Origin of the sequence: Methanobrevibacter boviskoreani JH1, assembly GCF_000320505.1 — an archaeon.
GTDB lineage: Archaea > Methanobacteriota > Methanobacteria > Methanobacteriales > Methanobacteriaceae > Methanarmilla > Methanarmilla boviskoreani.
In genome coordinates, this window is sequence record NZ_BAGX02000022.1 from 1 (window position 1) to 43,629 (window position 43,629).

Below are 43,629 nucleotides of genomic sequence, written 5' to 3' on the forward strand. Positions count from 1 at the left end.
TGATATTTCTAAAAACTCTATTTCTAAAATTTATTAAATTTTTAAATCAGGAATCTTTTTTATAAATTTAAGATATTTTTAAAAACTCTAATCATAAAATTTATTAAATCTAAAATTAAACTTAAAATTATTTGATAAACTATTAAATTGTATTTTTATTTAGGAATTTTTCTAAATATGGCAGTAAATAATTCAATTATTTTCTAATTTAGAGTTAAATCGGTTTATTTGGTATAAATAAATTAAAAATACTTAAAAAACTCAATAAATACAATTTAATAATTCATTATTTTTATTTTTTCAATCGATTAAAAAGCTTATTCAAGCTTGGTGTGAATATGGATATTGAAGGATTTGTAAGAGCGAGAATAGATAATACTAATGAAGAAACATTAAAGAATGTCTTAGCAGAAAGGATAAGAGAATATAAGGATATTGATGAGGAACGTTCTCTTTTAATGGCTCAGAGTGTTATTGATGAAGTTAAAACAACACTTAAAGTTAATGAAAGTGATGACGAATTTTTAAAGGACATTATGGCTCCCCCAAAGGCAGATGTGACCATGGGTAAAATGGGGGTAGGTTCCCGTGGAGCAGGTGATTTCTTTGTACACAGAAGAATAGCCCAAATCGTATCTAGTACAAATACTGCCTCCGAGGTAAATCCGTCAGCCCAAGATGATGGTGGAGTGGTGAAGGTACCTGCAAAAGGTGATGATGTATATGTTACAACTGCGGTGGATGGGGTACATTCAAGACTTAGTGACTATCCGTTTCTAGGAGGTTTCCATGTAACACGTGCAACCTTAAGGGATGTATGTGTAATGGGGGCTAATCCGGTATCCATATTAAGCGATCTCCACCTTGCAGATGACGGTGATGTAGGTAAACTGTTTGATTTTACAGCAGGTGTATGTGCAGTATCAGAGCTTTTGGATGTTCCACTTGTTGCAGGTAGTACACTACGTGTAGGTGGAGACATGGTTATTGGAGACAGACTTGTAAGTGCCGTTGGAAGTGTGGGTGTGTCACCTTATCCACCAACTGCAAGGAAAGGCGCAACCGATGGTGATATCATTCTCATGACAGAGGGAGCAGGTGGAGGAACCATTACAACTACTGCATTGTATAATGGTTTCTTTGATGTCGTATGGGATACCTTAAACGTGTCCTTTGTAAAGGCTTCAAATGCAATATTTAACAATGATCTTGTAAAGGATATCCATGCAATGACAGATGTAACCAATGGGGGATTACGTGGAGATGCACATGAAATCTCATCAACCACAGGTGTAGGTTTAAAGTTTGACCATGAGAAGATCAAATCATTGGTGGCTCCTAATGTTCTAAACATGTTGGATACATTAAACATAGATCCGCTAGGTGTTTCCACCGATTCATTGATGTTGATTGTACCTCCCGAAATATCCGATGATGTTGTAAAGGCCGTATCAGATGTTGGTGTAAGGATAGATCAAATAGGTATAGTCGATAGTGAAGGCAGTCCAAGACTTGTTGAGGAGGACGGTTCCGAGACAACCCTAACACCGTTATTCAGGGAAGCCGCTTATACAAAGATTAAAAAACTGGTGGGGGATACAACTCCTGAGGACTTTGAGAAGATGAAGGATAAGGTTCAAAAAGCGGCTGATGAATCAATACGTAAAAAGGAAAGGGTAATAGATTATATCAGAAATAATGCAAGGTCCTAATCAGGTAAAGCAATTATTGATGATTGTTAATTCTAATTAGATTGCTTTTAAAAATTATGAAAATTGATGGATTTAAGGATGATAAATTCTTAAGCTCCAATATTTTTTTCAAATCATTCTCATGAATCATAAATATGGAAATGTAAGATTTAACTTTGATAGGAAATTTAAAGACTTTAAGGAAGATAACAGGGGATTTTATTCAATTGTTGATGGTGTATTGGCTATCTGTTTAATAATCATTCTCTTCATGTCCTTTTCATCTTTAACTAATCTGGACACTCTGGATAACTATGATGATGCCATATCCGATTATTATGATGCAGAGGGTATCCTGGAGTTAATGTCCACATCTGACGGTGTGGATGATTCCATACTAAATCAGATTTATCTAAATCTTAAGGAATCTAACAACTCTAGAGAATCGTTTCAAGCATCACAGTCCATTGCCGATAATTTCTTCAACCAGATTGGAATGGATAAAAACTATAGGTTTATGGTCAATAACAGGATATTGTCCTCAAAAGGTGAGATAAATCAGGACAACTATAATTCCGCCAGTCGTTTTGTTGGAGACTACAGATTTGGTCTAATTGTAAGTGATTAGTTACACTTGAAATATTCCTCTTCAATACTGTTTCCATGTTTATGGTATGAAAAAACAATGATTCCATAATATACTTTTAAATATTATAATTTACAAATAGTTTTATGTTGAAATTTTATTTTTATTAAGAGAATTATTCTACTAATTTTATTTATGTTATATGCCCTGGTGGTGTAGTTTGGATAACACGTAGGATTGCGGATCCTATTCCCCGGGTTCAAATCCCGGCCAGGGCATAACTATTTTTTAGTTTTTTAGAGATTATTAGTTAATCTAAGGTTTAGATATCATGCTTAATGCAAATACATATGTTACAGATGATCCAGGTATTGGCGGAACTATTAGAAATTCCTATGAGGACTTCTATGTTGAGGAGATACCTGAGATAGAGCCTACTGGTGAGGGACCCAATATTTGGATATGGATTGAGAAGGTCGGAAGAACAACATTGGATGTTTTGTTGGATATTGCAAGAGATTTACATATAAGCCGTAAACGTATGGGTTTTGCAGGAATGAAGGATAAAAAGGCTTTAACCCGTCAGTGGATATGTATATCCAATATGGAATCCGATGAGAAACTCAATGAGGTCTTGGCTTTAAGGGATACCATCCATAACACCAAATTTTTAAAGGTTGTAAGGGGACGTAAAAAGCTTAGAATGGGACAGTTGAAGGGCAATAAGTTCAGAATCAAGATCAAGGATATTCCATTCAATGATGACATCACATCTTTCGAGGATGCCTCAAACAGGGCCAAGGAAATTTTAGGTCAATTGGAGATCACAGGAGTTCCAAACTATTTCGGATGGCAGAGGTTCGGAAAACCTAGAACATCAACACATCTTGTAGGTGAGGCACTTATCCAGAATGATCTTAAAAAGGCTGTGGATCTATATATAGGCCATCCATGTATGGAGGAATCACCGGACAGCATTAAGGCAAGACAGGCATACGACGATGGCAATATGGAGGAATCACTGGAATTGATGCATGGTGGAATGCGCTATGAGAAGATGATGCTAAGGCAGCTTATCCATGACTATAATAAGTTCGGCCACCTTGATGATAAATCATATAAAAGCGCATTGCTTGCCCTTCCAAAGCCTCTTCAGAGAATGTTTGTACATGCATACCAATCATATCTCTTTAATGATGTCGTATCCAGAAGGGTTGAGATGGGCATTAATTCATATGTTGAAGGGGACATCATAATAGATGATGACGAGGCCATCATAAGGGATAAAAGTCCTGAGGAATATGATAGGTTAATTAAGGAGTTCAAGGCAAATCCAACATGTCCACTATATGGTACCAAGGTTCCCTTTGCAGGTGCTAAGGTAGGTGAAATGGAAAGGGAAGTTTTAGATAAATATGGCCTTAAAAAGGAAGACTTCGAATGTCCGAAGATGCCTAAATTGGGAAGTCATGGTTTGAGACGTTCCATGAGGTTTAGGGTATGGGACACTCATGCGGAAGCCTGTGATGATGGAATTATTGTGGAGTTTTCAATTAATAAAGGCTCATATGCAACTGCAGTTTTACGTGAGATTATGAAGGTTGACGTTGTCTAGATTGTTGGGTATTTTATGGAATCCCATACTTTAAGAAAAAATTATATGATTTAAATTAGATAATTTATTATAGTTATATTCAGATTCAATATTTTTTTGTACTTAGGGATATTATGATACATTGTAGAAAGATAGCAAAAGGTAAAGCGGAAGGAGAATTGCTTGTAAGTAGTGAGCCTATCAGTTTTTTAGGTGGGGTAGATCCTGAAACCGGTAAAGTTATAGATATCAAACATGAATTGAAAGGCCAATCCATTAAAGATAAGATATTGTTTATTCCAGGTGGTAAGGGTTCCACAGTAGGCTCTTATGTGATTTTTCAGATGATGAAAAACAACACCGCACCAAAGGCTATTATATGTCTTAAAGCAGAACCAATTATTGCCACAGGAGCTATTATGTCAGATATTCCAATGGTGGATTCACCGGATAACACTGACCAGTTAGTTAATGGTAGAAGAGTGGAAGTAAACAGTGATGAGGAAACCATTACATTATTATGATTGATTGTCCTTTAATCAACAACCATATTTTTACTATTTTTTAGATATTTTTAATAATCAAACATTTTATAAATGTTTTAGCTATTTTTAAGCTTTTTTTAGATCTTCTAGTTTTAATTGAGGATATAATTAAATGATTGTTTTCAAACCTTAATGTTATAAATACCAAAAAGTTTTTTAGGCATGACTAAAAAATAGGTTTATATACTAGAATAAACAATTCTTATTTGAATTGGTATTCATATGATATATCTAAATCTATGAATGTATACTATATATTTATGGTGTATGAAAATTATACTATATTTGGAAGTATTATTTGTTATTAATTTTTAATTAATAATTAATATTATTGGAGGCAAAATTATGGCAAAAGAAACTAAAGAAGTAAGTGTTGTAGGAATGCATTGTCCTAACTGTGTAAAAGCTGTTGAATTATCTTTAACCGATTTAGACGGTGTAGATAATGCTAAAGCAAGTTTAGAAGATAATAATGTAATCATTGACTATGATACTGATAAAGTAACTGATGCTGATATTGAAGAAGCTGTAGAGGATGCAGGATTTAAAGTAGATTAAATCCCTTTTTTTATTTTTTAATTATTTCTAGTTAAAATTTAAAAATCCAGATTTTTCAATATAACAATTATTATATTATTGGTATTGTGAGGTAAGTGTGAATATATAATATGGATTTTTATATAATCAGAGGGAACTAAAGTACTTCCATTACTTATAATTAATTATTATCTATAAATTTTAATAATCAAATATGGTTAATGGATTTATCTGATTATATAAAAATAGGAGGAGGAAATGGCTAAGACAAAAACAATGGATCTTCCAATTGAGGGAATGCATTGCGCATCATGTGCTGTTTCAATTGAAAAATCACTTAATAATGTGGAAGGTATTAATGAGGCTAGTGTCGATTTAAACTCTGAGAAGGCACATGTTGTAATGGATTCTAAGAAAGTGTCCATTGATGATATTGATAAAACTGTAAGTGGTCTTGGTTATAAGGTTAGGACCGATGAAGTTAAACTTAGAACTCATGGTATGCATTGTGCGTCATGTGTTCTAACTATTGAAAAGGGTTTAATGAGAAAGGATGGTGTATTCAAGGTTCATGCCGATTTGACTACTGGTATTGTGACTGTTGAATATGACCATAATCAAATCTCTGTAGATGAGATGGGAAAGGCCATAGAGGATTTCGGTTTCGAATATCTTGGACTTGAGGGAGACCTTAACGAGCATGATGAAGAGGAAATCTATGAGAAGGACCTTAAAGAAAAAAGAAATAGGATCGTTGTAGGTTTGGTCTTTTCAGGACTCTTGATGTACATCATGTATGCACATGTGATGGTTCCATACCTAACTATGGGTGAATTATCATTGATCATATCAATTATTCCATTTATCTATGTGGCATATCCGATTGTTAAGGCAGGTCTTACCGGTGTATTCCATAAGAGTCTTAATATGGACGTAATGTATACCATGGGTATACTGGTAGCATACGGATCCAGTGTTCTTGGAACATTTGGAATCGTACTGGATTCAAGTTTCATGTTATATGATACTGCTTTAATGCTTCCTGCATTTCTAATGATTGGTAGGTATCTAGAAGCTAAAGCTAAAAGAAGAACCTCTTCATCAATTAAATCATTAATAGGTCTTCAGCCTAAAACAGCTATTAAGGTTACAATTGATGAGAGGGGAAACACATTAAGTGAAGAGGAAATACCTATTGAAAATATCCAAATAGATGATATCCTGCTTGTCAAACCTGGTGAAAAGGTTCCTGCAGACAGTGAAGTAGTGGTAGGTAAATCCTATGTGGACGAATCAATGATCAATGGTGAACCTGTACCAAAACTTAAGGAAAAGGGTGAGGATGTATTTGCAGGTACTATAAATCAGGACGGTATCATAAAGATACAGGCTAAGAAGATAGGTAAGGACACTCTCCTATCACAAATCATTGAACTTGTAGAAAGAGCACAATCCTCAAAACCACCTGTTCAAGGATTTGCAGATAGGGTAGTTAGTGTATTTATACCTGTGATCATCACAATCGCACTTGTGGTATTCGCTTTATGGTACTTTGTATTAGGCTCAACCTTATTGTTTGCACTTACTACAATGATTTCAATATTGGTTGTGGCATGTCCATGTGCGTTAGGACTTGCAACTCCTACTGCTGTGACTGTAGGTGTTGGAAGGGCAGCAGAATACGGAATCCTTATTAAAAATGGTGAAACCTTGGAAACATCTGAGAAGGTAAACGTTGCAGTATTTGATAAAACCGGAACTATCACCCAGGGAAAACCTGAGGTTGTTGATGTGGTAACATTAAATGACTCAGATGTTGATGTCTTATCCTATGTTACAAGTATTGAGAAAAACTCCAACCACCCAATTGCAAATGCAATTGTAGACTATGGTACTGAAAAAAATACCAATGTATTGGATGTTGAGGACTTTGAGAATGTGACAGGTAAGGGACTTAAGGGATTCATTAATGACGAAGAGGTTTTGGTTGGAAACAAGGCTTTACTTGAAGCAAATGGTGTGGAAATATCATCTGACAATCTTGAAGAATTTGATAAGTTTGTATCTGAAGCAAAAACAGCTGTTTTCCTAGCTGTTAATAAGAAGGTTTCCGGAATCTTAACCTTAATGGATAAGATTAAAGATAACTCTGCAAATGCAATTAGCCAACTTCATGATATGGATATCGACACCTATATGGTAACAGGTGACAATGGTAAAACCGCACATGTTGTGGCAGATAAGGTTGGAATAGATCATGTTGTAAGTGACGTTCTTCCTAATGAAAAATTAGACAAGGTTGAAGAGCTTCAAAAGGACAATGAGAAAGGTAGGGTCCTGTTTGTTGGTGATGGAATAAATGACGCACCGGCTATTACAGGTGCAGACATTGGTATTGCATTAGGTGAAGGTACCGATGTTGCTATGGAAAGTGGTGATATAGTACTTATGGAAGGTGATCTTGAAAATGTTGTTGCTTCTGTCCAAATATCTAAGAAGGTAATGACTAGAATTAAGGAAAACATTTTCTGGGCATTTGCATATAACGCAATCTTAATCCCACTTGCGGCTGGAGTATTATATCCTGCTTATGGTATACTTTTCAGACCAGAGTTTTCCGCATTAGCAATGGCATTAAGTTCTGTTACAGTAATTAGTTTATCATTACTACTTAAATCATATGTTCCACCTGTTAAAAAAGCAAGTCAAAATTAAATTATCAAGTTAATTGTAGCTATTTTTAATTTTAATGCTACAATTTTATTTTCTATTTTTCAATCTTTTATTTAAAGATCATTTTTCTTATTTTCTAGCTATCTTATATGGAATTTTTTTAACATTTTCTATTTTTTATAAATTTTAATTTAATTAAGTTTAATTTATGAATATTGATATAATTTATAAGATTTATTATTGATTTAAATAGTATATTAGATGAAATTAAAAATTTTTATATAAAAATAACTTGATAATGTTCTTTTTTTATCAAATAAATACATTAAATTAAATAAATTTTCCCTTTAGATCTTAAGAAAGTCCATGATTTATAATGATTTATCATGATAATATTAATGTGTAAATGATTTTTTGAACTTCCTAAAATATCGATATAAAAATAGTTTCATAACGATTAATTTATTGAAAAACCTTCATTAACAAGTTTTTTTAAAATTCCTAAAAAATCTATTTTAAAAAAATCTATCATGGTTTATCACGATTTACGGAAATTATTAAAATAATATTAAAAATTAAATAAAATTGATTTATATTGAAAAAAGAAGTTAAATTCAATGTAAAATATTAGTTTAAAGAATTTTTAACCTTTAGAATTGAAAAATAAAATCAGTTTATAAGTTATTTTGAAAATATTATTTGAAAAAAATAGAAATTATAATGATTTTTAATTATAATAATTAATATTATCAATTCACCATATATAAAATTTTTTATTTGAATCAAATAAAAAAGTCTTTATTAATACATGTTGAAAGATAGTAGTATAATACTTGTAACTGTTTCATATTTTGTGGGAGAAATATGATACCCCTGTATTATGAAAAGAAATATAAGATAAAAAAAAGAGGTTGAGAGAATGAGTTCATTAAAATCTCCTAAAGAAGTAGCTGTAGCAGTAGCAAATACTGGTGGAGCAAAAGCTAATACTTCTGTAGGTGACGCAATATTATTAAGTTTTCTTGCAGGTGCATACATTGCATTCGGTGGATTATTAGCTGAGATTGCAAATGCAGGAATGACAGCTGCAGGATATCCAATTGGTTTAAGCAAATTTGTATTCGGGGCAGTGTTCCCTGTAGGTTTAATAATGGTTATTATTTGTGGATCTGACTTATTCACTGGAAACTGTCTATACATGACCATGGGTGCATTAAGTGGTAAAAACTCATGGGGAGGATTAGGTAAAAACTGGGTTATTAGTTGGATTTTCAACTTAGTTGGTGGATTATTTGTAGCATATGTATTAGCATATTGTACTGGAATTATGTCTGCTGACCCATTTAAAGCTGGAGCAGTAACTGTAGCTACTACTAAAGCATTAGGTGGTGCAAAATTCATGGCTGCTGGAAAAGCAACTGCATCACTCACATGGACACAAGCTTTCCTTAGAGGAATCGGTTGTAACTGGCTTGTATGTCTAGCTTGTTGGTTAGCTGTTGCATCTGATGATGTAATAGGTAAAATCTTCGGTATCTGGTTCCCAATTATGGCTTTCGTTACTATCGGATTTGAGCACAGTGTAGCAAATATGTTCTTCATTCCTTTAGGTATTTTCTGTGGTGCTAAAATTACCTGGGCTGATATGTTTGTAAACAACTTAATTCCTGTAACTATTGGTAACATAGTTGGAGGGGCACTATTTGTAGCTTGTATATACTACCTTGTTTATATTAGAGAATAACTGAAAACAATAAAAAAGCTGTATTTAACTAAACACTAAAATGTTATAGAGTGCTAACATTTTTTTCTACAGCTTTTATTTTTAAATTATTTGGATTAGAATTATAATTTAATATGGAGATTATAAAATGGTTGAGATTAAATATGTTCCAACTATATGTCCATTTTGTGGAACTGGTTGTGGACTAAACCTCGTCGTTAAGGACGGTAAAGTCTGTGGTGTTGAACCATGGAAAAGAAACCCTGTTAACTCAGGAAAATTATGTCCAAAAGGAAACTTTTCATATCAATTTATTAATAGAGAAGATAGATTAACTACTCCTTTAATTAGGGAAAACGGAGAATTAAGAGAAGCTACTTGGGATGAAGCTTTAACTAAAGTTGCAAATAAATTAAACGAAGTAAAAGCTGAAGATCCTAATAAAATTGGTTTCTATGCATGTGCACGTTCACCTAACGAAAACATCTATGTGACACAGAAATTTGCAAGGGTAGCAGTTGGTACTCATAATGTAGATCACTGTGCACGTATTTGTCACGGTCCTACAGTAGCAGGACTTGCTAACACCTTTGGTTCAGGTGCTATGACTAATGGATTTGATTCCATTGAACAATCAGATTACATTATTGTTATCGGTGCAAACAGTATGGAAGCTCACCCATTGTTTGGACGTAAATTAATTAGGGCAAAAGAAAATAACGGTGCAAAAATTGTAGTAATCGATCCTCGTTATACCCCTACTGCAAGAATTGCTGATGTATACCTTGAATTTAAAACAGGTACTGATGTGGCTTTATTAAATGGTATGATGAAAATCATCATAGATGAAGGTCTTGAAGATAAAGAGTTCATCAAGAACAGAACCAAAAACTATGAGGCATTTAAGGAAGTTGTTGAAAAATACGACTTAGACACTGTTGCTGAAATCACTGAAGCTGATAAAGACTTAATTAAACAAATTGCAATTGACTATGCTAAAGCTGATAAAGCAGCTATCGTATACTCATTAGGTATTACCGAACACTCACACGGTGTAGATAACGTAATGTCCACTGCTAACATGGCAATGTTAACCGGTAACCTCGGTAGAGAAGGTACTGGTGTAAACCCATTAAGAGGACAAAACAACGTACAAGGTGCTTGTGATATGGGTGCATTACCTACTGATTATGCAGGTTATCGTAAAGTAAAAGATCCTGAAACTACTGCCTGGATGAATGATTACTGGGGAGTAAATATGAGTACAACTCCAGGATTAACTTTAGTTGAAATGATGAATGCTGCATACGACGGTGATTTAAAAGTCTTATACATACCTGGTGAAGACCCTATGTTATCTGATGCTGATATTAACCATACTAGAAAGGCATTAGCTAACTTGGACATGTTGATTGTACAAGATTTATTCTTGACTGATACTGCACAAGTAGCAGATGTTGTATTCCCTGCAGCAGGATGGGGTGAACAAGACGGTACTTTCACTAATGGTGAAAGACGTGTTCAAAGAGTCCGTAAGGCTCAAGACCCACCTGGTGAAGCTATGTTAGATTGGAAGATTATGGAAGCTTTAGCTCAAAAAATGGGACCAGACGCACATCCTGAACAATTCCATTATGAAACTGCTCAAGATATTTGGGAAGAAATCAGAGAAGTTGCACCAGTTATGCATGGTATTACCTCTGATAGATTAGATACTCCTGAAGCATGTCACTGGCCTTGTTTAAGTGAAGATGATCCATGTGGTCCATTAATGTATGAAGAAAAATTCTCACATCCTGATGGATTAGCTATATTCCAACCTCTAGAACACTTAGGACCTGTTGAAAAAACTGATGAAGAATATCCTTTACTCTTAACTACTACACGTCTTTTATTCCATTACCATGCAGCAATGACTAGAAGATGTGAAACTTTAGATAATGAGGTAAAAACAGGATATATTGAAATAAGTACTGAAGATGCTAATAAATTAGGTATTCTTGATAAAGAAATAGTAAGAGCAAGTTCAAGAAGAGGAACTATTGATATCCCTGCTAGAGTTACTGATGATATTAAACCTGGTATTGTTAATATCCCTATGCACTTTTCAGAATGTGCTGCAAATATGTTAACTAACTCTGATTCATTTGATCCTAAATCTAAAATGGTAGAACTTAAAGCTTGTGCTATTAAAGTTGAAAAAATCGAGGAGTAGATTTAGATGACATTCAAAGTAAATGATATGGCATATGCATACTCTGCTAATGATGCAATTAAAGAAAAAGGAGAATATGGTGGAGCAGTTACAACAATCATGAAATACTTACTTGAAGAGGGTATCGTTGATGCTGTTGTTGCTGTAGAAGAAGGATGGGATTTATATGATGCACAACCAATTCTTATTACTGACCCTGAAGATGTAATCAAATCTGCAGGTTCCCTTCACTGCGGTACATTAAACTTAGCTAAATTCTTAAGTAAATACTTAGATGGTGCAAGAGACATGAAAGTAGCAATCACCTGTAAACCTTGTGATGCTATGACCATTAGGGAATTAATGAGAAAAGGTAAGATTATTGAAGACAACGTAATCATGATTGGTGTAAACTGTGGAGGAACTATGCCTCCTGTAGATACCATTAAAATGATTAAAGAAGTCTATGAAATGGATCCTACCAAGATTGTAAAAGAGGAAATTGAAAAAGGTAAACTTGTAATGGGTTATGCCGACGGAACTGAAAAGGCATTTAAAATAGATGACCTTGAAAAAGAAGGTAAAGGTAGACGTGAAAACTGTCAAAGATGTACCATGAACATCCCAACCAATGCAGATTTAGCATTAGGTAACTGGGGGGTTATTGGAGAATTATCTGGTAAAGCTACCTTTGTAGAGGTTTGTTCTGAAAAGGGTGCAGATATTTTAACTAAGGTAACCGATGCAGGACTTATTGAAGTTGCTGAACCTATTCCAAAAGGTGTTGAAATCCGTGAGAAAATCGATAATGTAATGGTTAAAAATGCTTCAAAACAAAGAGAAAAAGACTTCGCTGGTACCACTGGTGATATTCTTGATGTTTTAAAGATGTATAAAGGCCAATTATCCAAATGTATGAAATGTTACGGATGTCGTGAAGCATGTCCACTTTGTTATTGTGAAGACTGCTGTCTTGAAGCAGACGGTCCTGAATGGGTACCTGGTGGATACACCCCTGCAGCACCATTCTTCCATTTAACTCGTATGGTACATATGGCAGATGCTTGTACTAACTGTGGCCAATGTAGTGAAGTATGTCCATGTGAAATTCCAGTATCTAAAATCTGGGCTACTGTTAACCAAAAAATCAGAGATGAATTTGATTACTACAGTGGTATTGATAACACCGATACACCATTACCATTTACCGAGTTCGAAGATACCGGTACTAGGGATTACTTAAAAAGAGGATTAAAATACTAATTTTTCCTCTATTTATTTTTTTCACTCAATTTAAAAAAAACGATTCTTACTCTTAAAAAATATTTACTCTTTTTTAAACACTTTTTTTATAAATTTTAATATTTCTGAATTTAATTAGAAGACTAATTAGAAGACCTCTTATGAATTTAATATTATTTTTTTACATTTATATTTCCATTGTCGATATGTAAATAGTTATATAATGTATTAAACAGACTATTATTAAATAAAAATTTACAATTATTAAAAAATATTATGGTGAAATTATGGCAGGAAAAGCTAACATGACTCCAGCAAATGGACATAGGGTTCAAGGTTTTTCAAGTGAGTCATTTTTAGATGCAAATGAGATTATCAATAGTTTAAATCTTAAAGGTGATGAGAATTTTATGGATGCAGGTTGTGGGGACGGACATGCATCAATTGAGGCTTTAAAAATATTGAATGATAATGGAACAGTATATGCAGTAGATATATATGGGCCATCTATAGAAGATTTAAGTAAATATAAGGATGAACATGATATTTCAAATTTAATTCCACTTGTCGGAGATTTAACAGATCATGTGGATGTTGATGATGACTCAATGGATGTTATTTTGATGATCAATGTTTTCCATGGTTTTAAAGCAGTTAGAAAATTAGATGAAACTGTTGAGGAACTAAAGAGAATTATAAAACCTGGTGGAAAAATAGCAATTATGGACTATAAAAAACAAGAAACAAGACATGGTCCTCCATATCCAGTTAGAAGTAGTCCTGAGGAATTGGAAGAATTATTCAACAAACATGGACTTAAATTAGTATCATTAAATGATGATACAGGTGAGGATATCGAACAAGGTAAATCCCACTATTTAATTGTCTTTACAAAGTAGGATTATTTGGATAGTTTTATACTTTCTATTTTTTTTAAAATTCTAATTGGATTTCATCTTCTAATTTTTTAAAATATGCTTTTTTTTATCTGGTTTGGTTAAAATCTATTTTCACATGTTTTTCTATTTGTTTTTAATTTAATTAGTTAAATTTCATTTTAAGTAAATCAATAATGATAAAGTAAAATTAGTAGAAAAAACATATAATTTATATAATTTAAAAGATATTATTAATATGGTTAAAAATAAAAGCATGTGATAGATATGAAGGCATTAGGAAAAATAGTGGTTTTAATAATTGCTATATTACTTATATTTCTATTAAGTTCTAATGTATTATTTTTAGCAGAGGATACTAGTGAAAGTGTACAGGAGCCAGGTGTGGATATGGCCGCATTATGGTCTTTATCAACTGGATTTACCTGGATATATCCTGGTAGTTCAACTAATGCTGAAGGTAGTACTTTACATAATATATTCTTATTTAGTAATGGAAAACCATATGAAGATGCAAAGGAGATTATGCAATATTCATATAATGTTACTCCAAATATATGTGTTACAGTTAACAATAATGCATCAAATAGAATATTTGGAAATGACATGATTGATGATATTCGTCAAAAGAATTGGGGAGAAGGTAATGACAGGGGAGACGCAGTTGACGCTTCATTAGCTGAGCATCCTCCTAACATTCTTGGTGTTATTGAAAGTTTAATCACTGGTGATATACGAATATTCCCTATTTAACTATTAATCTAAACAATAATCCTTTTTATTGTTTTTATTAATATTTTCAAATTAAATTAAAATTTTTAATTTTAAAAAACTAGTTTTTTTATATATTTCATCTATATCGATGATACTTTTTAAGGTGTTTATAATAATTTTTAAATATTAAGATTTTTATTTTTTAGAAATAGTGATTCTTTAATCTTCCTTTTTAGGATCTTTTAGTTTTTAGAAGTACTGATTTTTTCATGATTTATCTATACTTTTGTAAATCTTTAAGATATTTTTAATTCTAGATATATTGTAATTTTTCCATATATTCTATCTAATATCTGGATAAATCTTTAAATCTTTTTTAGTTTTTAGAAATAGCAGTTTTTATATGATTTATTTAAATACATCTTATTTTAAAAAAAAGTAGTTTAAGGTATTGTTGAAAACCTTATTGTCTATTATCATTGTAATAAGGTTCTCTTTTATTAATACCTGTTAGAAATATTTCTCTTAACTCATCATCAGATGCACCATTTCTCAAAGGTCCAATTATATCAGTTAGGTTATCGTTTCTAAGTAAACATGGTTTAATTTTGCCAGATGGTGTAAGTCTAAGTCTTGAACAGTTCTTACAGAATCTTGTATTGTCCATTGGTTTTACAATCTCAATCTCGCCATTGCCGATATAATATTTACGGCGATCCTGCATAAATTCACGGACTTTAACACCATCTGCAATCTTAGCAAGCTTTTCCTCAATTGGGTTTATATTATAATGGTATTTCTTGCTGAAAACATTGTTGTCCTCACAGCTTTCGCTTTCCATAAGTTCTATAATCTGTAGAATAAGGCCATGTTCACGACAGAAATCAAACATTTCCCATACTTCATCCTGATTAATGTCCTTCATTAAGACCATATTGATTTTAACAGGGTAAAGACCTACATCAACGGCTTTAAGAATACCCTCTTTTACACTTTGAAGATAATCCTTGTGGGTTATGAACTTATAGGTGTCTCTGTTTAATGTGTCAAGACTAACATTCACACGGTTTAATCCTGCATCTTTTAAATCTTCCGCATATTTGGCAAGATAAGTACCGTTTGTTGTGATTGAAATGTCTTTAAATCCAATTTTATTGATTTTATCAATAATTTCAACAATGTCTTTTCTAATTAACGGCTCTCCACCTGAAATCCTTATTTTTTTAACTCCTAATGTTTTTGCAACTTCGGATATCTTAGCAATCTCATCTGGTGTCATCTCTTCACTTGATGGAAGCATACCGTCATGATGGCAATATAAGCAATTAACATTGCATCTATTTGTAATAGACATTCTAAAAGAGATTATAGGTCTATCATAGTTATCTTTAACAGTCATGATAAACACCTATTTCTTGTTTTTAATGTTAATCTGAATGTCTTTGATATCCTTAACGCCATATTCTTCAATTTTTAAAGATTTTAACATTCCTAGAATTGTATCTTTTAGAAAATCATTTACAAATTCATTTAATCCGATTACAGTTCCGTCTATAGATAAACTGACATCCGCTTGTTTATCATATTCGTAGTCCAAATCTCCATTAATGATTGCTTTACCTATGGATTCTCCATCATGGTATCCGCAGTCTTTAGTAAATAAGGTTGGTACAATGTCGTATCCAATAAGCTCAGCCTTATCAACCAGTTCCTTTACCTCATCATCGCTAATGTTTTTGGCGTCTACAAGTGCCATTGTATAGTCATCTTCAAGTTCTGGTGATGTTGAGATTTTTGGATAATTATAGTTCTTAAATCCTTCAATTACTACAAAATCAGGTTCTTCTATCATTTTTATTAAAAACAATAGTCTTTCCAATGAAAATACCTCGTCAATATTAAAGTATGTTCTAGCACCAACACCTACTGTAAATTGGGATCCCGCTTCTGTGTGCTTATATGTATCTGTTCCTTCATGATCCATTTCCATTTGATGATGGGAATGTTTAATACTAGCAACTTTATATCCTCTGTCTGTTAACTCCTTAATGATACGGACAGTTAATGAGGTTTTTCCCGTATCTTTTTTACCTACCACTGATATTATTCTCATTATTATCCCTCTAAATAATAGGATAAATTAAATTTTCCTTAAAAAAAATAATATTCCTTCTTTTAAAAAAATATTACTTAATTAAATTATTCCTTAAATAATATTATTATTAATATATTTACTTTTATAAATATAATATTTTTCAATTGATTTTCTCGTGGAAAAGCTATTCCGTATTTGGTTTATTTTTTTTAACAAATATTATAGAATTTCATGTGTAGTCATTCCTGTCATTAATTTATTTTTAATCAAGACTAGGATTTTATGAATTTTTTTAATATTAATTTCATGGTAGGTTTTAGTAATATTTCGGATGTACTTTTTTTAATGTTAATTTTTTAAAATTTTTTAGTAGGATTTCAAGTGTAATCCCTTAATTAATACTAATTTATTAATAAGTATTAAAAAAAGTGTAGTATTAACACATCTATAAGAATTATTATTAATTTTAACTAAAAATTCATGGAAAAATCACCATTTTTCACCTTTTTTTAAGAAATTTTTTCCTAGATCTTAAAATTAAAAATTTGTTAAAATTTTAATTTATAAATAAATAATTATTTTTTTAATTATTAAATATTTTTAAGTAGCTTATATATTAAGATACTAATTAATATTTATTTTTTTATAAAATAACATCTTTATATTTAAAAAATAAAAATAAAAAAGTGTATTTAGTACACACTTATTTATAAAATTTTTGGCTTGTATCTTGGGACAATGTTTATATATGCATAAAACATATGTGTAATTAATACACATGGTAGATAATATGCCGAAACATATAGCATCTGGTCTTAAATACAAGGCTGCAGTTGAGTTAAAAAGTAGGGGTTTTACTCATAAAGAGATTGCTGAAAAGCTAGATATTGATCGTTCTACTGTTTCACATTATCTTAATGGTAGTAACTTATCTTGGGGCTCTATTGAAGTTGCAGATACAATTATAAATATGTGTCCTAAAGATTTTTTATCAATGGTGCAGGTCTTGTTTAAAGATTTGGATAATATCCGTACTATGGTTTCTATTCTTAAGGATAAGGAATATAAAACCATTATTACGAATTCATGTATTGGCTGCGGATTATGTGTAGATTTATGTGTAATGAAGGCTATTAAACTAGATTCATTAAAAGCCAAAATAGAATCTGATTTATGCTGTGGATGTCTTACTTGTGAAGAAGAATGTCCTACACATTCAATCAGAATTTTGGAGGTTAATAAATGATCAAAAATGAGAAAGAAATTAATGGTAATGACTTTAAAATTATAAGATCAGCAGAAGAATTACGTACTCTTTCTTTCAACGATCATGTTTGTATTGGTTGTGGAATTTGTGAATCCACATGTCCTGTTGAAGCTATAACTTTAGAGAACATAGCAAGTATTCAACGTAATTATACTGGAACTTATTTCAGTGGACATGAAAAAATCGCTCAAAATAATGTTTTAGAAACTAATAAAGCAGGAAACCTTACCAAACTTAGTATCGATGAAGAAAAATGTGTTCTTTGTGGAATGTGTAGTGGATTATGCCCTGCAGATGCATTAAATTTAACAATTGATGATGAACCAATTGAAAACATCGAAGGATACCCATCATATATTTCTAGTGCAGAAATTGATGATGAAGAATGTATTTATTGTGGTAATTGTGAAATTGCATGTCCTAGAGATGCAATTACTGTACAAAGAAAATTACCTGACAGATCTAAATTGGTCACTGGTGAAATTGAAGTAATTGAGGAAGAATGTATTCACTGTGGAATCTGTGAGGAAATGTGTCCTGCAGATGCAATTGATGTAACTAAAACAATTGGTAAAGAATCAATTGAAATTGATACTGATAAATGTGTATACTGTTTAGTATGTAAAAGATCCTGTCCTGTAGACGCTATTAAAGCTTTATGTAGATTATGTTCCTATGGAGAATATGATTTAGATGAAAACGATGCAAAAGTAACTGGTTCTACTATTATTGATCAATCTATTTGTATTAAATGTGGATGGTGTGCTGGTGTATGTCCTACTGATGCTGCAAAAGTTGAAAAAGCATTTGTTGGTAAATTAGTAACTTACCCAGATAAATGTGGTACTTGTGGAGCATGTATAGATGTATGTCCATGTAATGCATTATCCTTCCCTAAAGTAGATGCACCAGGTGTAAGATCTATTCAAATCGTTTCAAATGATGATTATTGTATTAAATGTGGAGCATGTGCAAGAATCTGTCCTAATGACGCAATAGAAGTAACTAGAACTAGTATCAAATACACTCCTACCAGTTCTGAATCTTGGACAGATGCTTTAGAAGCTTTAAAAGATTAGGTGATATAGATGGAACTTAAAGTAAATCAAGATAATTGTTTAGGATGTGGAGTCTGTGTTGTAGCATGTCCTATTAACGCTTCCATTAGTCCAGAAGTAGCTGGTGGACACGGTTCAAAAACAGAGGAAACCATAATGATGGTAGAAAATGGTTTCATTAAATTATTTTCACCTGAAAAATGTGATGAATGTGGAACATGTCAAATGTTCTGTCCTGTAGACGCAATTTGGTTAGAATAAGGTGATATTTATGCATTATGCAAATACTTATTTAAGTAAACCTGTAGTCGGTGATTTAGAACAACCATCCGGTGAAGGTTCAGAAAAAATATTACATTGTATGTTAAATACCGGATCCGATATTTACCAAGGTGCTTGTAAGAAAAGAGGTTCTACTTTAAAAGAAGAATATAAAAATGCATCAGGAACCTGTTATATGGATCCTAGAGACATGGCAAAATTAGGTGTTAACAACTGGGATACTGTACTTGTTAAAACTGATTATGGTGAAGTTGTTGTAAACGCTGCTAAATCTAGGGATGCACCTCATGAAGGAACAGTATTTATTTGTAAAGGACCATGGGCAAATACTGTAGTAAGTCATGAAACTTACTGTTGTTCAGATCCTACATACAAAGGGGTTAAATGTACTGTTGAAAAAACAGATAGAAAAGTTTTATTAATGGCTGATCTCATGAGATTAGTTTATAAAAAATATGTTAATGAAACTGATGATGAAGTAATTGAAAATATGCCATCATTAGGTGAAAGACCTGTTTATAGAGGACGTAAATGGGAGGAATTCGATGACTTATGAACCACCAGTAACTGATTATGATGAAATTGTAGAAAACTGTACATGTGCATTCTGTGGATGTAACTGTGATGATTTAGACTACTTAATTAAAGACGGTCATGTAGTTGCTGTAAGACATGCATGCAGATTAGGTGCAAGTAAAATTATGGAAGATATGGATCAAAGATTGATTGTACCTATGGTTAGAGGAGAAGACGGAGAACTTGAAGAAACTGATTGGGATACAGCACTTGATACTGCTGCAAAATACATTGCAGAATCTGTTAGACCTGTATTCTATGGTTGGTCTGAAACCTCTATCGAATGTATGAAAGAAGGACTTGAATTAGGTCAATATATTGGTGCTGTTTTAGATAACCAAGCTACCATTTGTCACGGACCTAGTTTACAAGCTGTTCAAAATGCAGGATACCCTATTCAAACCTTAGGTGAAGTTAAAAACAGGGCAGATATGATTGTTTACTCTGGTAGTAACGCTATGAACTCTCACCCAAGACACATGGCTAGATACTCCGTATTCCCTCGTGGATACTTCAGACAAAGAGGAAGATTTGATAGAACTGTTGTAACTATGGATCCAAAATTCTCAGATACCGCAAAAATGTCTGATAAATGGATTGGATTTGAACAAAACGGTGATTACGGTTTCTACAATGCTATTAGAGCTGTAATCAAAGGTAAAAAACTTACTCAGAATGTTGTTTCTGGAATTCCTAAAGAAGATATCTATGAATTAGTAGATGAAATGAAACATGCAGAATTCGGTGTTCTCTTCTTCGGTTTAGGTTTAACCCATACTTTATCAAAACAAAGAAACATTGATATTGCAATTAAAATGGTTATGGACTTAAACAAAGAAAGTAAATGGGGACTCACTCCTATGAGAGGTCACTTTAACGTAAACGGTTTCAACATCTTTATGGCTTATGAAACTGGATTCGCATTTGGTGTTGACTTCTGTAGAGGATATGCAAGATATATGTTAGGTGAAACTAACACTATAGATTTACTTGTAAGAAAAGAACCAGATGTATTCATGGTAATTGCAGCTGATCCTGGTGCTCACTTCCCTAACGGAGCAAACCAACACTTAGCTCATATCCCAGTTATTCAAATTGATATTCACTGGGGACCATCTACTGAACTTGCAGATGTTGTATTGCCTGGTTCCTTTATTGGTGTAGAATGTGCTGGTACCAGTTATCGTATGGATGGTGTACCTATCTACATGAAAAAAGCAATTGATAAACCAGAAACCTGTCGTGATGATGAATGGATTGTACGTGAACTTAAAGAAAGAGTTATGAAACTTAGAGAAGAACCTAACGTAGCTCCTAAATACGTACCTAACCCGGCAGCAGAATAAAAATATAGGTGATTTTATGGAATATATACTTAAAAATGGTATTGTTTACGATCCTGCTAATGAAATAAATGCTGAGAAAAAAGATGTATACTTCAAAGACGGAAAAATCGTTGAAGACGTTTCTTCTGCTGCAAAAGTTATTGATGTAACTGATAAAATCGTTATGCCAGCAGGTGTAGATACACACGCTCACGTTGCAGGACCAAAATTAGTTTTAGGAAGATTATACAGGCCTGAAGATTCAAGAAGAGGAGTAACTCAAAAAACCAAAGTAGAAAAAGGAGAATCCGGATTTTCCATTCCTAGTTGTCCTACTACTGGTTACAGATATTCAAGAATGGGTTATGGTACTGTTTGTGAAGCAGCTATGCCTCCTTTAGAAGCAAAACACACTCACGAAGAAATCGGTATCATTCCAAACCTCGATATTAACCCATTAACTTTATTCGGTAACAACTGGTTTGTATTAGAACTTGCTAGAGAAAACAAGATTGATGAACTTGCAGCATTTATCTCTGCATGGTTAAAGATTACAAAAGGATATGGTGTAAAAATTGTAAACCCTTGTGGTAGTGAAGCATGGGGTTGGGGTATGAATGTACATGGATATGATGATAAACCACCATATTTCGATGTAACCTCAAGACAAGTTGTAAGATCACTTGCAAAAGCAAATGAAAAATTAGGACTTCCTCACTCTATCCATATACACCCTAATGATTTAGGACACCCTGGTAACACTGGTACTACTATTGAAACTCTTGACTCACTTAAGGATATTGTTAAGAGTACTAAAAAAGCAGCATCAGTAAGGGATCAAATTGTACACTGTACTCACATGCAATTCCACTCATACTCTGGAACCAACTGGAAGAACGCTGGATCCGGAGCTCAAGATGTCGCTAAATTCATGAACCATTGTAATTATGCTACTGGAGATATTGGTCAAGTAACCTTAGATGAAACTACTACCATGACTGCAGATGCACCAATGGAATATGATTTATACCAATTATCCGGATTAAAATGGGTTAACGCAGATATTGAATGTGAAACTGCTGCAGGTATTATACCATGTATTTACTCACCTAAGACCCCTGTTAGTACTTTACAATGGGCTATTGGTCTTGAATTATTCTTACTCATTAAAGACCCATGGCAAATTAACTTAACCACAGACCATCCTAATGCAGGGCCATTCACCAGATACCCAAGAATTATCTCTTGGTTAATGAGTGCTCCAAAAAGGATGTCTATGATTGAAAACGGTGAAGTACACAAATGGTCCTACAAAAGAACTTCCCTTGCTACCCTTGACAGAGAATATGATTTCTATGACATAGCTACTATTACAAGAGCAGCTAACGCAAAAATCCATGGTTTCACTGACAGAGGTAACTTATCCGTTGGATCTAATGCAGATATTGCTGTATACGATATTAACCCTAATGACTTTGACCCATCTAAAAACCCAGATGCTGTTGAAAAAGCATTTAGTCGTGCTAAATACACTATTAAAGACGGTCAAATTGTTGTTAAAGATGGAGAAATTGTTAGTACAAAACCTTCCCACGTAATCTGGACCAATGTTAAAGGTATGGAAGAACAAGAAAAAGAAATTCTTGATAAAGTCATGCCATTCTTTACTCAATATTACTCAGTTAAATGGGAAAACTACAAAGTACACGACCACTTCTTATCCAACCCAATTAGAGTTGACGTAGAAGCTGAAGGTAAATAGGGTGATAAAATGAAAACTATTACTTTTGATGTAAAAAAACGAAATCAAATTGCATTAGAAATGGATGAAATTATTCCAGATACAATTTACACTTGGGAAGAAGCTGATTTCGATAAATATGCTGTTCCTGTAGGAAACTCCAGATTCCCATTAACCGATTTCTTTGATATTACAGTAGAAGGAACTGCTGACTCTCCTGCTGAAGTAAAAATGATCTTTAATGGGGATTGTGGAAGAGTTAAATACATTGGTACTAAAATGAGTGCTGGAGAAATTATAGTAAATGGTGATGTAGATTTACACGTAGGAGCTGAAATGTCCGGAGGATCCATTACTGTAAAAGGTAATACCGAAGCTCATGCAGGACGTGAAATGTCTGGAGGAAAACTTGAAATTTACGGAAACACCAAAGAATTCACTGGTGCTTCTTACATTGGTGAATGGAGAGGTATGTCCGGAGGACAAATCATAGTTCATGGAAATGCAGGAAAACAATGTGGTGAATGTCTTGTAGGGGGACATATCCACGTATTAGGTGACTGTGATATTCTTGCAGGTATCCACATGAGAAAAGGTCTTATTGAAATTGATGGTAATGTAAACCGTTGGCCTGGTGGTCAAATGAAAAACGGTAACATTGTCATTCACGGAAAACTCGGTAGATTACTTGAAGGTTTCGTGGAAGAAGAAATTGTTACCGATCCTGATGTAAAAGGTGTACAATTCAAAGGAACTTACATCAAATACAGAGGAGATATTGCTTTAAACGGTAAAGGACATTTATATCTTGATGCTGAGAAAAACAGAGACAAATTATCTGCATGGAAAGATGAAGATGATGAATATATCAGTCTCGGAGATAACAGATTAAGATAGAAAAAGGGATTTAAAACCTTACAAACACAATTGGGTAGGGAATTTATTCCCTTTACTCAATACTTTCAAATAAACTTATTTTAAAAAACGATTTTTATAAACATTTAAAAACTTCTTTTATAGATGGATCATTAAATCAGTATTGCTTTAATTTGATTATAAATTGATTTTCTTATTTTGAATTGCTTAATGTTGAATATTTACTTTAATTTTGATTATGAATTGATTTTCTTATTTTGAATTGCTTAATATTGGTATTGCTTTATGATTTTAAGTTGATTTTCTTATTTAATCATTCAATTATTGGGTATTTGTTTTAAGTTTGATTATAGATTGATTTTCTTTACTATTTTTATCTTTAATTAATCATTTTCACTTAAAATTGAATTTATATAAAAACTTTAAAATTAGATTTTTAATAAGGGTATTGTTTTATATTGGGTGAAATTTTATTTAATCATTTAAAAATATTGTAGAAATCTAAATAAATAATATCAAAAGTTTTTAATAAATTGAAAAATAATACTTAATATAATAGATTATTTTAAAAATTCTAAGAGATGATATTATGGTACAAGATGGAGAAGAAATCCAAATGACTCCTGAAGAGGCAATTGATTATATCTTTAACAAGGTAAATGTTGGAGACACTTTAGAGTTATCCTATAATCGTATATATGCTCCTGGTGAAGTCATTAGTATTGTTGAACCAGATGAAGAAACCGGTGAAGGTGTAAGGGTCAACTTAGAGCTTAATGGTAAAATGTTAAATGACTGTGTTGAAGTTGACTTAAATAATATTAAAGATGAGTTAATTGAGGTTCATCATATACATGATGGAGAGGAAATAGTAATAGAAATATTATAGACATGACTTTATTGACAATTCTTAATTAGAATCTTTATATTTTTTATAAATTTTTAAGATATTTCACTTTATTTTTAACCAAAGACCTTAGAAACTTTATTAATTTTTTTCATCTTTTTTTATTATTTTATTAAGATCTGTTTTTAAATATTTAAGTGAGTCTTGATGTTTTATTTATTAAAAGATAATTTTTTTTTAATAAGTTAATGTAGGACTGTAATCTGTTTTGATGGGGGATTATAAAAATAGGGGGTTATCGATTTTAATTAATAAATAGTTTTTTTTAATAATTTAATGTAAATATGTTTTTTTTAATTGTTTTTTTTTGATAGGGAGCTACAGAAATAGAATTTTATTATTTAAACTAAGAAATAGTTTTATTTATTAGATTGAATATTTTTTAATATAAAAAAATATTTAAAAAATTAAAAATAATAGAGGTAATCTATTCATCAATTACTTCATAGTAGGAACCAATTGCACATGCCTTACAAACCGGTTTTCCACCAAGGTAAACTTGTTGATCATCAGCTATTTTCTCACCACATACTGAACAGAATGTTGAGGTGTGAAGTGCTCCTGGTTTTTGAGCTTCTTTAAGTCCTACAATTCTTACCTTTTCAACATTGAATAACTCTTCCGGTGGGGTCTCCCTAAATCTTTTGACCATTTCTTCTTTAGTTTCACATTGATCTCCAGGTTTGTTTGCATCTGCATCAGATACTCTGATTGCCTCCTCGGTGTCCATGTTATAGAATGTGACTGCAAATCTACCATAGTACATTTGTTTCAATGCTCTTTTTCCCATGTTACAATGGGTTACAACTAAAATAGCATCGGACATACATCTATCGTTTTCAACAAATACCATTAAATTTTTATGTCTTTTGTTAAGTTCCATTCCCATTAATTCCATTCCATACATAGCAAGTTTGGTTCCAATAGCTATTCCTCCACAGACTTCACCATGGAATTCTTTAACTTTTGCAAGTTGTTCATCATATTCTTTTAAGTCCATTTTTTCACCTTTATTAATTTTATTTATTTATTTATTTATTTATTTATTTGATTTGATTATATAATCAACATAAGTATTTATAAACAATATTTGGCTTTAATCTTCCAGTATAAGCTATAACTTTTCATTATCTAATTATTCATAAGGAACACACAGTTTCCGATTGTCCTCAAGCTCAATTAATCTTACATTATTAACGTCATATGCTTTTTTAATATTCTCTTCCGTTACAACCTCGTTGGGATTTCCGAAAGCTATAAAATGTTTGTCCTTCATAACTGCTACCTTGTTGCTTGCAATGAATGCATGATTTGGGTTGTGGATACTCATTATAACTGACAATCCGCTGGCAGCTAACTCTTTTATGATATTCAATAGTCTGAATTGATTTCCAAAGTCAAGGTGTGAGGTAGGTTCATCTAAAATAAGTATATCCGGTTCCTGAGCCAGAACCCTTGCAAGAAATACCAATTGCCTTTCCCCTCCACTGATGTTTGTGTAGTTTTTATCTTTGAGATATTCTATGTTTAATGTTTTAAGTGCATTGTCCGCTATTTCTATATCCTCTTTTTTTGGGTATTCCCTTAGATTAACGTAAGGTGCCCTTCCCATTATCACAACTTCCTCAACTGTAAATGGGAATGTTGGGATATGTCCCTGTGGAATATATCCGATGTTTCTGGATATCTCCTTAAAGTCCATATTTTGGATATTTTTGCCTTTAATCAATATTTCCCCTTTATCTGGCTTATTAATGCCATTTAAACATTTAAGAAGTGTGGTTTTACCGGTTCCATTTGGACCTAAAATAGATAGGACATCTCCCTTGTCTATATTAAAGCTTATATCCTCAAATATAAATGGGGATTCATCATCATATCTAAATGAGATATCTTCAACATCTAATAACTTTTCCATATTTACACTTCTTTTATAAGATATTTTATTTTTAATATTAAATTCTATAGAACACTTTGGTAAAAATTATATTTTAATTGAAACTATGACCATTCTGAGTAACCTTTTCTAAGTAAGTATAAGAATATTGGCACACCAATCACAGCAGTTAAAATACCTATCGGGATTTCAATACTTATTATGCTTCTAGATATATCATCAATCAAAAGTAGGAAGCTTGCACCAATACTTAGTGATGCAGGTATTAATATCCTGTGGTCTGGACCTACAATCATACGGGTAAGGTGTGGTACAAGAAGTCCCACCCATCCTATGATTCCACTTATGGACACTGACGCCGAGGTGATAAGTGTTGCAGCTGTGATGATAATCAATCTTAATTTTTCCGGGTTTTCACCTAAGGCCTGAGCCTCCTCGTCACCCATTGCAAGTAAATTTATTCTCCATCTTAGAGCCATTAGGATTACCAGGCCTATGACTATGGGAATTAATGCTATTAATAATTTGTTTGAGGTGATACTTGAAAGGCTACCCATTAGCCAGTAAACGATTTGAGGCAATTGTTATATGGGTCTGCAATAAATTTGGCAGCGGAAATTAATGCATTGAAAAACGCAGAGATTCCAACTCCTGCAAGAACCAACACAAGTATTCCTCCACTTTTATATGATTTGGATATTATATATGTAATGGAAACTGATATGATTCCGAATATAAACGCGAACATTTGTATAAACACATTCCCCATTGATAGGAGAATGGCGATACTTGCCCCGAATCCTGCACCGTTTGCAACACCTAAAAGGGCAGGTGATACAAGGGGGTTTTTAAAATACCCTGAAATGCAGCACCTGCAATTGACAGTGACGCACCTACTAACATCGCGGCTATGATTCTTGGAAGTCTTATCTGAAATACTATGGTTGAAACTGATGGAGAAACAGTAAGTGAAGGTATTATAGGACTTAATATTGTTTTAATAACATCAATAGGAGCTATTGGATACCTTCCAATTGCAAATGATAAAAAGAACATTATTACTGGAAGTAGTATTAATAATGTCCATTCCAATATCTTGTTATCTTCCATTTTTCCACCATTTTCTAATTTCTATCATAAAATTATTTATTCTCTCTATTAAAGTTCCCTTATGCTTGTAATATTACATATTTGTCTCGTTTAATTCAGAATTTTTAAGTAATTCTGTAATCTGATCATCACTTAGGTCAATATGATAAAACTCATTATAAAATTCATGGGTTTCATCCTTTAAGTTAATGTCCTTAAATTTCTCTGGATAAATTACTTTGGCAGTCCAAGGGACCCCCATTATCATATTAGCACCTACAGGTCGGTCAAACCATTTGTATGGTGAGGAGGGGATAAATAAACTTGATGGTTCTTAACTGCTTTTATATTGGACCACTTTGAGTTATTATATACGCCGTTATAGAATTCAGAGTCTGTAGTTATGATTATATCCGGGTTCCATTTTATTACCTGTTCAATTGAAACTTGCACACTACTTGAGGAATTGGAATTTCCAATATCCGCAACATTCTTTCCTCCACATAAGTCAATTAATTGGCCATGTACAGAATCTGAAGGATCAGTTGATAGACCATCGGTACTTTCGGCATAGTATACCTTTTTCCTTTCATTATCCGGAATGTTTTTAGCTACACTTTCAACTTTATTGATGTTCTTTTCATTAAATTCGTTAAGTTCTTTAGCTTTTGACTCTTCACCAACTACCTTTCCAACAAATTCAATAGAGGAATTCATTGTAGTAATATTTGTATCATCGTAAACTGCAACATCAGGTATTGAACCAAATTTTTTCTGTCTATCTTCCACATCGGATACTTCACCACTTTCATCTACAGAGTCAAATATAATCTCTGGTTCTGTAGCTAAAAATTGTTCATAGTTTCCTGTCTGTGTTCCATACCAACTGCCTATATTAGGATAATTCTGATATTGGCTAGGCACATACTTTAATTCGTCACTTGTCCATTGGAAGTTCATTTCTCCTAGTTTATCCGGAGCAATCATGTAAAGTATTGTGGTAGTTGGAGGGCTAGTAGAAACAACTTTACTAACACTTTCCGGCACAGTTAAACTTCTATTTGCCATGTCTGTTATGGTATGATTTTCATTAGATTTAACTGAGGAAGGTGTTAAAAAAACGTTTACAGCAATTAAAGATGGGTGTATTTTTGTATTTGGAATTATTTTTTAATCGATTCTATTAGAAAAATTATATCTAATAATGTTTTAATCCCTTAATTGAAAATGGCTGTTATTTCTTTAAATTGTTAAAAATGGTGTTTAAATTTATTGAATAGTTTTTATTCCTTAAAATTATTCCAATTAAGATTAAAAATAGTATTTATTTGATTTAAGGTGTATTTAGTTAAATTAAAAATAGCATATTATAATCTGTTTTATGGGATTTATATAAATCCATAAAAGATTTCATAATTGTAGATAAAATATTAAAAATGGGAGAAATTTGTAGTTTATTTATTCGAGTACTGCATGTCTTTTTTTCAAGTCATTTTCGGTTTTACCTAGCCTGTTCATTAGTTCACATATGAGTCCGTCTAGAAATATAAGTGAGGTCAATTCAAAAGCAGTACCTAATGGAGTAAGTGATGTGTAATTACCATCGATTTGACGTTTAAGATAATTTTTATCATCTGCTTCAGCTTTAGTTCTTCCTCTAACATATATGGAAACATCGGATATTTTTCCTAGGGATGATTTTGGATATGAAGTTAGGGACAATATTCTTGCTCCTCTTTTTTTGGATGTTTTTGCAGCAGAGACAATTGTGTTAGTTTCCCCTGAACCTGAAATTGCCAAAATACAATCCTCATCATTTATTGCAGGGGATATGGTCTCTCCAACAACATATGCACTTATTCCTAAATGCATTAATCTCATTGCAAAGGCTTTTGCAACAAGTCCTGATCTGCCTGCACCTATTACAAAAACATTCTCTGCATTGGTAATCTCATTCATAAAATTATTAATTTCATCATTGTCAAGATAGGTTTCAGCTTCCTTCACGTTCTCTATAATCGCTTCAATAGATGATTTCATTAACTCCATATTGATCTTCCCGTATATTATCTAAACATTATTTTTATAATAATAACTATAATATACTATATATTAATTTTGATTTAGATTAAAAAATTAGCAATTATTAATTATATTAAAAGGCATGATCATGACTGATGAGGTAAAACCAGTAATTGGTATTGAAATAAATGATAGGATTTATAATTATAAGTTGTTTCAATCTTTAGACCTGTTATCTAAAACATTTTCTCAAAGAAAAGCAGCTAAAGAGTTAGGCATTTCCCATTCCGTTTTTAACAGAAGGATCATTAATGCAGAAAAGTCTCTGGGATATAAACTTGTAGATAAGGTAGGCTCCGGAAGCGAACTTACAGATAAGGGTTTGGAACTTTTGGATATCTATCATACCTATAATAATCGTCTTAAGAAATCAGATAATATTCGTATTGCTGGCGGACATATTATTACAGGTTTAATCGAATCATTAGACTTGCCTTTCAATATTCAGGTTCTAAGTACCGATAATGATAATGCATATGATCTTGCAAAGGATGACTTGATTGATATTCTTGCCTTGGATGATCCCCTTTTGGCATTTAAGGAGGATTTAAATTTCACTCCAATTGCATTTGATTCACTGGTTCTTGTTTCAAACGATGAAAACAATCAGAAGATAAATGCTATAGATGATTTATCCAATTTGGATTTTGTCTCTGTTAAGGGTACAGCTCAGAGATTGGTATGGGACACGTTAAACTTTAATGATATTGATTACAATATTGTAAAAGAAGTCAAATCTCAGTTTGATGCATTTAAACTTGTCAAGAACTCTGATAACCTTTATACTTTTCTAAATGCCAGCTATTTTAAAGGTAATTCTGTTTTAAAAAATCAGACAAGACATTCCTTAGGTCTGGTATATAATCCTGGATATGATGGTAAGGTTGATGATTTTGTTGAGTATATATTAGATAAATGTTCTGATGTCATTCGATTAGAGGGTTTTACTCCAATAGGATATTAAAAATAAAAGAATATTCTTTAATATTAATAATCCTATATTAATATTAGATATTGTAGGATTGTTCCAAATCTAAGTGTTGTACAAAAGAAAATCACAAAGGTATATAGTAATAATCTAGTTTTAAATGTAGGTTTATATGTATCATTAATATTTAATATCATTGGAGCAAATACAAGTAGAGGTAATAGATATCTGCCTTGAACACCTAATATTAAATCGAAACGTTTTGTATAAGATAAGTATAATGTGGTAATTGTTCCAAATAGGATTATCAGTCCTATGAAGAATATTCCTACCCTTCCACTTCTTTTAATTTTCTTATTCTGCGGATAAATTATACAGAATATTAAAAAGGATATTAAAGCTACTCCCATGGTGGCATCATTAATAAGTCCGTTATTACCAAAATGAAACATATTTTTCAGTAAAAATGAATGTAACTGTGGATGTAACATGCTTTGTATATAGGAGATTGGATGATGTAATATGTATGCTTTATGACTTGCCTCATTTCTAAGGTAGTACATCCTGTTTCCGCAGTTTGCAATTACTTTGTTTGCATATAGCTTTAACCATAATTCTGTAAGTAAACTAATAGCTAAAAATCCGACTACTTTCAATATGTTTGTTTTATTATTTTTGAATTTGGATTTAGGTATTAGAAATATTAACAATCCTAATGCTATGAATGTTATTTTCGTTAATGCACATAATAATGTTAAAGTGGAAAAGATTGCTATATGTTTCCAAGTTAGGGTATGATCCTCTAATTCATACATGTATAGGAAATATCCAATTACAAGTAACATCAATGAATTTATGGTCGCATCTATGCTTATTATTGAGGCTTGGGCAATGGATAATGGGAAACAGGCACATACAAATAATGCTTCTTTATATATTGGAGCTTTTTTAATTGCATATGATGCTATTCCTGCATATAATATTAAATTAAACAATCTTCCAAGCCATAATAACCATATATTATTTAAATCTAATATCTTTGCTATACACATTCCAATTGCAGGTGCAATATATCCATAAAAAGGATTTTGGGCAAATGCACAATAAACAAATGTCGGTGTGTAATCTATCTTTTGAGTATCCCACGGGGTTTGAAATATTGTCTTTTGAAACAAGGCTCCATGGTATTCATTTTTCTGATTGATTAAATAGATTGACCTTATGCTTATATAATCTTTATGAGTTAGATTATTGCTTGGATTATCAATATACTGAGGGATTAATTCTCCTCTGGAGGTTAATTCTGCCCTTACAATATGTTCAAATTCATCAGGTCCCCCATATATTGGAGTTAAAAAGACTAAACATAAACCAAAGACAATGATAATTAAGAAAGCTACTTTGTGTATGGGCAATTCTTTTTTGTTTATGATTAATAATAAAATACAGCTTAATGTGGTGAATACTGTAAATCCTGCTAGAGCAGTTTTTGGTCCGAATTTACTTGTATAAATAAATAATATTGAAAATAAGAGGTATATAACCAAATACCATTTTATGCTTAAAACTTCTTCTTTTAAACCTTTTAAATATGTATTAATCGAGGACATATCTATTCACCCTTTATCAATAATATTTTATTTTATTATTATTATTATTATTATTATTATTCTTATTATTTAATGTTTTGTAAAATTAGGAGTATTGTCTTTTTTATTTTGTATTGTCTTTTAAATTAGTATTTGGCTATTTATGTCTGTTTTTTGAAAAATTAATCTGTTTTTATGATTATCTGTGTATATGATATTCAATACATTGGATTGTATTTTATATCAATACTTTTCACATACTATGAAAATTTATTATTATAATATAGAATCTAAATATTATCACAAGATTTTTATAGTAATTTTTTCTTAAAATTATAATATCTTACTTATATTTTTTCTTTAATCATTAAGGGGTATTCCTTTTATTATTGGGCTATAACTTAAATTTTTGAAGAATTCATTGTTTTTTTATTTATTTTTATTTAATAAGGTGATTTTATGGATGAAAACCCTAAATTATTGGTTATTGGACACACAGCCTCAGATGTTATTATTCAGGTTAATGATTTTCCAAAAATAAATACATCTACCCATATGGAGTCTATGAAAAAATTATATGGGGGTGCTGGTGCCAATGTAGCTATGGTTGCAGCTATTTGTGGATTAGATACTACTTTAGTCTCTGCTGTAGGTGAGAACTTTAAACAATCTGATTATTATAACTCTTTTGAGGATAACAATATTAATACAGATTATTTAATCTATGTGGAAGGGGAACCTAACGCCACAGCTATCATGGTAAACAATGATAATAGTGATCAGGTAACTTATTTCTATGAAGGTGCAGGAGGTAAATTCTCCAATTATGATGTGCCTGTAGAGGCTATTGATAAAGTTGATTTTGTACATCTTGCAACAGGCGATCCAGACTATAATTGGAAGGCATCTTGCGAGGCTAAAAGGCAAGGTAAGGGCGTGTCATTTGATCCAGGTCAGGACTTAACCATATATCCTGCAGAAAGACTTAAACAGGTCATTGAAAATTCCACCATATTATTCGGTAATAATTATGAGATTGATAGAATCATAAATATCTTAGGTATGGATATCGATGGTTTACTTGGTTTAGGTCCCGAAATAATTATTAAAACATGTAGGGAGAATGGTAGTATATTGTATACCAAAGAGGGTAAAATTACTGTAGATGCCATTTCAAGACCTGCCGTAGATCCAACAGGCGCGGGAGATTCATATAAAGCTGCATTTTTATATTATTACCTTAATGGCAAATCTTTAGAAGAGGCTATTAAATTCGCATCTTCTGTTTCCTCATTTATTGTTGAAAAACAGGGATGTCAAACCAATATCCCTTCACTTCAACAAGCTTTAGAAAGGATGAACTCATTTTATGATGATTAATTCTTTTTTAGCTATTTTTTCTATTTTTTAATAATTTTTATTGTCTTAATGGATTTTAATTAATTTTTAACTTTTTTTTAATCATGGAACTTTGTTTGCCTGATTTCTTGACTTGACTTTGTTTTGGTTTTTTTTATCATTTATTTTTATTGGATTTGTTGACTTGACTTTGTTTTAGTTTTTTTATCATTGGGGTGGTTGTTTTAAATGAATTATTGGTTTTTAAATCAATTTTGGTTTTTTTTAATCCTTATTTCATTTCAAATGGATTAATTTTTATTATATTTTTTTTGTTAATCGGTTTTTAATTGCTTTTTAATCTTTTAATAAAGTCTTCTTTATTCTTATCAAATAAAACTTAATTTAATTAAAGATTAATAGATAATTTTAAATAAGATTAATATAAATCATTAAATATCAATTTAAATTGAGGTTTTACTTAATTCAACTTGATTTATTTAAAAATAACTTGATATTTTAATCATGTGGATTTTATAAATTTCAATTCTATTAATCGATTATGGTGTGATTATGACTCAATTAGAAGAAGCTAGATCAGGAAATATTACAGAAGAGATGAAAACCGTTGCACACAGGGAAGGGGTTTCCGAGGAATTTATATTAAACTCTGTTGCAAATGGTACAATTGTTATTCCAAAGAATATAAATCATGATATTAAGGCAACCGGTATAGGTGCAGGTCTTAAAACAAAGGTTAACGCAACTGTAGGTACCTCTACAGATATTGTTAACTTTGATGAAGAGGTATATAAGGCTCAGGTTGCAATCGATGCAGGTGCAGATTGTTTAATGGAGTTAAGTATTGGTGGGGATTTGGACGATATAAGAAAGAGAGTATTGGATATGTCTCCACTTCCGGTAGGTAGTGTTCCTGTTTATCAGGCAGCTATTGAATCTATTAGAGAAAATGGTTCTGTAATATACATGGAAGAAGATGACATGTTTAAAACCATTGAAAAACAGGCTAAAATGGGTATAGACTTTATGGCTATTCATTGTAGTGTAAATGTTGAAACATTAAAGAGACTTAAAAAACAAGGCCGTAAATGTGGTTTGGTATCCCGTGGGGGATCCTTTATCTCCTCATGGATGGTTGAAAACAAGAAAGAAAACCCTTTATATAAAAACTTTGATTATGTACTGGACATTGCAAAAGAATATGATGTTGTATTGTCCCTTGCAAATGCGATGAGGGCAGGTTCAATTGCTGATTCAACTGATAGGGCTCAAGTACAAGAACTCATTGTTTTAGGTGAATTGGTAGACCGTGCAAGGGATGCTGGGGTTCAAACTATGATAGAAGGTCCAGGTCATATTCCAATTAATGAGATTCCTGCAAATGTTACTATTCAGAAGAAATTATGTAGTAATGCACCATTTTATATGTTAGGACCTTTAGTATGTGATATTGCTCCAGGTTATGATCATATCGTATCAGCTATTGGTGCTGCAGAATCTGCTAAAGCAGGTGCAGACTTTATTTGTTATGTTACCCCTGCAGAACATTTGGCTTTACCATCTCCTGAAGACGTAAAAACTGGTGTGATTTCAACAAGAATTGGAGCATATGCTGGAGATATGGCTAAAGGTATACACCATGGTGAAAAGGACTTGGTAATGGCTGAGGCTCGTAAGTCTTTAGACTGGGAAGCTCAGTATAATGCTGCTATTTCACCTGAAGATGCACGTGCAAAAAGAGCAAACAGGCCTCCTTCAGATAGTGACGCATGTACCATGTGTGGAGATTACTGTGCTATTAAGATAGTTAATGGGTGGTTGGATAAAGCAGATGAGGATGTTTTTGACGGTATTTAAAACTATTGAAAATTCTCTTTTATCATTTTTATCCTTAAATTTTTAATATTTTCATTATTGTTGATTTATTTTTTCTTATTTTTCATTGGTTTTTACAGATATTCTTTATATTGATTTTTTATAATTGGATTTATTAAGATTAATATTTTAAATGGTTTTATAATGATATTTTTAGTTTATAAGACTTTTAATATATTTAAAATCCTGATTTTTTCAAATAGTTTTCACGTCCTCGATATTATTAAATACTAATTTTTATAAAAATTACTAGTAGAAAATTAATAATTTTATTTTTTTACATATTTCTTTAAATTAAATTTTAAGAATTATAATCTTTTTTATATATAAATAAGGGATATTATGGATTACTTTGATAGATTAGAAAAAGAAACACTTGAACTCTATGATATTGCTAATGAAGCTCGTTCTAAAGGTTTGGATATGACTACAGAATGTGAAATTCCTAGGGCAAAGGATTTAGCAGAAAGAGTAGAAGGGCTTGTTGGTCCTGAAGGTGTTGCTAAAAGAATCAAAGAACTAGAAGCAGAATTAAATGACCGTGAAAAGGTGGCTTTTGAGATTGCTGCAGAGATTGCCTCTCAGGATATTGAAGAGGAAGGCAAGGCTGCCGAGGAAAAACGTCAACAACTTGCAGATCAGGGTTTAAGAACTGCTTTAGCTATTCTTACTGAGGGAGTAGTAGCGGCTCCTTTGGAAGGTATTTCTCAGGTTTTAATTAAGGAGAATCCTGACGGTGGGAAATATATTGCAGTATATTTTGCAGGGCCTATTAGGAGTGCAGGAGGTACTGCTGCAGCATTATCAGTACTTCTTGGTGATAAAATTAGGGTGGCTACAGGTTTGGATATTTATAAACCTTCAGATGATGAGATTGAAAGATATGTTGAGGAGGTGGAACTTTATGAATCTGAGGTTACCAATCTACAATATTCTCCAACCCCTGAGGAGGTAAGACTTGCTGCTCGCAGTATACCTGTAGAGGTTAGTGGGGAACCTACCGATCAGATTGAAGTTTCTCACAGGGATCTTCCAAGGGTTGAAACAAATAACATTCGTGGTGGGGCTCTTCTCGCTATGGTTGAAGGTGTTATTCAAAAATCCAAAAAGATTCATAAAATTGCAAATAAATTAGGTCTGGATAAATGGGAGTTTTTATTAGAATATGCAAAGCCTAAAACTGATAATTCCGATGAAGAGGAATCTGAAGGTGACGGAGAAGAGGTAAGCTCAATTCCAGGGGAAGTGGATCAGAAACCAATATTTGCTAAATATATTCAGGATATTATTGGTGGAAGACCAGTTTTAAGTTATCCGTCAGAGAAAGGTGGTTTCAGATTAAGATATGGTCGTTCACGTAATACAGGTCTTGCAACTATGGGTGTTCATCCTGCAGTCATGGAAATAATCGAATTCATTGCTGTTGGAACCCAGATGAAAATTGAGAGACCTGGTAAGGGTAACTGTGTGGTTCCTGTAGATTCAATTGAGGGACCAATTGTAAAACTTAAAAATGGAAATGTTCTTCAAATTGACTCAATCAAAGAGGCCCGTAAGGTTAAAAAGGATATTGCTGAAATTCTTTTCCTGGGAGATATGTTGATTGCTTTTGGTGAGTTTTTAAGAAACAATCAACCAATGTTACAAGCGGGCTGGTGTCAGGAATGGTGGATAGAACATATTAGGAACTCATCAAAGTATCAATCTGAGGGAGATAGTCACGAGTTGGATTTAAAAACTTTGGAATTTGAGAAGATATCTGCCCCCGAGGCATTCAGAATATCTAAGGAGTATAGAATACCTTTACATCCAGATTATACTTATTGCTATCATGATATAAGTAAAGAGGAACTTAATGATTTAATCAATTGGATTTTACCACAGATCAAGGATTATAAGGATGGCGATGAGATTGTACTTGATAAATCCTATCAAAAACGTATTCTTGAGGTTATAGGGGTTCTCCATACCGTTGATGACGGTAAGATTATATTGGATTCTGATACATCTTATGCAATTGTCCATACATTAAGAAGACCTTTCAATGATGAGGAATTATCAAATCATGATTTGAAGGTGATGGATGTATTAAACAACATATCTGAGGTTCCTATAGAATATAAAGCACCAGTTTATATTGGAACCCGTGTAGGTAGGCCTGAAAAATCTAAAGAAAGATTAATGAGACCTGCACCACATGTTTTATTCCCTATCGGTACCTATGGTGGTAGTAGGAGGTTAGTTGCCGAGGCTGCTAAAAAAGGTAATATTAGGATAGATATTGCAAGGAGGCAATGTACTAACCCTGCCTGCGGATTGAGTTCAAATCAGGCTCTATGTCCTTACTGTGGATCTCCTACTGAATTCGGTAAAACCGGAGTAAAGAATATTAATCTTGGTAGAATGCTTAAAAAGGCATCGGATAATGTGGGAGTAAGAAAGGTTGATGAGATTAAAGGTGTTGTAGGTATGATTTCAGAGAATAAAATACCTGAGCCTTTAGAAAAGGGAATCTTAAGAGCAAAAAATGAGGTTTTCACCTTTAAAGATGCAACCATTCGTCATGATTCCACTGATTTACCTTTGACCCACTTTATTCCTAGGGAAGTTGGAGTAAGTGTTGAAAAACTTCTTGAAATGGGTTATACTGAGGATTGTTATGGTCAACCTATTGAAAACGAGGAACAAATCATTGAACTAAAGGTTCAGGATGTTGTAATATCCGATAAATGTGCAGATTATCTTGTAAATGTTTCTCATTATGTTGATGATGAACTTACCAAATTCTATCACATGGATGCGTTTTACAATGTAAAAAAACGTGAGGATTTGATTGGCCATCTAATTGCAGGTCTTGCACCTCATACATCTGCCGGTGTTTTAGGTCGTATTGTAGGATTTACGAAGGCTTTAGGTTGTTATGCTCATCCTTATTTCCATTCTTCTAAAAGAAGAAACTGTGATAGTGATGAGGATTCCGTCATGTTGTTACTTGATCCTTTAATCAATTTCTCAAAATCCTATCTTCCAAGTACTCGTGGAGGAAGTATGGATGCACCTTTAGTTTTATCCACAAGAATAGATCCTGAGGAAATTGATGATGAATCTCACAACCTGGATATCTTTGAAAGATTCCCTCTTGAATTCTTTGAAAGAACTAAGGAACCTTTAAAACCTGCCGAATTCTTGGATTTGATTGACAATGTAAGTATGCACTTAGGAACTCCCGAACAATATAGCGGTTTAATGTTCTCACATCATACCTCAAGTATTCATGCAGGTCCGACCTTGTGTATGTATAAGCAATTGCCTTCTATGAAGGAGAAAGTTGAAGGACAAATCGGTCTTGCAGAAATTATACGTGCCGTAGATCAAAGAGGTGTTGTAGAGGGAGTTTTATCAAGTCATTTCCTACCGGATATTATGGGAAATGTCCGTGCATTTTCTAAACAGAAGGTAAGGTGTACCAAATGTAATTCCAAATATAGGCGTATGCCTTTAACTGGTAAATGTAAATGTGGTGGTAATTTAATTCTAAGTGTATCTAAGGGTTCTGTTACCAAATATTTGGATATTTCACAGCAACTTGTTAACAGGTATCCTGTATCACATTATCTTGAACAGAGGTTGGAGATTCAGGAGTTTGGTATTCATTCATTATTTGAAAGTGATAAATCCAAACAAAGCTCCTTGGATATTTTCTTATAATTTTAAGAAATTGATTTATATTGTCATATTGTAAACTGTTAGAATTTTCGTTGTTTAAAAGATTCTAATTCAATTTACATTTTATTTCATGTTTATATTCTTGTAAGACTCTTAAATTAATTTATAATCGTATAGGTTATTTTAATTTAGTTTTTACAGATTATACTACATAATACATTATTTGAAAATATAAATTTGTTTGTATTAATACGAACATTTTTATACTACTTTGACTAATGTATTAATGCTAAGGTATTATGAAAATTTTATAATACTTGAAAATTTTTATTAAATATTATAGGTTCAATAAGGGATTAAATTTAATAAAATCTGTTTTATATTAAGTTATAGGGTTTTTAGGACTTAATAATATTTTATTTTTATTTAAGTGGAGATATTAAAATGGAAACTAGATCAAATATTGCAGAAAACTTAAAAGATGATGTAAAGGTTTCTGTTAAAAAAAATAATGGAGTAATGGAAAGATTCAGTTATGAAAAATTATTAAAATCTTTAGTAATGGTGGAAGCTCCATTCTTTGAATCAGATAAGATTATTGCAAATGTTGTCTCATCATTATATGATGGAATAACTACAAAAGAAATTAAAAAAATTGTTTATGAATCATTATCTGAAATTGATGAGGAATCAGCTAATAAATACTTGGCTAACACTACTTTAAAAGTAAGAAGTACAAGGGATAAAATCGAATCATTTGATTTATCTAAGATTGCCAATACCCTAGTTGAGGAAACCGGTGCTTCACAGGAAACTGCATTTGAAATTGCTTCTGATGTATGGAAGGAACTTAAAAAATTAAATGTGGAATACTTAACCGCACCTATGATTAGGGAAATTGTTAACACTAAACTTGTGGAATATGGTCTTGAAGACTTAAGGAAAAATTATACTCGTTTAGGAATCCCTGTATATAATATTACCTCATTAATTGAAAACGGAAACAAAAGTAATGCAAACATGATGCACAACCCTGAAACCATTCATAAGTTTGTTGCAGATGAGGCATTAAAACAATATGCATTATTACATATGTTACCATCACATCTAGCTGATGCTCATATGTCTGGGGACATCCATATACATGATTTAGAATACTTTGCAGCAAGACCATTAAACTGTCTACAACATGATATTAGACAATTTATCAGATATGGTCTTAAAGTAGATGGAACCGGGGATCACACTTCTGTTGCAGGAGCTCCTGCTCATATGGAAACCTTAATGAATCATACAGGAGAAATCATGTTAGCAGCTCAACAGAACATGTCTGGAGGACAAGCTATGTCTTTCTGGAATGTATTCGTTGCTCCATTTGCAAGAGGCAGATCTTACGATGACATTAAACAATGTGTACAAATGTTAATCTACAACTTAAACATGGCTTATGCTGCTAGAGGTTCACAGGTACCATTTACAAGTATGCAATTAGAATTTGGAGTTCCTAAATTCTTAGAAGATGTAACTGCATATGGTCCTAGAGGTGAGGTTGTAGGAACCTATGGTGACTTTGAAGAGGAAACTAGATTAATCCAAAGGGCTTTCACAGAAACTTTATATGGTGGAGATAAAGACGGAAAACCACATCTTTTCCCAAATACAATCTACACATTACGTAAAGAAACATTAAAAGGAGATTATGACGAGGATTTATACAATGTTCATAAACTCTCAGCTAAATACGGTTCCCCTTACTTTGTGAATATGTTACCTAAATACAGAGGAAACATGGCAAATTATATGGGATGTAGAACCTGTCTTCAGGATACTTGGACTGGTGATTGGGATAAGGATTGTTTAAGAACCGGTAACCTTGCATATGTTACAATGAACCTACCAAGAATCGGATATCAATCTAAAGATGAATCACAAGTATTCGAATACTTAGATAATTATATGGATCTTGCAGTTGAAACCTTACTTATCAGAAGGGAACAAGGTCTTCACTGTTTAAATGATTATGATATTCTCCCATTCTTAACTCAGAAATTTGCAAAAGAAAACTATTACAGAGTTGAAAACTCAACATTGTCCTTTGGTTTCGTAGGATTAAATGAAATGTTAATGGCTCTATTTGGTGAAGGAATTGATAATCCTGATGCAAATAAATTCGGTGTAAAATGTATTAAATACATTTATGATAGAGCTCATGAATTACAAAAAGAAACAGGATTAAGATGGTCTGTAATTCAAACCCCTGCAGAGACTACTGCTTACAGATTTGCAACTCTTGATAAAGAACAATTTGGAGATAAAGCAATATTACAAGGGGATAATGGAGCTAACTATTACACTAACTCCTCACATGTACCTGTAAATTCCAATATCTCTCTCATTGATAAGATAAAAATCGAGGAACAATACCATCCACTTACTCCTGGTGGACATATCTTCCATGCATTTATGGGTGAATCTTACTCAGATCCTGAATCATTAATGAGTTTAACCAATAAGATTGCAAGAAAATCAGATATTGGTTTCTGGGCTTACAGTTCTGCTTTAAGTTTCTGTTTAAAATGTAAAACTTTAATGAAAGGATTAAGCAATAAATGTCCTACCTGTGGTGAAACTGAAGAGGTTGAATGGTATGATAGGATTACCGGATATGTTCAACAAGTAGGTCATGCAAAATCTGCTAATGGTGGATGGAATGCAGGTAAACGTCAAGAACTTATTGACAGACGTAGATTCCAAAAAAACTAAATCTTTAATCTCCACTTTTTATCCTTTTTAATAGATTTTGTTTTTTATCCATTTTTTACTTTTTTTTTATTTGGATTACACTTTTTCTATATTTCTTAAATTAAATTGGAATATTCATGTTTAATTCCTTTAAATATGGTAATTATTTTTATTTTATGATTTTTTTATTTTGTTTAATATTTTTTTAAAAAAAATTCTATTTTATGAATTTTTATTCTATTTTTCTAATCTTTTTATATTATTTAAAATATATTTCTATATAAATAAGTTTAAATATAGCTAAACTATAAATTATTTTAATTATCATTCAATTTTCATAAATTTTATTACAATTTTTACAATGTGATGTTATGGTTGATGAGGAAAAATATAATCAAGAAGTAAATAAAGTCAAGAATCAAGCTAATGAATTAAATCATTTAACTAATGAAGTTATTCCAGTTCTTAAAAAGGAAAACAAAGAGTTAAAAAAACTTAAAAATGAGTTAACTGAGGCATTGGATAATAGTACTAAGAAATATTATGATCAATTAGATATTAATGCGGAGTTAAGTGAAACATTTACTAAAAACGGTGCCGAATTGGCTTTAATTAAGGTTAAATATCAGAATCTTGAAAAGGAAAATAAAAAATTAAATGATAAATTAGCTGATTATCTTAAAAAGGAATCTGAAGAAGAAAAAGAGGATAAAGCTAAAGTTGATCTTGAAAGATTAAAAGAGGAAAACAAGAAAATATCCAAAGAATTAAAATCAGCTGAAAATAAATTAAATGAGCTTTCTGAAAAGGAATTGCCTTCCCTTAAAGATGAAAATCAGTCTCTTAAAAATAAGCTATCAGAAATTGAAACATATAAAGAGGATTTAAGAAAAGAATACTCTGAGAAAATTGTAAGACTTCAGGTTAAGGTGGACGATTTAACTGAGAAGATGGATAAGAAACAAAGGGAAAATGATAAACTTCATACCGAGTTAAACAATAAGGATAAAGATATTAAAAACCTTAAGAAACTTAATAAAGATTTATCTGAAAGTTTACAAGATGAAAGGGATAAGGGATTTTTCTCAAGACTTATTTAATTATTTGTTAGTTGTGAATTTTATGGATAAGGATTCTCGTTTCATGTTTGAAGCTATTAAGGAGGCTGAAAAATCCCTTGATGAAGGTGGAATACCTATCGGTGCAGTCTTGGTTTCAAATGATAAGATTATATCTAAAGGCCATAATCGTATGGTTCAGGAAGATTCACCAATATTGCATGCTGAAATGGATGCAATTAATAATGCTGGTAGATTAAGCTCTAAAGAATATGAATCATTAACATTGTATACTACCCTTTCTCCATGTCCTATGTGTTCTGGTGCAGTGGTTCTATATAATATTCCTCGTGTTGTTATAGGTGACAATATTACTTTAATGGGTGCTGAATCTTTTTTATTAGATAATAATGTTGATGTTAAGGTATTAAATTTAAAAGAAGCTTCAGATGTATTTAACAAACTGTTGGATAAAGACCCGAATCTTTGGAAGATGGAGCTTGACAGGGTTGAAAACTCAACCGATGTAAAAAAAATAGATTGAACCATTTTTAATCTTATTAGGCTAAAATCATAATTTCAATATTATAATCTATTTTCTATTTCTTATTTTTCTAAGTGGTGAAGTTATTTTCCAGCTATTGGAATTTTTCATTTCATCAATAATTTTTTTCTGTTTTTCAAGTTCTGTTTTCTGATTATTATTTATTTTTTTAAGATTATCTATTTCTTTTTGATATTTTTCAGCCATGTTGAGAACTTCAACCATATAATTTCTTGTTTCATATCCATTTCTAGAAATAATAAGAGTATTCTTGTTAA

The 43,629-nt window shown here is 32.0% G+C and carries 36 protein-coding genes, 1 tRNA gene and 1 pseudogene; 27 read left to right on the forward strand and 11 right to left on the reverse strand.

The features are described 5' to 3' along the window. The first annotated feature begins 338 nt into the window (after positions 1-338). The 12 genes from ON24_RS06065 (at position 339) to ON24_RS06120 (ending at position 14,434) form a co-directional block, all read left to right on the forward strand. On the forward strand, positions 339-1,712 hold the full coding sequence (locus tag ON24_RS06065) for an AIR synthase-related protein (protein WP_016357747.1): 1,374 nt from the start codon (positions 339-341) through the stop codon (positions 1,710-1,712). A 121-nt stretch (positions 1,713-1,833) separates the two neighbouring features. After that, positions 1,834-2,319 (forward strand): hypothetical protein, encoded by a 486-nt coding sequence (locus ON24_RS06070; protein WP_040682313.1) that lies wholly within the window; start codon positions 1,834-1,836, stop codon positions 2,317-2,319. A gap of 162 nt (positions 2,320-2,481) precedes the next feature. After that, a tRNA-Arg gene (locus ON24_RS06075) sits at positions 2,482-2,555 on the forward strand. A gap of 53 nt (positions 2,556-2,608) precedes the next feature. Further along, positions 2,609-3,892 carry a tRNA pseudouridine(13) synthase TruD gene (truD, locus tag ON24_RS06080; protein ID WP_040682314.1) on the forward strand — a complete coding sequence of 428 codons (1,284 nt, stop codon included), beginning with the start codon at positions 2,609-2,611 and terminating at the stop codon, positions 3,890-3,892. A 113-nt stretch (positions 3,893-4,005) separates the two neighbouring features. Further along, complete coding sequence (locus ON24_RS06085) at positions 4,006-4,395, forward strand: DUF126 domain-containing protein (protein ID WP_016357750.1); 390 nt, start codon at positions 4,006-4,008, stop codon at positions 4,393-4,395. Positions 4,396-4,761: 366 nt separating this feature from the next. Continuing rightward, positions 4,762-4,974, forward strand: a complete 213-nt coding sequence (locus ON24_RS06090) for a heavy-metal-associated domain-containing protein (RefSeq protein ID WP_016357751.1) — start codon at positions 4,762-4,764, stop codon at positions 4,972-4,974. Positions 4,975-5,211: 237 nt separating this feature from the next. Continuing rightward, positions 5,212-7,668 carry a heavy metal translocating P-type ATPase gene (locus ON24_RS06095; protein WP_040682315.1) on the forward strand — a complete coding sequence of 819 codons (2,457 nt, stop codon included), beginning with the start codon at positions 5,212-5,214 and terminating at the stop codon, positions 7,666-7,668. Positions 7,669-8,545: 877 nt separating this feature from the next. Then, positions 8,546-9,370 (forward strand): formate/nitrite transporter family protein, encoded by an 825-nt coding sequence (locus tag ON24_RS06100; RefSeq protein ID WP_016357753.1) that lies wholly within the window; start codon positions 8,546-8,548, stop codon positions 9,368-9,370. 127 nt (positions 9,371-9,497) lie between these two features. Then, positions 9,498-11,564: a formate dehydrogenase subunit alpha gene (gene fdhF, locus ON24_RS06105; RefSeq protein WP_040682316.1), complete on the forward strand. Its 2,067-nt coding sequence runs from the start codon at positions 9,498-9,500 to the stop codon at positions 11,562-11,564. A 6-nt stretch (positions 11,565-11,570) separates the two neighbouring features. Continuing rightward, positions 11,571-12,806, forward strand: a complete 1,236-nt coding sequence (locus ON24_RS06110; RefSeq protein ID WP_040682317.1) for a Coenzyme F420 hydrogenase/dehydrogenase, beta subunit C-terminal domain — start codon at positions 11,571-11,573, stop codon at positions 12,804-12,806. 266 nt (positions 12,807-13,072) lie between these two features. Continuing rightward, positions 13,073-13,684: a class I SAM-dependent methyltransferase gene (locus ON24_RS06115; protein WP_040682318.1), complete on the forward strand. Its 612-nt coding sequence runs from the start codon at positions 13,073-13,075 to the stop codon at positions 13,682-13,684. A 264-nt stretch (positions 13,685-13,948) separates the two neighbouring features. Further along, on the forward strand, positions 13,949-14,434 hold the full coding sequence (locus tag ON24_RS06120; RefSeq protein ID WP_016357757.1) for a hypothetical protein: 486 nt from the start codon (positions 13,949-13,951) through the stop codon (positions 14,432-14,434). Between the two features lie 424 nt (positions 14,435-14,858). Here the strand turns inward: ON24_RS06120 and moaA are convergent, their stop codons facing one another. Next, complete coding sequence (gene moaA, locus ON24_RS06125; RefSeq protein ID WP_040682319.1) at positions 14,859-15,794, reverse strand: GTP 3',8-cyclase MoaA; 936 nt, start codon at positions 15,792-15,794, stop codon at positions 14,859-14,861. Positions 15,795-15,803: 9 nt separating this feature from the next. Continuing rightward, positions 15,804-16,508 carry a molybdopterin-guanine dinucleotide biosynthesis protein B gene (gene mobB / locus ON24_RS06130; protein ID WP_040682320.1) on the reverse strand — a complete coding sequence of 235 codons (705 nt, stop codon included), beginning with the start codon at positions 16,506-16,508 and terminating at the stop codon, positions 15,804-15,806. Between the two features lie 760 nt (positions 16,509-17,268). Here mobB and ON24_RS06135 point away from each other — a divergent pair. The 8 genes from ON24_RS06135 (at position 17,269) to ON24_RS06170 (ending at position 24,504) form a co-directional block, all read left to right on the forward strand. Further along, entirely contained in the window at positions 17,269-17,736 is a 468-nt protein-coding gene (locus ON24_RS06135; protein ID WP_016357760.1) for a DUF362 domain-containing protein, read from the forward strand. Next, positions 17,733-18,836: a tungsten-dependent formylmethanofuran dehydrogenase subunit FwdF gene (gene fwdF / locus ON24_RS06140; protein ID WP_016357761.1), complete on the forward strand. Its 1,104-nt coding sequence runs from the start codon at positions 17,733-17,735 to the stop codon at positions 18,834-18,836. The genes ON24_RS06135 and fwdF overlap by 4 nt, the downstream gene beginning before the upstream one ends. Before the next feature lie 9 nt (positions 18,837-18,845). Beyond that, positions 18,846-19,076 carry a 4Fe-4S binding protein gene (locus ON24_RS06145; protein WP_016357762.1) on the forward strand — a complete coding sequence of 77 codons (231 nt, stop codon included), beginning with the start codon at positions 18,846-18,848 and terminating at the stop codon, positions 19,074-19,076. A 10-nt stretch (positions 19,077-19,086) separates the two neighbouring features. Beyond that, positions 19,087-19,653 (forward strand): molybdopterin dinucleotide binding domain-containing protein, encoded by a 567-nt coding sequence (locus ON24_RS06150; RefSeq protein ID WP_016357763.1) that lies wholly within the window; start codon positions 19,087-19,089, stop codon positions 19,651-19,653. Then, on the forward strand, positions 19,643-21,019 hold the full coding sequence (locus tag ON24_RS06155; protein ID WP_016357764.1) for a formylmethanofuran dehydrogenase subunit B: 1,377 nt from the start codon (positions 19,643-19,645) through the stop codon (positions 21,017-21,019). Before ON24_RS06150 ends, ON24_RS06155 begins: the two co-directional genes overlap by 11 nt. A gap of 16 nt (positions 21,020-21,035) precedes the next feature. After that, on the forward strand, positions 21,036-22,760 hold the full coding sequence (locus ON24_RS06160) for a formylmethanofuran dehydrogenase subunit A (RefSeq protein WP_040682322.1): 1,725 nt from the start codon (positions 21,036-21,038) through the stop codon (positions 22,758-22,760). A 9-nt stretch (positions 22,761-22,769) separates the two neighbouring features. Then, positions 22,770-23,636: a formylmethanofuran dehydrogenase subunit C gene (locus ON24_RS06165; RefSeq protein ID WP_016357766.1), complete on the forward strand. Its 867-nt coding sequence runs from the start codon at positions 22,770-22,772 to the stop codon at positions 23,634-23,636. A gap of 568 nt (positions 23,637-24,204) precedes the next feature. Continuing rightward, complete coding sequence (locus ON24_RS06170; RefSeq protein WP_016357767.1) at positions 24,205-24,504, forward strand: DUF2097 domain-containing protein; 300 nt, start codon at positions 24,205-24,207, stop codon at positions 24,502-24,504. Positions 24,505-24,949: 445 nt separating this feature from the next. On the opposite strand, the gene ON24_RS06175 is transcribed toward ON24_RS06170, so the two are convergent. The 7 genes and pseudogenes from ON24_RS06175 to hxlB all read right to left on the reverse strand — a co-directional run bounded on the left by ON24_RS06175 (position 24,950) and on the right by hxlB (position 29,557). After that, entirely contained in the window at positions 24,950-25,522 is a 573-nt protein-coding gene (locus ON24_RS06175; RefSeq protein ID WP_040682323.1) for an FmdE family protein, read from the reverse strand. 135 nt (positions 25,523-25,657) lie between these two features. Continuing rightward, the gene (locus ON24_RS06180) at positions 25,658-26,440 is read right to left on the reverse strand and encodes an ABC transporter ATP-binding protein (RefSeq protein WP_040682324.1); all 783 of its coding nucleotides are present in this window, start codon (positions 26,438-26,440) and stop codon (positions 25,658-25,660) included. An 83-nt stretch (positions 26,441-26,523) separates the two neighbouring features. Continuing rightward, complete coding sequence (locus ON24_RS09555; RefSeq protein WP_394295808.1) at positions 26,524-26,976, reverse strand: FecCD family ABC transporter permease; 453 nt, start codon at positions 26,974-26,976, stop codon at positions 26,524-26,526. Beyond that, positions 26,976-27,529: pseudogene (locus ON24_RS09560) on the reverse strand (FecCD family ABC transporter permease). Before ON24_RS09560 ends, ON24_RS09555 begins: the two are co-directional and overlap by 1 nt. Before the next feature lie 73 nt (positions 27,530-27,602). After that, entirely contained in the window at positions 27,603-27,776 is a 174-nt protein-coding gene (locus ON24_RS09330; RefSeq protein ID WP_156815312.1) for a hypothetical protein, read from the reverse strand. A gap of 8 nt (positions 27,777-27,784) precedes the next feature. Continuing rightward, positions 27,785-28,576 carry an ABC transporter substrate-binding protein gene (locus tag ON24_RS06190; protein ID WP_081585248.1) on the reverse strand — a complete coding sequence of 264 codons (792 nt, stop codon included), beginning with the start codon at positions 28,574-28,576 and terminating at the stop codon, positions 27,785-27,787. A 390-nt stretch (positions 28,577-28,966) separates the two neighbouring features. Then, complete coding sequence (gene hxlB / locus ON24_RS06195) at positions 28,967-29,557, reverse strand: 6-phospho-3-hexuloisomerase (RefSeq protein WP_040682325.1); 591 nt, start codon at positions 29,555-29,557, stop codon at positions 28,967-28,969. Positions 29,558-29,678: 121 nt separating this feature from the next. On the opposite strand from hxlB, the gene ON24_RS06200 reads away from it, so the two are divergent. Further along, the gene (locus ON24_RS06200; RefSeq protein WP_040682326.1) at positions 29,679-30,554 is read left to right on the forward strand and encodes a LysR family transcriptional regulator; all 876 of its coding nucleotides are present in this window, start codon (positions 29,679-29,681) and stop codon (positions 30,552-30,554) included. Between the two features lie 32 nt (positions 30,555-30,586). Here the strand turns inward: ON24_RS06200 and ON24_RS06205 are convergent, their stop codons facing one another. After that, a complete protein-coding gene (locus ON24_RS06205; RefSeq protein ID WP_016357773.1) occupies positions 30,587-32,128 on the reverse strand; it encodes a DUF2142 domain-containing protein in 1,542 nt (513 codons plus the stop codon). A gap of 438 nt (positions 32,129-32,566) precedes the next feature. Between ON24_RS06205 and ON24_RS06210 the strand changes: the two genes are divergently transcribed. The 6 genes from ON24_RS06210 (at position 32,567) to ON24_RS06235 (ending at position 43,351) form a co-directional block, all read left to right on the forward strand. Then, positions 32,567-33,487, forward strand: a complete 921-nt coding sequence (locus ON24_RS06210) for a carbohydrate kinase family protein (RefSeq protein WP_040682327.1) — start codon at positions 32,567-32,569, stop codon at positions 33,485-33,487. Positions 33,488-34,018: 531 nt separating this feature from the next. Then, on the forward strand, positions 34,019-35,323 hold the full coding sequence (gene thiC, locus ON24_RS06215; protein WP_016357775.1) for a phosphomethylpyrimidine synthase: 1,305 nt from the start codon (positions 34,019-34,021) through the stop codon (positions 35,321-35,323). Positions 35,324-35,683: 360 nt separating this feature from the next. After that, positions 35,684-39,049: a DNA polymerase II large subunit gene (gene polC, locus ON24_RS06220; protein ID WP_040682328.1), complete on the forward strand. Its 3,366-nt coding sequence runs from the start codon at positions 35,684-35,686 to the stop codon at positions 39,047-39,049. 402 nt (positions 39,050-39,451) lie between these two features. Further along, positions 39,452-41,770 carry an anaerobic ribonucleoside-triphosphate reductase gene (nrdD, locus tag ON24_RS06225; protein ID WP_040682329.1) on the forward strand — a complete coding sequence of 773 codons (2,319 nt, stop codon included), beginning with the start codon at positions 39,452-39,454 and terminating at the stop codon, positions 41,768-41,770. 350 nt (positions 41,771-42,120) lie between these two features. Beyond that, positions 42,121-42,849, forward strand: a complete 729-nt coding sequence (locus tag ON24_RS06230; protein ID WP_016357778.1) for a hypothetical protein — start codon at positions 42,121-42,123, stop codon at positions 42,847-42,849. A 22-nt stretch (positions 42,850-42,871) separates the two neighbouring features. Further along, positions 42,872-43,351, forward strand: a complete 480-nt coding sequence (locus ON24_RS06235; RefSeq protein ID WP_040682330.1) for a nucleoside deaminase — start codon at positions 42,872-42,874, stop codon at positions 43,349-43,351. 48 nt (positions 43,352-43,399) lie between these two features. Here the strand turns inward: ON24_RS06235 and ON24_RS09335 are convergent. Beyond that, positions 43,400-43,629: hypothetical protein (locus ON24_RS09335; protein WP_236254930.1), on the reverse strand; the 230-nt coding region annotated here is incomplete at its 5' end.

Coding starts and splice junctions, on each gene's coding strand:
- ON24_RS06065 (WP_016357747.1), top strand. CDS start 339: ATGGATATTGAAGGATTTGTAAGAGCGAGAATAGATAATACTAATGAA.
- ON24_RS06070 (WP_040682313.1), top strand. CDS start 1,834: ATGAATCATAAATATGGAAATGTAAGATTTAACTTTGATAGGAAATTT.
- truD (WP_040682314.1), top strand. CDS start 2,609: ATGCTTAATGCAAATACATATGTTACAGATGATCCAGGTATTGGCGGA.
- ON24_RS06085 (WP_016357750.1), top strand. CDS start 4,006: ATGATACATTGTAGAAAGATAGCAAAAGGTAAAGCGGAAGGAGAATTG.
- ON24_RS06090 (WP_016357751.1), top strand. CDS start 4,762: ATGGCAAAAGAAACTAAAGAAGTAAGTGTTGTAGGAATGCATTGTCCT.
- ON24_RS06095 (WP_040682315.1), top strand. CDS start 5,212: ATGGCTAAGACAAAAACAATGGATCTTCCAATTGAGGGAATGCATTGC.
- ON24_RS06100 (WP_016357753.1), top strand. CDS start 8,546: ATGAGTTCATTAAAATCTCCTAAAGAAGTAGCTGTAGCAGTAGCAAAT.
- fdhF (WP_040682316.1), top strand. CDS start 9,498: ATGGTTGAGATTAAATATGTTCCAACTATATGTCCATTTTGTGGAACT.
- ON24_RS06110 (WP_040682317.1), top strand. CDS start 11,571: ATGACATTCAAAGTAAATGATATGGCATATGCATACTCTGCTAATGAT.
- ON24_RS06115 (WP_040682318.1), top strand. CDS start 13,073: ATGGCAGGAAAAGCTAACATGACTCCAGCAAATGGACATAGGGTTCAA.
- ON24_RS06120 (WP_016357757.1), top strand. CDS start 13,949: ATGAAGGCATTAGGAAAAATAGTGGTTTTAATAATTGCTATATTACTT.
- moaA (WP_040682319.1), bottom strand. CDS start 15,794: ATGACTGTTAAAGATAACTATGATAGACCTATAATCTCTTTTAGAATG.
- mobB (WP_040682320.1), bottom strand. CDS start 16,508: ATGAGAATAATATCAGTGGTAGGTAAAAAAGATACGGGAAAAACCTCA.
- ON24_RS06135 (WP_016357760.1), top strand. CDS start 17,269: ATGGTAGATAATATGCCGAAACATATAGCATCTGGTCTTAAATACAAG.
- fwdF (WP_016357761.1), top strand. CDS start 17,733: ATGATCAAAAATGAGAAAGAAATTAATGGTAATGACTTTAAAATTATA.
- ON24_RS06145 (WP_016357762.1), top strand. CDS start 18,846: ATGGAACTTAAAGTAAATCAAGATAATTGTTTAGGATGTGGAGTCTGT.
- ON24_RS06150 (WP_016357763.1), top strand. CDS start 19,087: ATGCATTATGCAAATACTTATTTAAGTAAACCTGTAGTCGGTGATTTA.
- ON24_RS06155 (WP_016357764.1), top strand. CDS start 19,643: ATGACTTATGAACCACCAGTAACTGATTATGATGAAATTGTAGAAAAC.
- ON24_RS06160 (WP_040682322.1), top strand. CDS start 21,036: ATGGAATATATACTTAAAAATGGTATTGTTTACGATCCTGCTAATGAA.
- ON24_RS06165 (WP_016357766.1), top strand. CDS start 22,770: ATGAAAACTATTACTTTTGATGTAAAAAAACGAAATCAAATTGCATTA.
- ON24_RS06170 (WP_016357767.1), top strand. CDS start 24,205: ATGGTACAAGATGGAGAAGAAATCCAAATGACTCCTGAAGAGGCAATT.
- ON24_RS06175 (WP_040682323.1), bottom strand. CDS start 25,522: ATGGACTTAAAAGAATATGATGAACAACTTGCAAAAGTTAAAGAATTC.
- ON24_RS06180 (WP_040682324.1), bottom strand. CDS start 26,440: ATGGAAAAGTTATTAGATGTTGAAGATATCTCATTTAGATATGATGAT.
- ON24_RS09555 (WP_394295808.1), bottom strand. CDS start 26,976: ATGGGTAGCCTTTCAAGTATCACCTCAAACAAATTATTAATAGCATTA.
- ON24_RS09330 (WP_156815312.1), bottom strand. CDS start 27,776: ATGATAATGGGGGTCCCTTGGACTGCCAAAGTAATTTATCCAGAGAAA.
- ON24_RS06190 (WP_081585248.1), bottom strand. CDS start 28,576: ATGGCAAATAGAAGTTTAACTGTGCCGGAAAGTGTTAGTAAAGTTGTT.
- hxlB (WP_040682325.1), bottom strand. CDS start 29,557: ATGGAGTTAATGAAATCATCTATTGAAGCGATTATAGAGAACGTGAAG.
- ON24_RS06200 (WP_040682326.1), top strand. CDS start 29,679: ATGACTGATGAGGTAAAACCAGTAATTGGTATTGAAATAAATGATAGG.
- ON24_RS06205 (WP_016357773.1), bottom strand. CDS start 32,128: ATGTCCTCGATTAATACATATTTAAAAGGTTTAAAAGAAGAAGTTTTA.
- ON24_RS06210 (WP_040682327.1), top strand. CDS start 32,567: ATGGATGAAAACCCTAAATTATTGGTTATTGGACACACAGCCTCAGAT.
- thiC (WP_016357775.1), top strand. CDS start 34,019: ATGACTCAATTAGAAGAAGCTAGATCAGGAAATATTACAGAAGAGATG.
- polC (WP_040682328.1), top strand. CDS start 35,684: ATGGATTACTTTGATAGATTAGAAAAAGAAACACTTGAACTCTATGAT.
- nrdD (WP_040682329.1), top strand. CDS start 39,452: ATGGAAACTAGATCAAATATTGCAGAAAACTTAAAAGATGATGTAAAG.
- ON24_RS06230 (WP_016357778.1), top strand. CDS start 42,121: ATGGTTGATGAGGAAAAATATAATCAAGAAGTAAATAAAGTCAAGAAT.
- ON24_RS06235 (WP_040682330.1), top strand. CDS start 42,872: ATGGATAAGGATTCTCGTTTCATGTTTGAAGCTATTAAGGAGGCTGAA.